Here is a 51,153-nt window from a genome sequence, read left to right on the forward strand (position 1 = left end):
GTTTCCAATCCGCGTATCACCTCCACCAGCGGCATGACCGGGACCGGATTCATGAAATGCATCCCGATAATCCGGGACGGCCTCCCCGTCACAGCGGCAATTTCCGAGATCGGCAGCGACGACGTATTCGTCGCCAATATCGTGGCGGGCGCACATATGCCGTCCAAGCGGTGGAATAGCAGTGCTTTCAACGCCATGTTCTCGGAAATAGCTTCGATGACGATATTGGCCTGCTCCGCTTGCTCCAGGGAATCCGCCTGCTGCAGCCGGCTTAGAATGGCCGCCATCGTCTCGGATGTCAGCTTGCCTTTGTCAACAGCTTTCATCAGCTGCTGATGAATATGCTGCATCCCTTTCCCAAGGGAATCCAGCGAGCTGTCGTGCAGCAGCACCTTCAGGCCGGAAGACGCCGCCACTTGCGCAATCCCGCTCCCCATTTGCCCGGCGCCAACGACCATGACCGTTTCAATACTCATTCCATCCCTCCTTCAGTCTTCAGCCGTCCACCCGAATAAGCAGCGCATCGCCCTGTGCGGCTCCGCTGCAAATCGCCGCGATGCCATAACCGCCGCCAATCCTGCGCAGCTCATGGATCAAAGCCAGCACAATTCTGGCTCCGCTGGCGCCGATCGGATGACCGAGCGCGATCGCCCCTCCGCACACATTGACAAGCTCAGGGTTCCAACCGAGCATTCTCCCGCTGGTCAGCACAACCGAAGCGAAAGCTTCATTCACTTCAAACCTGCTGATTTGCTCCAGCTTCAGCCCGGTCCGGCGCAGCAGCTTCTCAATCGCTTTGGCAGGCGTGACAGCCAAATACGGGGCTTTCTCGCCGACGGCGGCATGGCCGACAATCGAAGCTAGCGGACTTAAACCGAGAGACGCCGCCTTCTCCTTCGACATCACCACCATGGCTGCCGCACCATCGTTGACCCCCGGCGCATTGCCGGCCGTGATGGTGCCGCCCGGCAGGAGCGGCCGGAGTGCAGCCAGCTTGGCGATGCTCGTATCCGTCCGCGGACCTTCATCTTGACTCACAACGTGAGCCCCATGCTTGGACGCTGTCTCCACCGGTACGATTTCTTCGTCCAAATAGCCCTTCTGTCTTGCCGCCAGAGCGAGAGCATGGCTGCGAAGCGCCCACTCATCCTGTTCTTCACGGCTAATGCCAAGCTCGCCCGCCACATGAGTGCCATGAACGAACATCTGCACATGATCGAACGGACACGTCAGCCCGTCATGCACCATCAAATCCAAAGCGGTTTGATGCCCCATCCGCATACCGAAACGGGATCCCGTCAGCGCATACGGCGCCATGCTCATGCTCTCCATCCCGCCGGCCACAATGCTGTCTCCATCTCCGGAGCGAATGATTTGATCCGCCAACGTGATGGTGCGGATTCCCGAAGCGCACACTTTATTGACAGTTTCCGCCGTTACGCGCCAATCGAGACCGGCCAAGCGCGCTGCCTGCCGCGCCGGATTTTGCCCGGCCCCTCCCTGCAGCACCATGCCCATCATGACAGCGTCGATCTCCGCCATATCCACCCCTGAACGCCGAATCGCTTCTTTTATCGCAGCGCTACCCAGCTCGGCAGCCGCTCGATCTTTTAGCGCTCCGCCTAATTTCCCGAACGGTGTGCGAGCGCCGCCCACAATGACGCTTTCTCTCATAACTCATCCTCCGGCACTGGATGCCGGTCAATAGACGACCGTATCCGCGTCGTATTTTTCCAGATTATGCTTCACCCTCTGCAGAAAGCGTCCGCAAATCCGCCCGTCGAGGATACGATGATCAAACGAAAGGCACAGATGCATCATTGAGCGGATGGCGATTTTATCTTCAATGACGACAAGTTTGCGGGTGATCCTTTCGAAAGACAGATAAGCAGCCTGCGGGTGCGCGATGATCCCTTTCGTCAGTTGGGAGTCCCTTGCATACATGCATGTAAATGTACCGCCTTGCGACTCTTCGGGTGCAAGATCGCCTCTCTTGGCCCGCTCCGTCAGGTAATGAAAACGAATCGCCAGACCGGCAATCGATAAGCGCTCTGCATGACGTACGACGAGGGTCGTCAAGGAATCGCCCAAGCGGGCAGGAACCGACAAATGAACAGGGAGATGCCGGACAATCCGCCCGGAAGACCACGAGCTATTCAGCAGCGGGAATTGTTTCAGCGCATGTACGATGCTTTTCATCACGAACGGCTCTACCGGCAGCGGTGCACCTTCCGCCTCTTGGAAGGACTCCGCCAGCTCCGCCTGACATGCGGCCAACCCGGTGACATCGGCCTCCATCGCGAGCCAGGCATGGGGAATTTCGGCGACGCTGCTTTGCAATCGGGAAGCCGCCTCGATGCGCTGCGAGCTTAGCTGCAGAATCCGATCTTCCGGGAAGGAAGCGCCTGATTCCTCTCTATGCGCCATAAGCATCCTCCTCTACATGTCCGCTAGTTGGCGCATGGCGTCCTTCACCGTATCCACATTCGGCAGGTAAAACTTCTCCAGCGTCGGCGCCATGCCGACAGGCGGAACGTCCGGCGGACAGCAGCGCATGATGGGGGCGTCCAGTTCGTACAGCAGGTTCTCGGCCAGCAGGGCCGCAATTTCCGCGCCGATCCCCCCTGTCTTATTGTCCTCGTGAACGATGAGAATTTTGCCGGTTTTCGCCGCCGCTTCATAGATGGCTGTGTGGTCCAAAGGATGCAGCGTCCGCAAATCGAGCAGCTGTGTGGAGATCCCCTCCAGCTCCAGCTCGGAAGCAGCCTTGATCGCATATTGAACGGATAGTCCGTAGGCGATGACGGTAATATCCGTTCCTTCCCGCCGTATAATCGCCTTGCCGATCGGCACGGTATAGTCCTCTGCCGGCACTTCATCGGTGACGGACAGATAGCATTTCTTATGCTCGAAGAATAGCACCGGATCCTCGTCTCTGATCGCTGCCTTCAACAAGCCTTTGGCGTCGTAAGCGGTGGACGGAGCCACAATCTTAAGACCCGGCGTGCCGAAGAAGACCGATTCGGGGCACTGCGAATGGTAGAGTCCGCCTCCGCCCGTTGCGCCGTATGGCGCGCGAATGACGATCGGGCAGTGCCAATCGTTATTGGAGCGGTAACGGATCTTCGCCGCTTCGCTAATGATTTGGTTCGCTGCCGGGAAAATGAAGTCGGCGAACTGAATCTCCGCGATCGGCCTCATACCGACCATGGCGGCTCCGATGGCAACGCCGACGATCGCCGACTCGGACAGCGGCGTATCGAGCACGCGGAGCTCCCCGAACTTATCGCGCATCCCCTTCGTTGCATTGAGCACACCGCCCTTTCCGATATCCTCGCCCAGCACGAAGACGCGTTCATCCCGCTCCATCTCTTCCGCCATCGCAGAACGTATCGCTTCCAAGTACGTTATGACAGGCATCTCAAGCTTCCCCTCCCTCCTCGGCGAACACATGCCGCAGCGCGTCCTCCGGCGCCGGATAAGGCGCTTTCTCCGCATATTTGGTCGCCTCGTTCACTTCTTTGGCAATATTCTCATGCAGCGCCCGGTCCATTTCTTCATTCAGCACGTCGCATTCCATCAAATAACGCCGGAACCGCAAGACCCCTTCCTGCTCGCGGTGGTATTCCACCTCCTCTTTCGTTCTGTACAGCAAATCGTCGTCCGCCGTAGAGTGCGGCGGGATGCGGTACATCATCGCCTCGATCAGCGTCGGACCATAGCCGCGAACGGCCCGCTCCCGGGCTTCTTTCACCACGCGGTACACTTCCAACGCATCGTTGCCGTCAACCCGCAAGCCCGGAAAGCCGTACCCGGCGGCTCTGTCGACGACGCGTCCGGCTACCTGCCGGTGAGCGGGAATGGAGATGGCATATTGATTATTCTCGCACAGGAACACCACGGGCAGCTTGAATACGCCGGCGAAGTTGAAAGCTTCGTGCACATCCCCTTGATTGCTGGAGCCTTCGCCGAACGAGACGAAGGCGATATGCTCCTCCTTTCTCATGAGCGCTGTCAGAGCGATGCCAACTGCATGGAGAACCTGCGTTGCGACCGGAGAGGAGCCGGATACGATGCGAAGCTTCCGATAGCCGAAATGCCCCGGCATCTGTCTGCCCCCATTGACGTCCTCCGCTTTGAAGAGCGCCGCCAGCAGCAGCTCCTTTACGGACATGCCGACCGTCAGTACGAAGGCGTAATCCCGGTAATAAGGCAGGAAATAATCCTGCTGATGATCCAGCGCGAACGCCGCCGCCACCTGCGCCGCTTCCTGGCCGACGGAAGAGATGTGAAAAGCGGATTTGCCGGATCTCTGCAGAAGCGTCGCGCGTTCATCGAATTTTCTCGCTTTGATCATGTAGGCATACATCCTCAGCACCGCATCGTCGGTTAAGCCGAGCTGGTGGTGCTTGAGATTATGAGAGGTCATCGCCACTCCTCCTCCTCTGGCTGTTACATGTTTCTGCGATACTGACCGCCGACCTGATAAAGCGCACGCGTGATTTGTCCCAAACTAGCCACCTTGACCGTCTCCATGAGCTCGGCAAAAATATTGCCGCCGGAAAGCGCCGCTGCCTGAAGCTTCGCAAGCGCCGCTGGCGCCGCCTCCCGGTGGCGCTCCTGAAACGCCCGAAGCTGCGCGATCTGCTGATTCTTCTCCGCCGCCGTGGCCCTGGCAAGCGGAATCTGGACATCCTCCTGCGCAGGCTGAGGCCCCAGGAACGTGTTGACGCCGATAATCGGCAGTTCGCCTTGATGTTTTTTCATTTCATATACCATGGATTCATTCTGAATCTTGCCTCTCTGGTACTGCGTTTCCATTGCTCCCAGCACACCGCCCCGTTCGCTGATGCGGTCCAGCTCCTGCAGGACGGCCTCCTCCACAAGATCCGTCAACTCCTCAATGAGAAACGAGCCCTGCAGGACGTTTTCGTTTTTGATAAAACCGAGCTCCTTCGTGATAATCAGTTGAATGGCCATCGCCCTGCGCACCGATTCCTCCGTCGGCGTCGTTACCGCCTCATCGTAAGAGTTCGTATGAAGCGAATTGCAATTGTCCATCAGCGCCATCAAAGCCTGCAGCGTCGTCCGGATATCGTTGAAATCCATTTCCTGCGCGTGCAGCGACCGGCCTGACGTTTGAATATGGTATTTCAGCTTCTGGCTGCGCTCATTGCCGCCGTATTTATGCTTCATGGCAGTTGCCCATATGCGGCGCGCCACACGGCCGATGACCGTATATTCGGGATCGAGTCCGTTGCTGAAAAAGAACGATAAATTCGGCGCGAATTCGTCGATATGCATGCCCCGGGACAAATAATACTCCACATATGTGAATCCGTTGGCGAGCGTGAAGGCAAGCTGTGAGATCGGATTGGCGCCCGCTTCCGCAATGTGGTAGCCCGAGATGGAGACCGAATAATAATTGCGTATTTCATGATCGATGAAATACTGCTGAATGTCGCCCATCATCCTCAGGGCAAATTCCACCCCGAAGATGCAGGTGTTCTGTCCCTGATCCTCCTTCAAAATATCCGCCTGAACCGTACCTCTCACCGATTTCAGCGTATCCCTCCGAATCTCGGCCGCTTCCTGCTGCGACGGCTCCCGCCCTGCTGCTGCAGTGAACCTCGCCATTTGCGAATCGATCGCCGTATTCAGATACATCGCCAAAATAATCGGCGCAGGTCCGTTGATCGTCATCGAAACGGAAGTCAGCGGGTGACATAAATCGAAACCGGCGTACAGTTTCTTCATATCGTCGAGCGTACATACACTAACGCCGCTCTCCCCGACTTTCCCATAAATATCCTGCCGCTCATCGGGATCCTCCCCGTACAACGTGACGGAATCGAAGGCCGTGCTAAGCCTTTTGGCTTCATCGTTCTGCGATAAATAATGGAAGCGGAGGTTCGTCCGCTCCGGCGTTCCCTCTCCGGCGAACTGGCGTTTGGGGTCCTCGGCCGTTCGCTTGAAAGGGAACACGCCTGCCGTATACGGAAATTCGCCGGGCACGTTTTCCCGGTACAGCCAGCGGATGAGATCGCCGTGATCCCGGTACGGGGGTAAGCTGACTTTCGGAATTTCCAAGCCGGACAGGCTCGCCACCCTAAGCTCCGTTACGATCTCCTTCTCCCTGACCCGGGTGACGAGCGTCTTGCCGGCATAGTGCTGCCGGCGCTCGGGCCATTCTTCCAGCAGCCGAAGCGTATCGGGATGCATCTGCTTCTCGCAGCTTATTCGTAAGGATTGCAGGGCTTGAAGAGCTTCCTGAGACGTCTGTTCACCTTGCTGAAGTGCGGCGATCGCGCCTTCCAGCCGGTAGCGGGTACAAGCGAGCTCCGCTTCCCGCTCTGCAAAAGCGTGGTAAGAACGGACCGTCTGCGCGATCTCGCCCAAATACCGGGTGCGGTCGGCCGGAATAATGATTTGCGTTGCTGCTTGATTGGCTGCCAGCTGAGCGGGAATAGGCCAATTCAGCTGGCATTTGGCATTCAATGTCGCGATCAGAGCTGCGAATAAGGCGTCTACCCCGGCATCGTTAAACTGACTGGCCATCGTGCCGTAGACGGGCATCGCCTCATAGGGCTCGTCGAATCTGCCGTGATTTCGCTGCACCTGCTTCTTCACATCGCGCAGCGCATCCGCCGAGCCTCGCCGGTCGAATTTATTAATGGCAATCAAATCCGCATAATCGAGCATATCGATCTTCTCCAGCTGGGAAGGCGCGCCGTATTCACTCGTCATCACATAGAGGGAGAGATCGGCGAGATCCGCAATGAGATGATCGCCTTGGCCGATGCCGCTCGTCTCGACGAGCACAAGACCGAAGCCTGCCGACTTCACGACCGCAATGGCGGGCTTCAGCGCGGCAGACAGCTCGTTGCCCGAATGGCGGGTGGCTAGACTTCGCATGTATACGCGCTCGGAGTGGACCGCATTCATCCGGATCCTGTCCCCCAGCAGCGCCCCCCCGCTTCGCTGCTTCGTCGGATCGACCGACAGAACGGCGATCGTCATGTCCGGATCATACCGCAGCAGTCTTTGCAGCAGTTCGTCGGTCAGGGAGCTTTTGCCCGCGCCTCCCGTACCGGTGATGCCCACTACCGGACAAACGCTCGCTTTCACTGAAGGGTCAGCGTCGGGACCAAGATCAGCTTGAGGCTGTTCGCACGCAAGCTCCGCGGCCGTGATGCGCCGGGCGACCTTTTGAAAGCCGCCCCCCTTTTCCATACCGCCCGCAGCGCTCAAGGTGCTGAAATCACACGCCTGCATCATGTAAGAAATCATGCCCTGCAAGCCGAGTTCTCTCCCGTCCTCCGGCGAGAACAGGCGGGCTACGCCATAATCCTGGAGCTTCCGGATTTCCGAAGGCAGAATAACGCCGCCGCCGCCGCCGAACACCTTGATATGCGAGGCTCCGTGCTCGCGCAGCAAATCGATGATATAGGTGAAAAATTCGACATGCCCGCCTTGATAGGAAGATACGGCAATGCCCTGAACATCCTCTTGAATCGCAGCCTGCACGATGTCCCGGGCCGACCGGTTATGCCCGAGATGGATCACCTCCGCACCGCTGGCTTGTAGAATCCGCCGCATAATCGTAATCGATACGTCATGTCCGTCGAACAATGCGGAAGCCGTAACGAATCGCACCTTATGCTGAGGGCGGTAATGACCTGTATGCGATCCTGTTGGTGACACGGCTGCACCTCCTTCCCGGATGACTAGTGTGCACAAAGACCTCACCGACATCTGGATATCAGTGAGGCCTAGTCGCTATCAGGCAGGACGGTTGCGGCAATCCGGCCGTCCATCGCTTCATAATCGTAGTAGCGGATCGTCTCGTACAGTTCGTGACGGGTTTGCATGCGGTGAATAGCCGCCTGCTGCGTCCCTGTTCCCGCAATGTCCGCGAACACTTCACCGATCGCCTTGGCTGCAACCCGCAGCGACGTGACCGGGTAGATCACCATGCGGAAGCCCCACTGCTCGAACTGCTCCGCTGTATAATACGGCGTTCTTCCGAACTCCGTCATATTCGCGAGCAGCGGTATGCCGAGTTCGTGGCTGAATCGGACGAACTCCTCCTCCTTCTCTAGCGCTTCCGGGAAAATCGCATCCGCGCCGGCAGCTGCATACTGCTTCGCCCGCTCGATCGCCGCATCCATCCCTTCCACACTCTTCGCATCCGTGCGTGCAACCACATATAGCGTCGGTGCCGCAGCTTTGATGGCTTGAATCTTATGCATCATGTCCTGTGCGGCAATCAGCCGCTTTCCATTCAAATGTCCGCATTTCTTCGGCATCTCCTGATCTTCGATCTGAACGGCGGCGACTTTGGCCTCCACCATCTCTCTCGCCGTTCGCGCCGCATTCAGGACGCCGCCGAAGCCGGTATCGATATCGACCAGCAGCGGCAGCTTGGCTGCGCGTACCAGCTCTCGCGCTCGATCCGCCACTTCGTTCGAATATATGAGACCCAGATCCGGCAGCCCGCGGCTCGCTGTATACGCCGCGCCCGACAAATAAATCGCCTCGAAATTAGCCTGTTTGGCTAGAAGCGCCGTCATGCCGTCGTGCGTGCCCGGCATGCGGAGGATCGGACCTGTTTCCGCAAGCTGGCGAAAGCGGGCGGACAATTGCCCTTGCTCCGGTTCATCTTCAATGAGCCAAGACATAAAGACCTCCTGTCGTAACCAATGGTCAAATAACGAATAGGCTCATGAACTCATGACACGGCGTTTGGATAAGGCGCTCATAGTCAAGGGACAGCTTCATGATGTCATTCGTTTTCTTCCTTGGGAAGCGGGTCCGCACATGATGCTCGAATTTCTCAATCACCTTCGGCAGCCCTTCGTCCCGCCGCCTCCGATGGCCGATCGGATATTCGCAGACGACCCGCTCTGTGGACGTGCCGTCCTGGAAATGAATTTGTACGGCATTCGCGATCGACCGTTTGTCAGGGTCCAAATAATCCCGGCTGTACTGCGGCTCTTCGACAACGGTCATCTTCGCTCTAAGCTCATCGATTCGCGGATCCTTCGAAGCCTCATCTTCATAATGGTCTGCCGTCAGCGTGCCGTAGAGCAGCGGGATGGCGACCATATACTGCAAGCAGTGGTCCCGGTCGGCCGGATTATGGAGCGGCCCCTTCTTATCGATAATCCGAATGGCGGATTGATGGGTTGTTATCTTGATCGATCTAATGTCATCCCAGCGATCCCGAACCTGCGGGTACAGCTCCAGAGCGCATTCCACCGCAGTTTGGGCATGAAATTCCGCAGGAAACGAAATTTTGAACAAAATATTTTCCATAACATAAGCGTCAAGCGGCCGCCCGAGCACCAACGCCTTGCCTTGGAATAAAACATCCTGAAAGCCCCAGGTTCGGGCCGAAAGCGCCGTCGCATACCCCATTTCACCGTTCACCGCCATAAGCGCCAAGCGCACGGCGCGGCTTGTAGCGTCTCCTGCCGCCCAGGATTTCCGGGAACCCGTATTCGGCGCATGCCTGTAAGTACGCAGCGAAGCCCCGTCGATCCATGCATTGGATACCGCGCTGCACACTTCTTCCTTGCCTCCGCCTAGCATAGCTGCCGCTACGGCCGTTGAAGCGATTTTCACCAGATGAACGTGATCGAGTCCTACCCGGTTCAGACTGTTCTCCAGGGCAAGGACGCCCTGTATTTCATGCGCTTTAATGCACATCGTCAAAATATCTTTCATATAGAGCGGTTGTTGGCCCTCGGCAACCCTACTGCGGCTGATATAATCGCCCAGCGCAAGGATACATCCCAAATTATCGGACGGATGGCCCCATTCCGCAGCAAGCCACGTATCGTTATAATCAAGCCAACGAATCATACACCCAATATTGAATGCGGCTTGCACAGGCTCCAGCTCATAGCGGGTACCCGGTACCCGCGCCCCACCGGGCAGGCTGGCCCCCGGCACGACCGGGCCCAAATGCTTCGCACATTCCGGAAACCGCAGCGCAAGCAGGCCGGTCCCGATGGAATCAAGCAGCACGTGCTGCGCAATGCGGTATGCCTCTTCGCTCGTGATGTGCGCGTGCAGGGTATATTCGGCAATGTCTTCAATTAACGGATCGAATGTCATCTCCTTATGGGGAACATGATCTGAACGGCTCATGCTTGTTCTTCCTTTCCGCTGGAATGCTTGCTGCCGCCTCAGGGATGCAAATGGCGCGGTCCCGTATACCTGACGCGCGGCCGGAACAACCGGTTATGCGCATGCTGCTCGATCACATGAGCGCTGATGCCGGCGGTGCGCGCGGCAAGAAACACCGGCGTGAACATATCGATCGGAATGCCGAGCAAATAGTAGACGGGCGCAGCGTAATAATCCAAATTCGGGTGCAAATTTTTCTCCCGCTTCATCAATTCTTCACCGACGACACACATGGTGTATAGCTCCGGTTGGTTCTTCTCCAGCGCCAGTGCGGCGAGCGCATCCTTCATTAACAACGCGCGCGGATCCGGCTTCCTCATATACACCCGGTGACCGAAGCCCATAATCCGCTCCTTCCGGGCCAGTTTGCCTAACATCAGCGTTTCCAGCTTGCTCTCCGAGCCTGCTTCCAGCAGCATCTCCATGACCGCTTCGTTCGCTCCTCCATGGAGCGTCCCCTTCAAAGAAGCGACCGCTCCGGTTAGCGCTCCGTACAAATCGGATTGCGTCGAAGCGATCACCCTTGCAGCGAAGGTCGAATTCGGCATTTCATGTTCGCTGTACACGATGAGAGATTGGTCAAAAATATCTTCCTCCATCTTGGTCGGCATTTGACCTGAGATCATATATAAGAAATTGGCTGTGTAGGACAAATCCTCTCTCGGGTCGAGGAACATATGTTCCGTCTTAGCCTGGTAGCCATTGGCTAGCAGCTGCGGCACTTTCGCCAGCAATCGGATCGCTTTCCGCCGGTTCGCCTCCACTGAACGGTCATCCAGCTCGCTATCATAACTTGCTAACGCAGAAATCCCCGTTCGCAAGACGTCCATTAAATCAGCTTCAGCCGGCAGCAGCTTCAACATCGAACGCACGTTCTCGTGCAAGCCATATTCCGCTTTTATCGCATTCTCCAGCGTCTGACGCTGCTGCATGCTTGGTAGCGATCCCTCCAGCAGCAGCCCTGCGACATCCAGGTATTTAACCCTCTGCGCAAGCTCGATAAGATCGTACCCGCGAACGACGATTTCCTCCTGCTCTACATCCAGATAAGAAATGCCGGTCTCGCTGGCGATGACATTTTCCAGACCAGGGATATAGCTGCTCATGCTCTCATCGCTCTCCCTTCTTCTATGCCTGCCCACTAGGAATCGGCAAGCAGCATGCGGGAAATTACAATGCGTTGAATTTCGTTCGTCCCTTCATATATTTGCGTCACTTTGGCGTCGCGCATAAACCGTTCGACCGGATAATCCTTCGTATATCCATAGCCGCCGAAAATTTGTACGGCTTGGGTCGTGACGGCAACTGCCGTATCACTGGCAAAAAGCTTCGCAATCGCAGCCTCCTTGCCGTAGCTGAAGCCCTGGCTTTCCCGCCAAGCCGCTTGGTACGTCAGCAGCCGCGCTGCCTCAATCTGCGCTGCCATATCCGCCAGCTTGAAGGCAATCGCTTGCTGCTGTGCGATCGGCTTCCCGAATTGCCGCCGCTGCTTGGCATATCCCAGGGAGGCATCGAGTGCCGCTTGAGAGATGCCGAGCGCTTGCGCGGCGATGCCGATGCGTCCGCCATCCAGGCTTTTCATCGCGATGCGGTAGCCTTCTCCTTCCTTGCCAAGCAGCTGGTCAGCCGGAACACGGCAATTGTCGAATCGCAGCTCCACCGTCGGCGACGAGCGAATCCCCAGCTTCCGTTCCTTGCGGCCGAACTGGAAGCCCGGCGCCCCCTTCTCCACGATGAACGCACTGCAGCCGCCTTGTCTGACCTGCGCGTTCGTCATGGCGAAAACAATATAAACGTCCGCCTCCCCTCCGCTCGTTACGAACATTTTGGAACCATTCAGTACATAATCGTCCCCATCCCGGACGGCCGTTGTTCTCATGGCTCCCGCATCGGAGCCCGAACCGCTCTCCGTCAGGCTGTATGCGCCCAGCTTCTTCCCCTGTGCCAAGGGAAGGAGATATTGGATCTTCTGAGCTTCGCTGCCATACTTATGAATCGCCCAAGACACGAGCGAGGTATGGACGGAAAGCATCACGCCGGTCGACGCGCATACTTTGGAGAGCTCTTCGACAACGATCGCATACGTCAGGAAATCGGCGCCGATCCCCCCATACGCTTCGGGCCACGGGATTCCCGTCAAGCCCAGCTCACCCATTTTATCGAACAGCGCACGATCAAAACGTTCTTCTTCATCTCTTGAGGCTGCTGTCGGTTCAATCTCGTTCTTAGCAAAATCCCGCACCATCGCACGAATCATGAGCTGTTCATCCGTTAAACTCAGCTCCATACGACCGCCTCCTTCGACATGATGACTCTTTTATGCAGGTTCGGCCGAGGATAAGCAACGCTTTAGCCGCGAATGGGACAAGTTGTAAACGCTTCCAACAACATGTTTTATATATACACGCCGCGGCGAAGGCTTATACCTGACAGGCTCCTATTTTAAGCCGGCACAAAAAAACACCGCCAAATTGGCGATGTTCCGGATGATAAGCATATCGGTAAGATCAAGTTAGTTTGACAGGAAGACCTGTCTGGGCAGATTCCAATGCCGCCAGCGTAATGCGCAAAGTCACCGCCGCGTCGGCGTAATCCGTCAAAATCCGCGAACGGTCGCCCGTTTGCAGCGCATACAAGAATGCATCGGTTTCCAGCTCGTACGGATTCACCGTGTTCTTGTACTCAGTCGTCTGCGAACGTTCATGATTTCTCAGATAACGTCCTTGCACAATTTCCAACACGCCTTGATCCGTCATCAATTCCAGTCCCGAACGATGGCCGAACGGCAGCATACACGTGTTCGTCAGCGAAGCGATCGCTCCGCCGGCAAGCTTCATGGTCACGGCTCCGACATCCGCGACATCGACGCCGTCATGCACCGTATGCATATGCTGCAGCGCGTAGGCCGCATACACTTCTTCCACTTCGCCGGCCAAGTAACGGACCAGATCGACGATATGCGTCGTTTGTTCCACAAATTGTCCCCCTGAACCGCTTTGCTTGCGCCACCAATGAACGCCGGGCATGTCCCCCAGCCAGCTCCCGACCGCCATCCCCACCTTCCGGCCTGCAAGCAATTCCTTCGCTTTCTGCGTCGTATTCATATAGCGGATGTGGTAGCCGACAGAGGTGATAAGATTTCGGCTGAGCACCTGCTCCCGAATACGGTCAACAGTCGCCATATCCAACCCGATCGGTTTCTCCACGAGAAACGGGATATTCCGCTCCAGAATCGCATCTTCGATCTCGCCGTGCGCTAGCGGCGGCACACTGATATATACGGCGTCAGGCTTGCATGTGTCCAGCATTCGCTCAATATGGTCGAACGCTTGTGCACCCGCATACCTTTGAGCAAGTTTTTCCGCTTTGGGCAATGAAGAGCCCAGGAAAGCCGTCACTTTGGCATCGCCTCTTGCTGCAAGCAAGCTTGCGTGCTTATCCGCGAACCATCCCGTGCCCGCAATTGCAATTTTGAACATGTCGCGTACTCCTCTCGTCCCTCTATTTCGCATTAATTCCCACAAGACAAGTATATACGCTAACGCTTTTCTTTTCCCTCCTAATTTTACCAAATCATTTTTTTTGTAAAGTTGTTAGTAAAATCGGAGGTTTGGGTATATGATAATGAGGTCTTTATGGAAATATCTTTCAGAGCCATTTGGGCGAAAGTGTGTTTTAATGGAAATATCATGTTTTGAAAATTCCTTGAAAGGTAATTACTAACCATGAAAACTGCCGATTTTCTTTATCCGAAGGACAAAGTCGCCTTTATCCGGTCCTCCTCATCCATGAAAGAAGCGATGGAACAATTAGAGCAGCACTATTATACAGCACTTCCCATCGTTGATGACGATGGCAAATATGTAGGAACGCTTGCCGAAGGCGATCTGCTCTGGAAGCTGAAAGATACGCCTGGGTTAACATTTGATAATTTGGATCAAGTTCCGGTCAGCACGATCGAGAAGCATTACCGCAATGAATGTGTCTCTATTGATGCCTTCATGGAAGACATGCTGGCCAAAGCGGCCGACCAGAACTTCATCCCCGTTGTCGATGACCAGGACAAATTTATGGGCATTATTCGTAGGAAAGACATTATCGCCTACTATGTGAATAACATTACGGATTAATAGATGACCCCCGGGGATGCAAGCTCAGCGCCCCGGGGGTTCTTCGTTCTTGTTCTGGCTTCGGAGGACAGTGATCAAACCAAACTGGGCGGCACGCGCAAGATAAGATCAGTTAAGCGTCTTGACGGCGTAACGGGAATTCCTCCTTTTATTTCAGCGAAAATTGACGCCAACTGCCGTGATAACTGGAGGTTTTCCATTTAATCCAGCATTACCGCCACCGCCACCCGGAGCTGCTGGCTTCACGTTTCCCTCGCGCGCATATCGCGCACGAATAGCATCCTATACTGCACCGCAATAAGGAGCAGCCAGCTTCCGCACGCGTTCGATCCCTTCCCACATATCGCCGGGACCGTCATAGACGAGTGTAAGTGGACCTTCGTAACCGGCAGCCTTGACGATGTCCAGGCATCGGATGAACTCCTCGCTGTATGGCAGCCCCTCCGCATTCGATTGCGCTTTGGCATGAATGGACTCGCTGCGCGGTACCGTCCGAGCAAGCGCATCAAACTTACCGGGGCCTTTGAAGTTGCCAAAATCCGAGGTAAAGCCCAGGGCATCGCCGCACGCATCGAGCAAAGCCACACAATTGTCGGCTTCCGAAGTCAAAGCGTGGAAATTTTCAGTAACGACGCGCACCCCTTTGGCCGCAGCGTACTGGGCAAGCTCCTGCAATGCCTCGGCTGAACGAGCCAACGCTTGATGATCGGATGGGTCCGCATCGCCGGCAATCACGCGCACCCTTTCAGCGCCTGCGAGCGCCGCATCGTCGATCCACGTTTTGATCCATGCGATATCCGTCGCCCTGCGGAGTACATCCTCGCTTGAAATATCGCCATATTCCAGCAGCAGCGTATAAAAGCGCAAACCCGCCTTCTCAAAAGCAGCCTTCAAATTTTGCAAATAAGCCGGAGTTCGCTCCGGAAAGTGAAAATGACAAATTTCTGCGGATGCGAAGCCTTTGTCGGCCAGCTTAGCAGGCAGCTCCAGCAGAGTGAGCTCTTCCGGCTGCGCTTGAACATCCGTGTAAGGCGTGCGCAGCGCAACATCCCAGCGTGTCCACCGCAAGGGACCGAGCAGCCGGTGCAAGCTCCAGCTCGTCAGTGATAGAAATGGCATATGGTTATCCCCTTCCAAATCTTTATTGGTTGTATTTTACCAATCTGCACCGAAGTCCGCCATATGCCATTCCGTTGTTTCCTCTCCTATTGTGCTGCAACTCTTATTGCAACTCTTACTTCTTCTCAGCCACATGACGGGATAAATTCCAGGATGGCCAGGAACGCTCGCCTCCGCTGCCGATCACTTGATCGATCGATGACGGAATAGCCGTCAGCTCGGGATGCTTGGCTTGAAAATCTCTTAACGCCGGCACGACATCTGTAGAGAGGCGCCCTAAATAGGCAAGGTCGATTTTGCCTGTTTTCTCATACCGTTCCATATTGTTTACCGCGATCCAATGATCGATATTCATATAATTCATGACGAGATAAGCGATAATAGCCGTCGTTATGTAGGCTCTGGACATGGACAGCTTCTCCAGCCAAATACGAAACAGTGCAATGATAAACAGGATGCCCAAGAAAATCATGAATCCGTGCACAAGCACCCTGGATTGCGTGAAGCCGTAAGCTTCCTCGTACAAAGATAATCTGCTGTAAGCCGAGATCAGCATCACGATGGTACAGGTAACCAGCAGTGTCAGCAGCGTCTTGCGGAAAGCTTCGCCGCCACGGCCGCTTCGGCGGATACCGTGCAAGCCCGGAAATAATAGCGCCACATTGATCAACGCAACGACGACCAGCTCGGCAAATCCTCTGCGCGCATATTCCGCGTAAGCGACTCCCTCGGGCAGCAAGCCGTCCGCCGCACCGAACAAGTAGGAGAATTGGATGGTGACGAAGAGGACATAGACACTATTGACACATACCAGCAGCGTTCCCGCTGTAATGGGGTCAATACGAACTTTTGTGCGTTCGCCGGCAGTCGCCGGTTTCTCCTGAAGGGGACTGTCGAAAGGATGAGCAGCCTGCGCCTCCTTCTGGAAAAGCAGCCCCCACATATAGCAGAAAGTGTACAAGGCAACAACGAAAGCCAGCACTATGCGCCCTATGCTGTCTCCTGCGGATATGCCGCTGAACCACGCGGAAATCTCCGATACCCAGGATGAAAAGATGCGGTCTGCGGAAGCCAGGAGACCGATGACAATCATGAGGATCGGTGCGGCAAGCAGCAAGCCTGCTGCGATTTTCACCGCGTGCCCCCATGTGCCCGATTGGCCGCTATCCCGGCTGGGCAGCCATGTCCGGATTAATCCGAAGGGTACCGGCAGATGGGCAATCGGACGACCGATCACATGGCGCACCATATCTTCAAGGAATGTAGCATGGAACCACGCATGTTTGCTGTTTCTGGATAGTACGATGGTTTGCATCACGATGCAAAGCGGCAAAGCGATTGCGTTCAGGACGGAAAACAAGTTGTTATCGAATAACGTGTAGGTTAGCGCCAGCAGGAAAACCGGCACCAGGAGCAGCCAGCCTGCGGTGCTCTGTCCAGCCCACGGTTCGAAGCCGCCGAGCCTTCCCCGGATCGAATAAAAATAGAGACCGTAGAAACCGGCCACCGTCAGCAGGACAGAGACGCCTGCCGGGCTGCCGACGAACAAATATTGGAAGAAAATGCCGAATAAACAGGCATAAACAAGCATTAATGCATATTTTTTTTGCCAGGGAGCGGGATCTCTCATGGTAAGCTTTCTCTCCTTTGATCGTTTTGTTTGAACGTAATGACGGATTTGATCATTCCTGCTTTTTATTGTAACCTTTAAAATAAGAACAAAAAGTGTAAGTTTATTTTCAGTAATTTCATATTTTAGGAGGAGGCTCGTGCCAGGTGAAGATTCGCAAGCATTATGTAACGCTCCGGGATGCCTTCCCTCAGGTTCAGGAAGACATGCCGCTGGAGACGACGCTTGAAGAGCTGGCGGCTCATGTCGAATGCACGCACCGCAATATGGTGCTTCTCTTGAAACGGATGCAGCAGGAAGCCTGGCTTACCTGGCTGCCCAGGAAAGGCCGCGGCAATAGATCGACCCTCCTCTTTCATATTCGCAAAGACGACATGCTGCTGGAGGAAGCCAAAGCCTTCGTCGCCAAGCAAGATCTGAGCTCCGCGCTGGAGCTGCTGCAAGCACCCGAGCATCCCGCACACCTGCGCGAACAATTCCAGGCTTGGTTATCCGGGCAGTTCGGCCTTCATTCCGAGCTGCAGGGCCAGCGGCGTACGGACGTGCTGCGCTTTCCCCTGACGCAAACGATTCACGCCTTGGACCCGGCGGCCATTCATTATGCGGGAGAGTCCCATCTCGTGAGCCAACTGTTCGACGGACTCGTTCGCATGGAATCGACCGGCGAGCAGCTGCTGCCTCATCTGGCTCATGCATGGGACGTTGACGAATCTCGTACGCGTTGGACGTTCTATCTTCGCAAAGGCGTCCGGTTCCATCATGGCCGGGAGATGGTTGCCAGCGATGTCAAGTACTCGCTGGAACGGCTGCAGCGTCTGGCTGCGCGCGGACTGTACAGCTGGGCTTATGCGGCCATTTCCAGCATCGACTGCCGGGATGAGACGACGCTGCACATCCAGCTTAAAGAAAGAAATGAATTATTTTTGGGATTTCTCTCGACGAACCGGGCGTCGGTCGTTCCGGAGGATGTATGTGAAGCTGCCGGCGGATGGCTCGGTACATCACCAGTAGGCACCGGTCCTTTCCGTTTGGCCGGGCATGAGCATGGGGTATGGAGTCTGGAGGCGTTCCCTTCTTATTTCCAAGGGCGTGGATTTCTGGACCGTGTTGAGGTGTGGTCGCTGCCGGAGCACGGACAATCGGCGGGAACCGCCCAGCCGCAAGAGCCGGCACAGCATTTTCAAGTGATGCACAATGTACGGATTGCGGATATGGACGCCGGGAGCTGGCAGCAGGTGCGCGGCTCCGGCATGACGACCAAATTCATGACCGTGAATGAATGGAAAGAAGGGCCGTTGCAGCATCCGCTCATGCGGAAGGCGTTAGATCTCGCCATAGACCGCACAGACTTGATTGAGCTGCTCTCTGGCGATGTCATTGAGCCGGCGAATAGCTTCTTCCCGCCATCCGCATCCGATCGGGATCCCTATCCCGCTGACGCCGACCGCCCGGCAGCGATCCGGCAGCTGCTGGATGCTGCAGGCTACAACGGCGAAGTGCTGAAGCTGGCGACCATCCCGCAGTACCAGCAGGATGCTCAGCTCTTGCAGAAGCTGTATGCCCGCTTCGGCCTTACGCTTGAACTGATGCTCATCCCAGCGGAGCAATTCAAAGGCGAGCTGCGTATGTCCGCCGATCTTGTCCTGTTCGCGATCATGATCGACGAGCATCGCGAGCTGCGGCTTTACGATATGTATACGAGCATGAAGCAGCACGCCTCTCTTGAAGTCCAGCATCTGCTCGAAACGAGCTTACAGCTTATCCGCAGCGCTCAGGATCCTGCAAGCAGAAAAACGCTGCTCGAGCAGTTGGAATCACAGCTCAAGCAGCGTTATAGCCTTCTTTTTCTATATCGCAAACATCTCAAAACCGCCTATCACCCGCAAGTTCGCGGTATCTCCCTCGATTCGCTCTCCTGGGTGAGATTTCGTGACATTTGGTTCACTTAGGGTTGGGCCACATGTTCCCGCAGTTGTACGCCCTCCGGCAGTACAGCGGCGATATGGGCGCGCAGCGTCTCATCGCTGTACATCTCATGACTGAAGATAGCGATCATCCCGCTGTCTTCTCTCGTACGGATTAACCGGCCGATGCCCTGACGCAGCCTTAACAGCATATAGGGCACGTCGACCTCTTCAAACGGTCTGGCGGCCGCCTGCCGCTTGGCCATGAATACGGGGTCTTGCGGCGGAAAAGGCAGCGCCCAGATGATCACATTGGACAAGGATGGCCCCGGCACGTCCAGCCCTTCCCACAAGCTGACCGCAGCCAGGACGCTATGCTCATCCCCTTGGAACGAAGCGATAAGGTGGCTGATCTCCTGATCGCCTTCGAACAGAAACCGCAGCTGCGAACAATCGGTTCTGAACGCTATGTCCCGCTTGAACCGGCGCAGCTCCTCGAAGGTCGGGAACAAGATCAATGCGCGGCCTTCCGTGCGATTGAGCAGACCCGCCGCCGCTTCCAGCTTCTCGTCAAACGAACCGCCGGCTGTCCATCTCGGGGCGATGACCTCCATGCGCTCCGCATAGTCATAGGGCGAGTCGACCGAGAACGACAAATATTTGTCCAGCCCCAGACTGTCCGCCACATACGAGAATGAACCTTCGACCGATAAGGTTGCGGAGGAGAAGACAATCGGCATTTTCGCCGTGAATACGTGCTCTCGCAACACTTCCTTCACCGTTCTCGGCATCACCACGAGGCTTAAGCCCGTAATGCTCTCCGTCGCCCAGCAGATGAAAGCTTGATCGTGCCGGAACAGGCCGAGCGCCTTCTGCATCATTTCCAGATGCTCCTCCACAATCTTCAACTGATAATCGTTCAAGGTGAACATTTCGCTCTCAAACACGAGTTCCTCTTCAATCTGCGACAAAATATCGCATAGACGATGAATTTCGCGCAGCAGCTCGTCCGTCATCACGATTTGTTTCCGTTCCGAGCCTTCGATCGGCCGGCAGCAGCGCTCCAACATCTCGAACATCCGTTCACTTTGATCGATCGCTTCGTCGATACAGACGGCCAGTGTTTCGCGCACTTCCCCTTTTAACAGCCGAACGACAAGCTCTTCGAAGACAACATGCTTAAGCTTATACGTCAGCGCTTTCTGCGCTGCCGCTTCCATCAGATGGCCTTCGTCAAACACGACGGCGCAGTGTTCCGGCAGTAAAGGCAGCTGCCCCTCCCTTTTGCGCCCGTCGTACGTCCACACATGCTCCATATAGAAATCGTGCGAGCAGATGATCAAATCCGCCGATTTCCGGTACGCCTCCCGGGACAGCGTTTGGCCGCAGCGGTGCCTTTTGTCACAAACAAAACAGTCCTGATAAGCATCCCAGCTCACACGGTACCACTGCTCATCGTTCAGATGGGGATAATTTTTGCGGTCACCGTACGCATGGAACGATTGAAGTGCTTCGCGCGTGTGCACAAAATTCGGCAAGCCTGCATACAAGTCGCGGTATAAGCCGATATCCTCGTGTCCGAAACGAGCTTCGTCCAGCTTCTGCAGACAGATGTATTGATCCGGGGATTTGGCCAGACGAGCGTCGATGACAAGATCCAGATGGCGCATCAGCTTGTCGATATCGCCGCCAGGCTTCACCAATTGCTCTATTAATGATTCATCGGCGCATGCTATAATGGCCGGTTTATTCGTTAAGCGGGAATAGCAGATCGCGTACAGCAAATAGACGAGCGTCTTTCCCGTACCTACGCCGGCTTCGGCAAAGATCGCCGCTTTCTCGGCGAACGCCCGCTCCAGCTGAAAGGCCATATAAATTTGCTCGTCGCGCACTTCAAAGCCCGCTTCCGGCAGTACTTCATAGAACAGATCCGCGATCCAGTCCGAAACCTGCTGCATATATGGTTGTGAATGATCATAAGCGAAAGGATACCTTCCCACGTTCGTGCCCCCAATAATTCAGAGTTCAATCAAACTTCTATTATCTCATTATCCGGCAGTAAATGCAAAGCAAATAGCAAAAAAGCTTCGTTCATCCTGCAACCCGGCAGCATGACGAAGCCATTTTTTACATACTGAAGCGTTCCCGGTACCCGCATTTGCGGCATAACTCCTCTACGACTTCCCGCCTGGAGAAGCCTTCGAACAAGCGGTTCGCCCGCTCGCCCTCAATGATGTCGGAGAACGGTGTCTGGTTAATGTTGCCCAAATTAATAACGCCTTCCCCATCCAGGCAGCACGGGATGACCGTCCCGTCGACAAGGATGCCGGCTTGATTGCGCAGCGCATGGCAGAAGCCAGGCCCTTCAATCTCCTGCGCTTTCAGATCCGGCCATTGAAACTCATGGTCCTGGTTCAGATACACGCGGTCCGCCAGTTTAACGCCCGTGCCCCGCACGAACATTTCGTCGATCTTGTCGTCGAGCTCGAATTCTTTTTCGAGCATTTCCAACACTTCACGATTGCGCTGGCGCTGCAGATTCGTCTGGTTGTCCATTGTCAGGTTCCATAGACGGAACGAAATGATCACATTGGATTTGGCCACAATTTCCTTGGCGAAACGCAGTATGCTCATCACGTATCCTTCTTTGTCCTCAGACCCTTCATGACCGTCAAAGCTGTGGAGCGAGAAGTTCATTTGCCGCAAGGCCGGTTTATCCAGCAGCTTGTGCCGGTTTTTGTTAATCAACGTGCCGTTCGTCGTAATATTTACTTTAAAGCCCTTCTCGTGGCTGATATCCAGCAGCTCGTCGATCTTCGGGTGCAGCAAAGGCTCCCCCTTCACATGCAAATAAATATGGTCCGTATGCGGCTTAATCTGGTCTAGTATATTCGTAAACGTATCGATCTTGATAAAATTAGCTTGACGCTTCGTCTGCGGACAAAACGTACAGGCCAGATTACACACACTTGTAATTTCGATATAAAACTTCTTGAATTTCTTCATTCCAGGCTCCGTTTCTAGCTGCGCTACTATAATAATAGTTATTATAACAAGGGGAGCTCTTGAAAGAAAGGAATTGCAATAATTAGAAAATAAGCTTGACGATCCAGCCGATAAAATAAGCCGAAGGCAGCAGGAACGCTTGTGCCAGCAAGGTGCCCAGAAACCGCGATGTCATCAGCAGGGCATAAATTTTGCCAAGCTGCCTCCGCTGTGACTCGTCCTGCAGCGCCTTATCCGTAATCAGTCCCAACTGCGGATCTATGAAAATCGTCAGCAGGATCGTGGCGATCCCATTGATGAGCCCTGAGGCTTGCGATGCGGTTGTGGCGTACTCCGGAAGCAAGTAAGCGGCATAAAGCGAAGACAATACCCCTACGGAGTAAAACGCCGTTACCAAAATATTGATAACTAGAAACCGCTTGGAAACGCCGAGATAACGGAATTGGCTTAGTTTGAAGCGCGGCTTTTTCAAGTAATTTTTCGTATTCTTCAATTGGGTGACCGTCACGCTCGAAATGAGCTTCGGGATTGAACCCGCCACTTCCAACCGCGCGATGACCCGCATACTCAGATTGATAAATGAGGGAAATAAGGCAATGGCGATTAAGGTCCCGATCGATGAGGCGAATAACGAAATTCTAAGGTATCTTTCCAAATCGAAGGAAGGCTCGACCTTGGCAAAATCAACGAACTTCGCCGTCATCGGCGCCTGAATCAGATTCGCGGTGCGCGAAACAAGGACGACAATCCCGACCAACGACAGAGCGACGGCCAGCTTGTTGACCTGTACCCCGGCAAAACGGATTGAATAGGACAATGTTTCGGCCGTATGTATGATCATCGTCAAAATGAATACCAATATCAGCGTATTCGTCATGCTCATGCGGGATTATGCTCCTGCAGCCGGCGTAGGACGTCTTCCCAATGAATTTTCATATCTTCTCTTCGCTGCGCGGTGTCCAGCTTCTCCTGGTGAAAGCTTACCGTCGTCCGGCCCGGATTAGCAGCCGGCAGCAGCCGAATTTGCAAGGTGGAGGCCTCCGGCCAGCTGGCCGGCTGCCAGGTAAGCCGCAGTTGCTCCTGCGGCTTCACGACGCGAAGCTGGCCGGTTAAGCCTGCCGCAGTCCGGAATTCGCTGCCTTTAGCCCATACGATCTCGTTGCATTCTCCCAACCACAGCTCTCTGCCCTCCGGTGAGGTCAGCAGCTCCCAGGCCTGCTCCCGGCTCAAATTCAGCGTCCTTCTGACGCCGATTTGAAAGCCTGCGGTGGCCGTTTGTCCGACGATTTTATGCGACTCCATCTCGAATCCTCCCTATCCAATCAAATTCTATTGCATGATGCAGTTCCATGCCGCGATGCGGGACTCCATAAAAACCTTTGTGATCCTGTGATCCGCCGACATCACTATCTCCGTTTGCCATTGATGTATTCGCTAGAGTCCTATCCATTTCCTTCCACTGGTACGGGTCCCTGCGAATAACAAAGAGGAAGCCCGGAGGCTTCCTCGCAATCAGGATGACGACTCGGCATGCCGTTCGTCCCCGTACCAAAGCTCCCGGAAAGTCGCGCTTCGCTGCAGCAGCTCCTCCGACGTTCCTTCGGCTTCGATGCGCCCGTCCTTCATCACAATGATGTGATCGGCCCGGGCGAGCGCCGTCTTGCGGTGCGAGACGACCAAGCATGTCGCGTCCTTCCGCCGCTGGAACATCCGCTCCCAGAGCTTCTGTTCCGTCTCCACGTCCAGCGCGCTCGACAGGTCGTCGAACACATACAGCTCGGCGTCGCGCACGAGCATCCGCGCTGCCGCCGTCCGCTGCGCCTGGCCGCCGGACAGCTTCACCCCGCGCGGGCCGATGACGGTGTCCAGCCCGCCGGGCAGCTGCGCGATGTCGTATTCCAGCACCGCTGCGTGCAGCGCTTGCTGTAAGCTCTCCTCGCGCTCCGGCTGCCCGAGCATGATATTGTTGCGCAGCGTATCGCTGTACAACCGAGGCACCTGTGCGGTGTAGGCGCTCCGCGGCGGCGTAAAGAACGTGCCCGGATCTTCGATGGGCACGCCGTTCCACGCGATCGTCCCCTCCCCTTTGGGCAGCAGCCCAAGGAGGGAGCGTACCAGCGTGGTTTTGCCGGAGCCGATCGTTCCCGTCACGACGGTGAACGAGCCTCGCTGCAAGCGGAAGTGAATGTCCGCGATGCCCCTGCCCGTATCCTCGTAGGCATAAGATAACCCATTCACTTCCAACTGCTTCAGCGGCTCGCCGGCCGCTTGCCGGTCATCTTCATGCCCTTGGTCGATGTCATCCGCCTGAACCGCTTCCTGCCCAGCATTGTGAATGCCGGCGTCCCGCTCCGGTTTCAGATGCAGCGAACGAACCATCGTCAGCACCTTGGCGGAGGCTCCCTGCAGCAGGAACGTGAGTCGTTCCAACGACACGCTCATCTGCTTGAAATACGTGATGAACTTCCCTACATTCGTTATAAACTGCGTCACGAAAGTCAAGTAATAGACGAACAGCGCAAAGTCGCCGACAGTGAACGACCCCGATCGCATTTTCGTCCCGGCCAGCAGCAGGATAAGACCCGTTCCCAAATTGACCGAGTTGGAAAATATCGAATCGAGCAGCTCCGTCATCAGGCGATCCTTCATCATCGCTTTCCTGCGATTGTCGCCAAGGCTGCGGAACCGCTCAATGACGCGCTTCTCGGCACCCGCTACCTGAATCGCCTGCACGTTGCCGAACATCTCGCTGATTTCTCCCGTCACCTTGGACGTTGCCTCCCTGCTCGCGGCGCGATATTTCTGAAGCCGCACCGTCGCAAGCTGCGCAGCGGTAATGACGAGAACTATCGGAAGAAAAACGAGCAGCGTCATCTGGGCATCGATCCGAATAAGTATGTACCCCGAGACAATGGCGAAGCATGTTAGCCCGAACACATCGACGGACCAGCTCGCCGCCTCTTCGGATTGATCCACATCGTCGCGGAAATGGCTGATCGCTTCGCCAGGAGATACCGGAATCGCTTGCGCACCCGGCTGCTTCAGTACATGCTCCAGCAAATTACGGCGAAGCAGCATCCCCATCCGGAAGCGGAAGTGAACGTCCGTAATGAATCCGACGACGATCAGCATGATCCGGCCGATTGCGGCAGCCATCAGCAAGGCAATAAGGCCCCACACTCCGTAGCCCAGCTTGGATTCGCCGGATAACGTGTCGAAGAACTCTTTGGTAATTAACCCCGGTAAGATCGGAGCCAAATAAATAAGGGTCCAAGCCAGCGCATTCCCGAAATAGCGAACAGGCCGGTACATCACAAGCCGCCACAAGTATTGAAATGTATTCATACGAGTACCTCCTCCAGTCCCGTGGCAAGCAGTTGGCTGAATCGGGAGCCCGGGTCTGCGGCGAGCTGCTCTCTTCTTCCTGTCTCCAGCACATGTCCGTTATCCAGAATGAGAATATGATCCGCGCGCTGTACCGTCGCAAGCCTGTGTGCGATCATGATGCAGGATCTCTCGTTCAACAGCTTGGAAACAGCCTTCTCAATGCGCTGTTCAGTGAGCGGATCCAGCCTGGAGGACGCTTCGTCCATGATGACGAGCCCCGGCTTCGTCAGAAATACCCGGGCGAAAGCGAGCAATTGCGCTTCACCTGCCGATAAGCTGCCGCCTCCTGACGCTAACAGCGTATCCAACCCTTCCGGCATCGACGCATACCAGGAACCGAGACCAAGCTCCGTAAGCACCTGTATGATTTCGTTATCGGAGATGGAATCATCATAGAAGGTCAGGTTATCGCGAATCGTGCCTTGCATAATTTCAATATTTTGCGTGACCAAAGCGACTCGCTTGCGCAGTTCGGAGAGCTTGCAGCTGCGAATATCCGTGCCGCCAAGCCTAATCGATCCGCTCTGCGGGTCATAGAAGCGCAGCAGGAGTCTGGCCATCGTGGATTTGCCGCTCCCCGTCCGCCCTAATAAACCTAGCACTTCTCCGGGCTTTAAATGAAGCTGCACGCCTTTTAATGTCGGCTGATCACCGTCATAGCTGAACGTAACATCCCGGAACTCGACGCTGAGCGGGCCTTTCGGCAGCGGAGCGCCAGGACCGTCCGCAATGGCGGACTCCGTGGCGAAAAGCTCGCGGATCCGCGAGATACTGGCGTCCGCCTTCTGCAAATCCTCCATCTGCGTGCGAATTTTCTCAATCGGCTTCGCCAACAGTTCCGTATAGAAGAAAATCAGATAGACCGTCCCCAGCGAAATGCTGCCGGAATACCACAAATAGGCGCTAATGCCGAAAGCCATCGCATTGCCCAGTGCAAATACGAAAATCGACATGTTCCACATGGCGCAGAAGCCGAGAAACGCTTTGACCCTTAAGGGCAGCATCTTTCTAAGCATCGTATAGAAGCGGTTCATCACGAAGCCGACCGCACCATTGGCGCGAATGTCTTCCGTGCCTTCCAAATGCTCGCCGATAAAGCCGTAGAATTCAGCATTCGCCTGACGCCATCCCGTCCACACCGGTACTGCGAATTTGCGGATCCATTGAATCATATACACGGCAAAAAGGACGAATAAGGCCATCCCCGTGCCAATGAGCCAATTCTCGCGGAACAGCAGCACGATAATGCCCGCCATCAGCAGCAAATTACCGACCAGATGAATGATCATGCTGGAGAAGAAGTTCGCAAGCGCATTCACATCGCCGTCAACCCGTTCGATCAAAGAGCCGGAGGTGTGGGATTTATGGAAAGACATATCAAGCGACAAGCAATGTGCGGCCAAATCCACGCGCAGCTTATTCGTGGTCTTCCAGCCGACATTTTCACTGAAATAAGTGGCCGTTACGGAAACCAGCTGCTGGACGAGCGAGAAGCCGATAAACAAGACGGCCGCGGTAATCAGGGGCTCTAACGCACTGCCGGCCTGCGCCGTATCGATGAAGAAGCGAATGATTTGCGGCGAAACGAGCTGCAGCCCGATCGAGGCGAATAAGAGCAGCGTCAATAAGATTAGCGTGCCTTTCTGAGGGAACAAATACCGGCTGAGCAGCTCGGCGTATTGCCCCATCGAGTTTTTCTTTTTTGGTTTTACCATCATTATGCAGGGGCCTCCAGTTATAATTAATGACATTAAATATTCATATCGTTAAGCAATGTTCTCCTTTGCCGACCGTACCTTCCATCATACTAAATTGGATCCGTCCGGACAATGTAACGTTTGGTTTGAATTGTTTTTTATTGGCAAAAAAAAGAGGCTGCAACAGCAGCCTGCTCCTTCGCTCAAACTGAATTTTAATCACGATTCCATGATTCCATGTATCGACGTATCGCTTAACACGTCCTGCTGCTTCATGAGGAGCATGACATAATATTTCCTCGCGTTCGCCGTTTTCAAATGAAGCGTTGCCGTTTCCCCGCCAGGGTGTTCGAGGGCCAGCCAGGCGCCGCTCAAGTCCTCTTTCACCCCGGTGATCCGGAAGTTCCGGCCCGTATAATCATCAAGCTTCTGCTTCTCTTGCCTATATTGTTCATGGTCAGACATCGGGCTCCCCCCTTGAGCGGTCTGCTTCCTGAGGCACAACCTCCATGGCGGCTGCAGGGTAAGTTTGCCGTTTCATATATTGTCCGGCGCCCGGTCTACCGACGAATTGTTTGTCCCTGATCACATACTCGCCTCTGGACAGGACCGTGATGGGCTCTCCGGTAATTTCAAGTCCTTCGAACGGATTATAATCGACATTCATATGATGTGTCTCCGCGCTAATAACTCTTTTGGCGTGCGGGTCAAAGATGACGATGTCGGCATCGCAGCCAACCGCGATCGTTCCTTTTCTCGGAAATAAGCCGAACAACTTCGCACTTCGCGTCGATACGATATCGACGAATTGATGAATGGAGATTCTCCCTTTCAAGACGCCTTCCGAGAAAAGAATGGAGAAGCGGTCTTCAATGCACGGCCCGCCATTCGGAATTTTGCTGAAATCGCCTAAGCCCAGCTCCTTCTGGCCTTTGAAATTGAACGAGCACTGATCGGAGCCTAACGTCTGAAGCTGTCCGTTACGAAGCGCTTGCCACAGCACTTCCTGGTGATGCTTCGGCCGCAGCGGCGGGGACCAGACGTATTTGGCCCCCTCAAAGTCCGGTTTCTCCAGATACGACTGATCCAGCATCAAGTACTGCGGACACGTTTCACCCCAGATGTCGATTCCCCGGCTTCGCGCTTCGGCGATCTGCTGCACGGCCTCTTCGCAAGTCACGTGGACTACATAGAGCTGCGAGCCCGCCAATGCCGTTAGTCTCGCCGCCCTGCCGGTCGCCTCGCCCTCGATGATGGACGGACGCGTCAACGCATGATGAATCGGCTCTGTACGCCCGGCCTCCAACGCTTCCCGGATCAAATAATCGATGACGTCGCCATTCTCCGCATGAACCATGACCAGAGCGCCAAGCCGCTTGGCTTCGAGCAATGTCCGGTAAAGCGTCCCGTCATCCGCCTGGAATACATTTTTGTATGCCATGAACACTTTGAGCGACGTTATTCCCTCATCTTGAATCATGACGGGCAGCTCCGCCAGCACATCATCATTGATTTCTGCGATCATCAGGTGAAACCCATAGTCGATCACAGCCTTGCCTGCCGCTTTTTGATGCCAGGTCTGGACGGAGTGACGCAGCGGGACACCCTTATTCGTCAAGCAGAAATCAATGACCGTCGTCGTCCCTCCGAACGCGGCCGCCTTCGTCCCGGTCTCGAAGTCATCGGCCGTAACGGTACCGCCAAAGGGCATATCCAGATGCGTATGCGGGTCAACGCCACCAGGGAATACATAATGTCCCTGCGCGTCGATCACTTCCGCTCCGTCCTCGGGGAGGTGGTGTCCGATCTGGACGATGATACCGTTCTCGATACGAATATCCGCCAAATATTGGTCGGCGGCCGTCACGACCGTTCCGTTCCTAATCAGTTTGGCCATGCTAAACAGCCTCCTTCTTGTCGGAATTCCCATCCGACAGCTTGGCAATCGCCGCTTGCCGTTCATTCCAAGTCATCGGCGCATCGGTTCCGGCAACCTCAACCATCGTGATCGCTCCATCGACTGGACAAACGATCGCGCATAAATTGCAGCCTACGCAGTCTTCCTCCCGAACTTGCAAATACGATTTGCCCTGATCGTCAGTGAGCATCTCAATACATTGATGGGACGTATCCTCACATGCGATATGACACTTATTGCAGTTAATGCACGTTTCTTGGTCAATCTGGGCTACGACGGCGTAATTCAAATCAAGGTTGCCCCAATCGGAATAACGGGGAACGGATTTCCCAACCAGCTCCGTGACGCTGGCGAGCCCTTTATCCTCCAAATAATTGTTCAACCCGTCAATCATATCCTCGACAATCCGGAAGCCGTGATGCATCGCTGCCGTACATACTTGTACGCCCGTCGCTCCCATCAGCATGAACTCCACCGCATCGCGCCAATTGGAGATGCCGCCGATCCCGGAGATCGGAATGCCGACTTCCGGGTTGCGTGCGCAATCCGCTACCATGTGAAGTGCAATCGGCTTCACCGCTGGACCGCAATAACCGCCGTGAGAGCCTTTCCCGCCAACGTGCGGAATTGTATTCCACGTATCGATGTCGACGCCGGCCAGCGAATTGATCGTATTGATCAGGGAGATCGCATCGGCTCCGCCCCGCACCGCAGCCCGCGCTGTGCTCGTAATATCGGTTATATTCGGCGTCAGCTTCACGATGACCGGCGTTCGCGCCGCTTCCTTCGCCCACATCGTCTGCGCTTCCACGAGATCCGGCTGCTGGCCGGAAGCGGATCCCATGCCGCGCTCCGCCATCCCGTGCGGGCAGCCGAAGTTAAGCTCCAGCCCGTCTACGCCGACGGCTTCCACTTTTTTTACAATTTCATGCCATTTCTCCCGCTTCGGTTCCACCATTAACGATACGACAAGCGCATGGTTCGGAAATCGTTTCTTCGTCTCATATATTTCGCGCAAATTGACCTCAAGCGGCCGGTCGGTAATCAGTTCGATATTGTTAAATCCGGCAACCCGCTGCCCGTTGAAATGCACGGCAGCGAACCGTGAAGACGTATTGATGATGGGATCTCCAAGCGTCTTCCATACCGCCCCGCCCCATCCAGCCTCGAATGCCCGTTGAACCTGGTATCCTGTATTGGTCGGAGGTGCTGACGCTAACCAGAAAGGGTTAGGAGATGCGATGCCTGCCAAATTAATGCGTAAATCAGCCATGCTGAATCCCTCCAGTTTGATCGCGTATTATCGTTCTGTAGGTTAAGCCGACTCCTCCTGGTTGTTCATCAAATTCCTGTTAATGGCATGCGCAGCCAATTTCCCCTGTTGAGCGGCCGATACGACCATCGCTTCGCCTTGTCCTTCGCCGAAGATGATGTCGCCGGCCGCATACACTTTGGGGTTGGACGTTTGGCCTGTTTGCGGATCGACCGTCACCGTTCCTCGTCGATGATCCAGCTTAAATTGATCGATGAGCGCGGTGTGCTTCGTTTGCCCTATCGCTTTGATCACGGCGTCAACATAAATCAGAAATTCGGAGCCGGCGATCGGAACGGGCTTCTTACGGCCTGCATCGCCATCGATAAGCTCCATCCGCAAACATTCGATTGCAACGACACGGCCTGCTTCGTCTCCTAGTATACGCTGCGGGGCTGTCAGCCACTGGAAGGCGACGCCATCCCCTTTGGCAAACTCAAATTCAAAGTCATACGCCGTCATTTCTTCGCGCGTTCGCCTATACACGATTTGCACATGCTCCGCGCCTAACCGCACCGAACATGTCGCCGCATCGATCGCCGTATTCCCCGCTCCGATGACGGCTACGCGCTTCCCGATAAGATGAGGATCGAGTCCTGTTTTGGTCGATTCCACGAAGTCGATGGCATCGTAGACGCCTGCCAGCGTCTCGCCTTCGATGCCGAGCATGGGCACCTTCGACATTCCGGCAGCCAGGACGACGGCATCATAGTTTTGAAGCAGTTCGTCAGCAGTAACATCGACCCCGACCCTCGTATTCATCCGGAAAATCACACCTAATCCGCGAACTTGCTCAACTTCCCAAAGCGACACTTCTTGCGGCAAACGGAAGGAAACAATGCCGTATGTATCCAGACCGCCCGCTTCGCTCTTCGCCTCATAAACCGTCACCTGAAAGCCTAAGCGGGCCAGCTCGCGGGCTGCCGATAAACCGGCAGGTCCGCTTCCAATGACGGCAACCGACTTCCCGTTGCCAGCTCCGGCCTTGAACAGCTGCTGTTCGTTCTCCATGGCCCAGTCTGTGGCATAGCGCTGCAATTGCCCAATCAAGATAGGCTTGGACGACTGATGAAGCACGCAAGCCCCTTCGCACAGCTCCTCGGTCGGACATACCCTCGAGCAAGAGGCCCCGACCGGATTCGCCTCCATAATCGTCCGGGCGGATCCTTTGAGGTTGCCGGAGGCAATCTTTTTAATAAACGAAGGAATATTAATTCCCGTCGGACAAGCACGCGTACAAGGGGCATCGTAACAAAACAGACAGCGATTCGATTCCTCCATCGCCTCCTTGGGTCTCATGCCGGCTTTGACTTCGGCAAAGTTACGCTTTAAATCGGTTAGTGAAATAAAGGATGTCCCCATATGCCTCCCCCTCCGCGCTATTTTACTTCTTCATGGCGATTCGGACGGCCGCTCGGTACAGAAGCTCCGTGCCCAGCGTAATATCGTGTTCGCTTGCGAATTCCTTCGGATTATGGCTGATGCCTTCCAGACAGCGAACGAAGATCATGCCATAGTCGCATACGTAAGACATCGCCAACGAATCGTGAAACGGTCCGCTCATCAGCTCCGGCGGGTTAAGCCCCATCGCTTCCGCTTCCTCGCGCAGATGCTCCATGATCCATTCCGCGCAATAGCGGGGCTCGCTGTTCGTATCTTCACGGATGGCATACGTAAGACCATGGTCTCGCGACACGTTCTCGATGACGCTTAACAGCTCCGCTTCGAGCTCGTTACGGCGCGCCAGGTCGATATCGCGCAAATCGACCGTGAATGAGACTTTCTCCGGGATGATGTTCCGTGAATCGGGAAAAACGGTCAGCGACCCCACCGTCCCGACTGTCGGCGCACCCGGCTCCTGCTGCACGAGCTCATTCAGCGCAACGATAATTTTGGCACAGCCGAGCAACGCGTCATGGCGCATGGACATCGGTACCGAACCGGCATGGCCGGCGAAACCGTTCATCTCCACCGTGAGCCATAGCGGTCCGGAGATTCCCGTAACAATTCCGATCGGAGCATTCTGGGATTCCAACACCGGCCCCTGTTCGATATGCAGTTCCAGGAAAGCCCCGATGCGTCCGGGCTGGAACGCATAACCTTCGAAATCGGCGGGATTGCAGCCGAATTGCATCAACGCTTCCCGGCGGGTGACGCCGTTCTTGTCCGTGCGCTCCAGCTCATCTTGTTCCAGCTTGCCTGTCATCCCGCGTACGCCAAATAAGCCTTTGTTGAAACGGCAGCCTTCTTCATCGCAGAACGCCACCACCTCGATATCGCATTCGGGCGTAAGTCCGGCTTCCCTCATGCTTTGAACGACTTCAATCGCGCCCAATACGCCGATCGCCCCATCATATCTCCCGCCGTACGGCTGTGAATCGATATGCGAGCCAATCATAAGCACAGGCGCATCCGGATTACGCCCCTTCCACGTCCCGATGAGGTTGGCAAAAGGATCGATATAAGCGTCCATCCCGGCTTCTTCCATCCACGTTTTCACCAGCTCTACGCCTTCCCGGTCTTCCTTGGATAACGCCAGCCGGCAAACGCCCGTTTCCCCGATTTTCCCGACTTGCGCCAGCTTCTGAATACGCTCGTGCAGCCTCGCTGCTTGGATATGGTTCCTAGGTGCTGTCGTCAATCGCCCTCATCCCTTCTCCTGATTGGCTTGGAATACAGCAAGCAAAGTATCTACGATAAATGCAACATCCTCATCCGTTGATGATAGTGGCGGACTGAGCGTAAGTATGTTGGCATAGCCGGGAACGGTATCCCCGTTCTTCCCAATCAGCAGCCCTTTCGATTTGCAAGCGGCTATGAGACCCGCCACGCGTTCGGGGGATGCGGGTTGCTTCGACTTCACATCCTCGACAAGCTCAATGCCCATCGCCGATCCGAAAATCCGGATTTCGCCGACATGCGGATGCTCGAGCAGCGGCATGAGCCCTTCCCGCAGTGCGCATCCGATCTGCGCAGAACGGGCAACCAAATTTTCCTTCTCCAAAATTTCAATATTTTTCAAAGCGACGACACATGAGACCGGATTCCCTCCAAATGTGTTGATATGCCTTAGATGGCTTGTCGCTCCCTCATCCTTGAAGGAATCATACAGTTCCGAAGAAACGGCGGTCGCTGATAGCGGCGCATAGGCGCTGGTCATGCCTTTGGCCATCGTCACGATGTCCGGCCTTACCCCATAATTGTGATGGCCGAATTTCTCGCCGGAACGCCCGAACCCGCAAATGACTTCATCGACGATAAGCAGAACCTCATATTTATCACATATGCGCCTTACAGCCGCCAAATACTCGTCCTGCGGAATAATCATGCCGCCTCCCGTAATGACCGGTTCCATGATAACCCCGGCGACGGAATCCGGCCCTTCCCATACGATGGCGTCCTCAATTGCTTTGGCACACTGCAGACTGCAGCTGTCTTGGGTTTGCCCGAATGGACAGCGGTAGCAATAAGGCGGCGGCACGTGCTGGAATCCGGTGCCGAGCGGTTCATATTTCAGCTTGCGCTGGGCTTGCCCTGTTGCGCCTAAAGCTCCCATCGAACTCCCGTGGTACGCCCGATGCCGTGAGATGAACTTGAACTTTGACGGTTTTCCGTTCTGGTGATGGTACTGTCTGGCTATTTTGAATGCAACTTCGTTGGCGTCCGATCCGGAGTTGGAGAAGAAGATCCGGTACTCGCCGTCCAGCCACTCGTTGATTTTGGCTGCCAGCTCGATAGCCGGGATATGCGATTGCACCATGGTCGAGTAGGCCAGCTTCATCATCTGTTCAGCTGCGGCATCGGCAATTTCCTTCCTGCCGTGCCCGACGTTCACGCACCACAATCCGGACATCCCGTCCAGGTAGCGGTTCCCTTCCACGTCCGTAATCCAGCTTCCCTCGCCGGATGCAACAATCATCGGATTGTCGTTATGAGCGGACATGTGATGCCACACATACTTCCGATCCTTGTCGAGAAGCTCATCTTTCCATGTGCTATCCTTGGCTTCATTCGCTCCCATAAGCAGCCTCCTCGGCAGATGCAATGCTTTCCTTATTTATTAATATGTGTGTATGGAGAGAGACATCCCTCTACGCGATAGATTTGCTCAACCGTTCATCCAGGCGGATCGGGTGCAGTGCCTGCTTCCGTTCCATAAGAAGTGCGAATGGCCGCTGTTATGGCACGAAACGATTCTGTATCATGCAGTTGCGACGGCCGGTTCCCGCCCAGGTCGATGCGATGAACGGATTGAATGCGTCCGGGAGGAGCGGTTAGAACGATAATCCGATCGGATAGAACAACAGCTTCCTGGATGCTGCTTGTTGCGAGCACAATCGTCTTATCCAGCTTCCTCCTTAAGGTCAGCAGCTCGACATGCAGCTTCTCCTTCGTGAAAGCATCAAGCAGCGAGAACGGCTCATCCAGAAACAGGATGGGCGGATCCAAGGATAACGCACGCGCAATCGCGACCCTAATCTGCAAGCCGCCGCTAAGCTGCCACGGATAATACTCTTTATATTTCGTTAATCCCACCGTTTCGAGCAGCTGATCTACCCCCTCCCGATAAACGGAACGGCTAAGCCCCCACTCCTCAAGTGGCAGCGCGATATTCTCGAGTACGGTTCGCCATTCGTTCAATGCAGGTTGACCGGAAACAATGCCAAACTTTCTTCGCAAACGCACTTCCCGAGGATGATCTTTGCGAAGCTGGATTTGGCCGCTTGTAGGCTGCAATACGTCTGCCATAAGCCGCAGCAGCGTCGATTTGCCGCAACCTGAAGGACCTAACAAGGTGAGGAATTCGCTCCGGTTCACATCGAACGTGATATCTTGGAGCGCAGTGATTTGCTTGCCTCTTTTGCCGAACATCATGCATACGCCATTCAACGATAACTCCACGTTCCGCCTGGAAAGCTCTGAACTCATGGTGCTCCTCCTCGAATCGCCCAAGGTAGTACGTCATGTTGTTGTTATTGTAAATAACCACTTATGTTATATTATATAACACATTAGATGGATTTTACATAGTGCTTTCGAATTTTATCACGTTGGCTTGACATACCGTCTTAAGCTAAAAAATACCCTTCCCCAAATGGAGTAAGGGTATTATTATATTCATTACATAATTAATATTATGTAAACTAATTGTCGATTGATCTGCATCCTTCTTAATGTTCATCATTCGAAAACATCGTAAACTTAATTTTTTGTTAACGAAACAATTATTATGTCAACTTATTATCCTTGTACAGTAGACTCGATCACCGTCAATGTATTATGGTATGTATCCAAGTCCGCAACCGCTCCGATTGGAATTGCCGCTTTGTAGTGTCCGTGCGCCGTAGCCAAATTCGTCATCAAAGGTTTACCTAGCGGGACGAGCACCCCCTCGATCAAATCTTCGTAGGACGTTCCATAGGAAGTCGTGCAATTCGTGCATTGTCCCATCACGATCCCCCGGCAATCCCGGAACTTGCCCGCCAGGATCAACTGCTGCAAGTAGCGGTAGATCGTATTCGTCGGCTCATGCGTCTCTTCCAACAGCACGATTTTCCCCGCGGTATTGATTTCATAAGGCGTCCCCAGCGTTCCGATCAGCGAAGTCAAATTGCCGCCGACAATCGGTCCCCTCACCTTCCCTTTGACCCTGCTGCGCAATGGGATTCCCGGAGGGTTATGAATGACTCTCGCGCTCGCTAACGTGGAAGTTGCCGCAAAGAACTGGTCGAAATTATACGCCGGCGTCCTCGGCTCGAAATCAATGAGGAGCAGGCTTTGGAAGGAGATTAAGTTGGAAAACTGATATAACATATTTAAAAGAATCGTTATATCGCTGTAGCCTGATACGATCTTGGGATTTTCATGAATGAGCCTGTAATCCAAATACGGCAGTATTTCTCTGACTCCCGTACCGCCGCGGGTTGGTAAAATCAGGCGAACGGCAGGATTCCGAATCATCTCCATGAAATCTTCCGCCCGCTGTTGGGCGGTTGCCGCTACAATGCCGCCATAAGCGTAGGCATACTTCCCAATCAGAACATGGAACCCCATCTCTTCCAGCGTGCGAACCCTGGCATCAATGACGCTCGCATCTAACGGACTGCCCAAAGTGACGATTCCAATGGTGTCCCCGCCCCGCAGGACGGGAGGCCGTATTGCCATACCGATGCCTCCTACCTTAGCCGTAGTAACCCCACATTATATGCCTATGCCTGCAGGAATATACGCCGAAATACGCTGCATCGCCTCTTGTTTCTGCTTATCGCCGACATGGGTGTAAATTTGTGTCGTTTGAATACTCGCATGGCCGAGCAGTTCCTGCAATGTGCGAATGTCGGTTCCCGCCAGAACCTGCATCGTTGCGAACGTATGGCGCAGCTTATGGCTTGAGATCGATTTGCCTTGGAGCTCCGTGTAATTCTTCTTCATCTCTACAAAATGCTTCTCCGCAATCGTCTGGATCATCCGAACCGATATCCGCCGTCCGAATTGCGATACGAAGAAAGGTTGCTCCCCTGCAACGCGCGGCTCCAGCCTCTCCTCCAGCGCCTTGTTCAGTACTTGAACCAATTCGTTAGGCAGCGGAATGACCCGCCATTTCCGCCCTTTGCCGTACACCTGCAGCGTGCTTGTGGCCCGATTGAAATCCGACACGTTCAGCCGGTTCAGTTCGCTCACCCGCAATCCCGCGTAGCTCATAAGAAGGAACATCGCCACATTGCGGACCTGATATTTGCCCTCGATCGATTGCAGGAACACCGCCAGTAAATCCTCGCTTAGGAAGGTCGGAATCGGATTCTTCTCAACCTTCGACTTCTTGATATGGAGTGCCGGGTTGCTCTCCGCCGCTTGCAGCTCGATTAAGGCGGAGAAGAAGGTGCGAATCGATGACAAATAACGATTGCGTGCCGCATCTCCCGCTCCACCTTGCCGCATCCTGGTTAAGAAACGCATGATGTCGATAGCTGCAAGCTGATGAAGAGGCTTGTCCATCGCGGACAAAAATAAGCGAACATCGCCAAGATAAGCAAGCTGTGTTCGTTTGGTGAAGCCTTGGTCCTTCATCCAAGTGTCGAACAGCTCCAAATAATCGTCATCATACTCAAAATGGTGTGCCAAGCGCTCTCACTCCGTCCGTTACAATCTAAGTTGCGTTAAATATAGATTTAGTGCAATTTTTTGAGCTTAAAAAAAAGGCCGTTTACGGCCCAATATGCGATGTCGGTTTTAAATCGCGTATCAATCTCTCGGATATTCTACTTTCATAATATCCATGAAGGGTACTTTGTCCACTTCTCCGCTGCCCGTCTCGATATGTACGCGGCCAGTTCGTGAATCCATCGTCGTGATGAAGCCGCGAACGCCTTCCTCGCGTCCCCAGACGGTAAGAACAATTTCGGAGTTTTCCATCTTCGCTTCCGCTAACTGATTGCCAATCTCCTCGAGCACGAACTCGTCGCGCGTAGGTCTTTTTGCTACCTTTTGCTTCGCCAACCTCTCTCCCCCTTATATGCTGTGTTATCTAGACGGCGATCTAATTTCCTTCACACGGCCGACTTGGCCGTCGGTCAAGCGTACTTTGATGCCATGAGGATGCGTAGGCGAATTAGTCAAGAGATCCTTCACAATGCCACGCGTAAGTTTGCCGGTGCGTTGATCCTGCTTCAGGACGATATCGACCTCGGCTCCCGGTACGACATCTTTGCGATTTTGCCCATTCATGATGGCTTCGTTCCCTGCTTTCATTCCAGAATGTGCTTCATTATAACACAAAAACACCTTAAACCCTATCTAAAGCTCCTTGTAATTAATTAATGACATTAATCGTTAACTATATTAATTCTTTAATTATCCAATTTAAGCGGTAAATATCCATCTATAACTAGTGTTTTTAGTTGAAATCAACTTTTTTCCAGTTATAATTATGACGGTAGCAGCTGTCCTCGCTTCCTTTATCGCCCATCAACTTGATGCTGCATGGCTATGATTTTCTATACGAGAGGATGACGTTTCATGGTGATTACGATTCTATCTTGTTTGTTCCTATTCTTTATCGGAGCTCTGCATGTCAGTTGGGCATTCGGCGTCCGTTGGGGCAGCGCTGCTGCGGTTCCCGTAACCCAAGCCTCACACCAGCCCGTATTTCGGCCAGGTAAAACCGCAACACTTACCGTCGCGCTTGTCTTATTTGCAGATACGCTGCTGCTAGGGTGGCAGGGACGTTTGATTCCTCATCTCCCCGTCTTCTCCTGGGTAACATGGGGATGTTGGATTTCACTTTTTGTGTTCGGCCTGCGAACGATCGGCGACTTCCGGTACGTAGGGTTATTCAAATCGATTCGTTCTACGCGTTTCGCCAAATTTGATACCTACTTGTTCACTCCCCTCTGTCTATGGCTGTGCTTCTCATTTGGATATGCGCTCACATTTAGTGCTCGGTGAGGGTTTCCACGAATTAACGTCCAGAATGATCCTTGTCACTGTTCCCATGGATGAAATATTCATATACAATGAAATTAATTAACGTGATTAACTTCAGGCCGAATCAAAGACACCAAGGATTGATGACGGAGGTTGTATACGATATGACAAAATTCATGGACTATTTAATCAGCCCTTACCCGCTGCGCATTATTACTTTGCCTATCGACGCTAGTAAATTGAAGCTGCAATCCTTAACGATTCTTAATGTCGGGCATTTGCCGGGACGCATCTCGTTTCGGCATCAAGCGAAATTTTCCAAGTGGGCTTTCATCTATCTGGCTGGCGGCGGCGGCTCCTATCAAGCCGATAACGGACCTGTGCAGCGTGTCGAAAGCGGAAGCTTGCTGTTTCTTCGACCGGGTGTCATCTATAATTATGGGCCAGATCAGGGCGGTTACTGGGATGAGTATTATTTCACTTTCGAGGGCAGCCGAATCGATGAATGGCTTGGGAGCTGGCTGACGAATGTCGATTCCGCCAAGCATACCGGCCATGAGGACGCCGCGCAGCTGAACCGGATCGAACGGATCTTCATGCTGATGGAGAGCGGGCTGCCGGACAATATCGACCGCGCGGCGCTTTTGCTTGAAACGCTGCTCTTTGACTTTATGCTGAAGGCTCAAGCCCCTGCCGAGACGTCGAAAACACAGCAGGTTATCGACATTATGGACGATCTAGGCGACTCTCTCTTCCAACCCTTCGATGCGAAAGCGATCGCCAAGCGGCATCATATTTCCATTTCTACGCTTCGCAGAGTCGTCAGCGAGTATACCGGATACCCTTTAAATGCCTATATCAACCGTTTGAAGATCGCGGAAGCGAAGAACATTATTCTCAACACGGACAATTCCGTCAAAGAAATCGCCGATTCGCTCGGTTATAAGGATGTTTTTTACTTTTCCAGGTTATTCAAAAAATACGTCGGTGTATCCCCTCACAACTATAGGAATACCATGCAGCGATAAATTTATTTACATAATATTTATTTTGTTAACTTTATAAAAACTTTTTTTGAAAATGAGTGCATCGTCCTAGTACGACTTGTCAAGGTGCTACATAGTATATCTCAGTAGTAAATCTTCCCGATGGGGAGGTGAATCCTAATGACACTCGCTCTTACAGGTTGGATGCTCTACTCGATGTTAGTCGTTCTTGGTTTAATGGGCCTTAGCTTCTTATACGGTTTATACAAAGCTCTCAAAGCCGGCTCCTTCTCCAGTTCTCTCATTCTCTCTTACTTGCAAGATTTGTTGTTCTATGTTTTCCCGTTGTTCATGCTTTCCAACATGATGTCCCTTGACCCTACCGGCTTCTTGTTGATGGTCTTCTACTATCTTGGCGCCCTTGGCGTTGCACTAAAATATTTGGCCGATTTCAAAAAATGATCTGTAACCGCATTCAAAGAATGCTAGCATATGGCTCATTAGGAGCTGAAAGCCGCTATGGTCTCATAGCGGCTTTTTTTATGTAGTAGCGGCCGCGCATCAGCCCCTGCTCCCGTTATGCTTAACATTAGAGGAAAATTCTCCGGTTATTCGATTGCAACAATCGGTTAATGCAGCAATAACAGGAATGCCTCCAACTAAAATGCCGATTATAGCCCCGAATGCCGCATGTTTTATAAAAATAACAGGCGTTTTTCCAGTTGGTACGTCATGATGAGCATTCGTACGAATTAATAAGTGGAGTTATTCCAGTTACGTTTGCTTGTGCGATCCCATAACAAAGCAGCCTGCCAATCGGCAGGCTGCTCCTAATCTTATTAAAATCGCGGCAAATTCGATAAATTGTTGCTCGGATCTCCGTCCGGATAAGACCTTAAAGTCTTCTCGCCTTCCCGGTTTCGGCCGGTGTTGACATCCTCGATTAAACCCGCTTCTGCCATGTTAATGGCATTGGCAATGTCCACTACGCGGCCATCTTGGAATTGGACGGCTGCAATGGCGCCATCGCCATAATGAACCGCTTGAATGATCGCTTTATTCGGGTCAATCGTATGAGGTCCCGCCCCGTACTGTGTACCGTCCCGCATAAATGTGCCGTATTGAAACGGCTGACCATTCGGACCGTAGCCTGTATAACCGCCTTGAAACCCGACATTTCGGGCATCGGCGTTGTTGATTCCTGTATTACGCTCACCGTACGGCGCGTTGAGATTGCCTGAGGAACCTGGAACAGGCATTCCCCCTTGGTACGATGGATACTGATTCTGGTCGTTGCGAGCTTGCGGGATATACGCTTGAGGCTGTTGGTAGCCGTAATCCTGCTGCAGATAAGAAGGCTGCATGTTATTCGTTTGACTTTGCATCCCCTGTTGGTTCAGCATCATCGGTTGGCTTTGCATCGTCGTTTGATTTTGCATCATCGGTTGGCTCTGCATAAACGGTTGTTGACTGCGTCGGCGTCTTGCCATTGCGCGATCACTCCTTTGTTTGCGTTTTACGTGCTGCCACCTAACTAGCATGCTTCGATGCTGCCTATTTTATCCGTATTAACGGCGCAGCCCCATCATATTCCCCGACGAGTACCGGCGCAGTCCCTTGTAAAACAATTGGATTCCCACGACACATAAGAATACGGCCACTGCGACGGAGCCAAGTATGAACGGGAGATCGATTTGGCGCAGGAGACCTATGGGCAAGTAGCTGATGAAACCGGCCGGAAGCACCGTGAACAGCACCAGCTTACCGAACCCTTTGAATATACTAGTCGGATATGTCGTAAACGTCAGCAGCGCATTGAAAAGCTGAAAGCTCAACCCCTCCGTATTGCCTAACCAGAAGGCCAAGCAGTTCACGCTAATCGTGAAAAACAGGAAAATGAGTGTCGAAAGCACCATCGCCAACGCAAATTTCAGCAGCCCGATCAAGGATTTGTCCCCGAAGGCGATATAAATAAGAAGAGCAAACAGCACATCGCCAATTGCGCTTACAGACATCCGGCTAATGAGAACATGCAGCAGCACAGGCTTAGGCTGTGTTAAATAAACGTCAAGCTGTCCGGTCGCAATCAGATTGCCGATCCGCATCGCATTGCCGAAGAAAGTCGCCATTACGCCGAAGCCTCCTGCAGCTACCGCCCATAGCATCATGACGTCCTGCAGCTCCCATCCGTTCAACACGGGGAAACGGCCGAAATAAATGCCCCAAAAGACGATCCACACGACATTATTAATGACCATCATGCCTGCGGTTAACAGAAAACTCAAGCGGAATTCCATCGCTCCCGCCAAATTGAGTTTCCAGAACTGCCATACAAAATGCAGCAACCGCCTGAACTTGCCCGGCTGATCATATTCACTGATCGGAGTGAGCTTACCTCTATCCACCGTTAACATTCAGCTTCGTCACTCCTTTCCGATATACGAACCAAACGATGATGCCAATGACTAGCATCCAAATCAACTGCGTAGCGATAATACCCGCCACATGGACAGTTTCAAAGGCGACCGTCGTTTTCGCAGGAAGATACACGATGGCTTGGAACGGCAGGAACTGGCCGATTCGCTGCAGCGTCTCCGGAAATAATTCTAAGGGCATCAGCATACCGCCGATTGTGAACAGAAATTTGTTGTACACGAATTCTAGCCCTCGGGTTTCCTCTACCCAGAAAGAGCAGAGCGCCAATACCATATTCAACAGGAAATTGACGGTGAAGCCGAACAACGCGATGAGTGGCAGCCAGAGCAAGCCATAGCCGAATTGCGGCGGACCGATGATGAGAAGTCCCAGCACCGCACCGAGGACAGCGTTCACAAGAAACCGTATCGCCGCTTCGCTCATATATTCGGCATAGTGAAAAACAACGAAATGGACGGGGCGAACGAACTTGAATACGATATCCCCGCTCTTCACTTCTTCCTCAACGCGTGTGCACAGGCTGGGACTGGCGAGAATCATTGATTCCGTGATGACCAAATACCACATAATTTGTTTGAAACTGAACCCAGCAATCGTATCCGTCCCTTCACCGTGAAACGTCGTCTGCCAAAGCTGCAGAAATATATATAGGATAAGCAGCAGAAATAAAGACCGCACAAGAAAATCGGCGACATAAGCCAGTTGATTGCGAAGGGTGATTCTGCCGATGAATACATATTTAACCGATTTGCCCCAGGTGTTCATGGGCCAATCCTCCTTTGCCGTAATCCCCATACATCCGAGTGATAATGTCCTCCATCGGCGGATCCTCAATGGTGACGTCGACGATCCGGTGCTCCGACATGATCCTGGCAAGGATCGCTTCGATAGTCGTTATGCGGGTATCTACCGATAGCGATATTCTTGCACCGGCCTGCTCCAATACCGCCACCCCCTCGTGCTCCATCACTTGCGGTTCTTCCACGAGCACCAAACGTACCGTTTTGTGGGTCATGAAACGCTGTTTCATCAAATGAACCTGATCATCGAATACGATCCTGCCGTGATTAATCACGATGGCACGGTCGCATAGCCGTTCAATGTCGCCGGCATCATGCGAGGTAAGGAAAATGGTCGTACCTTCTTCTCTTTTTAATTCCAGAATGAGTTCACGAATGCGCTGCTTCACCACAACATCGAGTCCGATGGTCGGTTCGTCCAGGAATAACACCTGAGGCCGGTGTAGTAGAGAAGCTGCAATTTCACACCGCATCCGCTCGCCGAGAGACAGCTTCCGAACCGTCGTTTGGAGGTAAGGGCCGAGCTCGAAGCGCTCTATCAGGTCGTCACGCCGCTGAATATAATCACTCCGCCGCAGTTCATAGATCCGGCTCATCAGCTCAAAGGTATCCATTGGGGGCAAATGGTACCAAAGCTGCGATTTCTGTCCGAATACGGAGCCGATCCGGTAGCTCAGCTGATTGCGCTCCTTCCACGGACAACAGCCAAGAACTTCAGCTTCGCCGCTCGTCGGATGCAGGATCCCAGTGAGCATCTTGATCGTCGTGGATTTGCCGGCCCCATTCGGTCCGAGGAAAGCGAGCGTCTCCCCTTGCGCAGCCGAGAATGTGATGTTCTCGACGGCAGCTCTTTCCACGTATTGCGGCTTCAGCAGCGCTCTGACACTGCCCAGGAAGCCTTCTTCTTTCCGCTTAATCTGGAATGATTTTCCTAATTGCTCTACGCGAATCGACGTCACCCCGATCCACCGTCCTTTCATTCGGTACAGCAAAAAAGACCTCTCGGTCCATTTCGCCTATTCAGGCGGAACTTTCCGAAGGTCTTTTATCCCTTACGGTGTAACACGTCGATTTCCGTGTCGGCTTCGCTCGGTTCGCCATCCGCGTGGATTCGGATCCCTAGAAGCCCTTCCGTTTATTTTTCACATCTTAACACACCATGTCATGTACAAACAATAGTTTTTTTCAATTAATTTCCTGACTGCTGCAGAGAGTCCAGCTCCTGCCGAAGTTCGGCCGATTTCGATTGCGCATCCTTAATTTGACTTTGCAGCTGCTGAATTTCCTCTTCTGCCTCAGTCAATGCAGCCGCAGTAGCTTGGGAATGCAGCTCCTGAGCTACCTGCAAGGTCTGTTCGGCAGCTTGTTCTGCCTTTTGCGCAAACTGCTTAATCTGCTCGATGGATTGCGAATTGCTATCTTCCTGGCTTTGCTCGTTTTGTTGTGGCATTTAGGAACCCCCAGTTCAAATTTTCCATACGAGATTAATTTAAGTAAAACAAGCCAATCTTATTCCTGCAATCTGCAGCGAATGCTCGATGATGATTTCAACGATGCCCCTATATAACAGGCAGCCACTCCTCTATATCGTGTTCCGGCTATCCTTCTTCTACCAATTTCCTTCGCTCACTGCTATACTAACAGCATGCAGACGTTAGAGAGGTGACAGCGGATGAACATTATTAAAGTCAAAGATCGCCACGAATTAGAGAAAAGAATTCCTAATATGCCTTGGTATATCGAGAAATTCATCAATTATAAGCTGCCGGATCTTTCCCCTTCTTCATTGTTGGAATATGTCCGGGACTATGAAATTTTCCTCTCCTGGCTGTTAGCCGAAGGCTTGAGTTCGGCTAGCACCATCAATCAAGTGCCATTGGAAGACTTGGAGAAATTGCATATGGACAGCATCGATAATTTTCGCATGTTTCTGGCCACCCGCAAGGAGCAAGCCAATGTGAAAACGACAATTAACCGTAAGCTTTCCGCGCTGCGCTCGCTATTTCATTATTTGAGCCAGATCGCCGAGGATGACAATTTCTACCCGCTTCTGAAGCGGAACGTGATGGCCAAGGTGGAAATCAAGCGGTCTCACAGGCCTAAGGATAGCGCCGCCAAGCTGGAAGGCAAGCTGCTCCAGGAAGAGGAAATCGCTCAATTCATCGAATATGTCCAGCATGGCTACGAACATGATGTAGCCTCCAACAAGCAGGCGATCTACGCTTATGAGCTGAACAAGATTCGTGATATTTGCATCATTACGCTTATTCTGAATTCCGGGCTTCGCGTCTCGGAGGTATTTAATTTGAACGTCGACGATATCGACTTGAAGAAGAAGCTGACCCATGTATACCGCAAAGGTAAAAATGATGATACGTTCAAGACGCCCGTATACTTCCGGCAGGATGCCATTCAAGCTTTAACGGACTATCTGGCCATCCGGCAAACCCGCTATAAACCGGTCAAAAAAGAAAAAGCCCTCTTCCTTGCCATCGCAAACGGCAAAAAAGAAGGCGATCGGATGACCAAGAGAGCCATCCAGGAGCTGGTTATCAAATATGCCAAACGGTTCGGCAAGCCCTACCTGTCCGTTCATAAACTGCGGCACTCTTTCGCCACAGACTATTACCTGCAGAACGATTTGTACAAAACCCAAGAGCAGCTTGGACATGCGTCTCCGGAAACAACGCAAATTTATGCGCACCTGACGGATCGTACCATGTCTGAAGCGATTGACAGGCGCCAGGAATCCTGAAGATTTATTTCTTCAGGATTTTTTCGATTTGCTCCAGTTCTTCTGGAGAGAATTCGAGATTGTTCAATGCTGCGACATTCTCTTCAATTTGCGAAACGCGGCTTGCTCCGATCAATGCGGAGGTTACGCGTCCGCCGCGCAGCACCCAAGCCAGCGCCATTTGCGCCAAACTTTGGCCGCGGCTTGCGGCAAGCTCGTTCAGCTGAATGATTTGCTTCAGCTTCTCTTCGGTAATATCCTTCGTATTCAAGAACTGGCTTTTCCCGCCTGCTCGCGAATCGCTCGGAACACCGTTCACGTACTTGTTCGTTAGCAGCCCTTGTGCAAGCGGACAGAACGCAATGCTGCCTACGCCGAACTCGTCCAGAACATCTTGAAGCCCATCCTCGATCCAGCGGTTCATCATGCTGTACGAAGGTTGATGAATCAGCAGAGGAGTGCCGAGACCTTTCAGAATCGTAACCGCCTCACGCGTCTGCTCAGCCGTATAGTTGGATAAACCAATGTACAAAGCTTTCCCTTGACGGACGATTTGGTCAAGCGCAGCCATCGTTTCCTCGAATGGCGTATTCGGATCCGGTCTGTGCGAATAGAAAATGTCGACATACTCCAGACCCATACGTTTCAAGCTTTGATCCAGCGAAGAAATTAAATATTTCTTGGATCCCCACTCGCCGTAAGGTCCTTCCCACATATAATAGCCGGCTTTGGTCGAAATAATCATCTCATCGCGGTAAGCGCCAAGATCGCTCTTCAGCACCTTGCCGAACATTTCTTCGGCAGAGCCTGGAGGCGGCCCATAGTTATTCGCCAAATCAAAATGCGTAATCCCCAAATCAAATGAACGAAGCAGCATCGCTCTGCCGTTCTCATGAATATCAAGCCCGCCGAAATTATGCCACAGTCCTAAGGAAATGGCCGGGAGCTTAAGTCCCGATTTGCCGGAACGATTATATTTCATTTCTGCATAACGCGTTAAACTTGCCTGGTAGACCATATGTATCCTCCTTCAAATGTGCATAGAAAACTTATGTCATTAAGCATCTATACAAGTTTCACCAAATGCTGGTTTCTTAGTATAGTATAGGCGAACGAGCCGAACAAAAAAAGAACTGAAAAAAACGTGTCTTACTTACCTGAAGGTTAGTTATCCCCTTATATATAGCAAAGCTGCCAGGTTTCGCCTGGCAGCCTCCGAACTTATTTACATTTGCCGCAGCCGCAATTACATTTGCGCTTAGGTTTAGGCTTGTAAACCAATTTGCTTGTAAAAGCTGCTTTCGTATGTGCCGTACCACGAAGACCTGCACAGCGTAAACAGTCTGCAATACATTGATTGCGGCCCACCACAAATAAACGCGTACACACATTACGGCAATAACGGCCGCAGTTCGGTATTGCACGTACATTTCCTACATAAGCACCTTTAGCCAACCTCCAGCACCACCTTCTCGTTTGGTACTATAGCGTATTCCCGCCGGTCGGTTTACGGTTGTACGGTACACTAGACAAATTCCTTATTTTACAGCGCCGCAACTAGTTCATGGCAATGATTTTGCAGCCATTTGGTTTTCTCGTAGGCGTTCTGAATAATATCAATCAACACGCCTTGAGGATCAACCCCATCCGCATAGCGCCCCAGGAAATGGATAAACACATCCAGCCTGCGCAGCTCGATGAGCAGCGGCAGCACGGCAAGCTCCGCTTCCTTCAATTGTACGAACTTCCGGTATCCCTGATAGAAGGCTCTGCAGTTCAGCTGCAACTGCTCAATGGGAAGCGTCGGATCGATGAAATCCGATAAACAGACCGCAAGCTCCATCACGCGCAAATCCCGGGTAACAAACTCGAAGTCGAGCACCGATGCGATCTGCCCCTTTTCATCCACAAGCATATTGGAACCGTTGATATCGCCATGCACGAGCTGATGAGGCAGCTTACGCAAAGCGGGAATCGATTGATATAAAGCGGAGAATCGATCAAAAATATATAGGAGCTCCTCACGCTGCGGAGAAAATATTTCCGTCGGATGGATACAAAATTCCCGTATCGCGTCCGGCGTGCAGCGGGGATGAATGTTCTCAATCTCATAGTATGGCGGATACACAGGCTTTAGATCGACAGCTATATCGGCCAATACGGAAGACAGCTGGCCCACGGCCGCTCCGAACTGTTCCACTTGGTCGGTATCCAGCCAAGCAGGGTTCGTGCCGTCGGTGAACGTAAACAAAGCGGCTAGCTTGCCCTCGCGGTCCGCGGCTAGCTGGACCACCGTGCCGCCATCCGGCAGCTCAATCGGGGCCGGGATCCGGTACGGCAGTTGATGTTTCCGTTTATTCAGTGCCAGTAGAATTCGATGTTCGAAAATAATTTTATCGATATCCCGGTGAGTCTCATAAAGTCGCAGAACATAGGTCGTACCGTCAACGTCTACAAAACGCGTTGTATTGTTCATCCCACCGGCACCCAATCGCATAGTCCACTTGCGGCCAGGAAACCAGTGGGATGGCAGTAAAGCTAATTGCTCTTCCAGCTCCAGATCTTTGACACGCATAATCGCATTCATCAGCTCCCTTTCCTACACGAGATTGTCTCCTTCGACAGCGAATTCGAAATCTTCCACATCAAAGGCCTGAACAGGAATTTCAGCTCCTATCAGCCGCTCAATGAAATCCAACTGGTCGGTAAGCAAGGCAGCTTGCTCTTTAATTGCCGTTAGAATTAACTCCGTTTCAATCGGATCGAACTGTTCACCATACGCCTCGTTATCGATCGCATAGACGACTGTAAGCGTTACATGCTCATTAATGGGCAATGGTGCGCTTTTCCGCCACGGAACGGTGAGCGCTTTCTCAATTTTCTTCTTATTAAACGACTCTTCGAAGAAAGCGATCAGCTCGCCAATCATTTGCTTGACGAAGCCGTCATCCTCTTCTTCCAGCATGATGGGGTCGTTAGCTGTTTGAAGCTCGTAGAGCTCCTGGATGCTCGTATAGGGTATGACATACGTGACCGGTTCTCCCGGCACCATCAATTGCCCGTGCACCGCCAGCATGACCGCCTCGATAATGAACGTTTTGCTCATATTCGTCCCCTCCTTTCTCGCTTGCTAGTTTAGCATGTATTTCGCTAAAAAGCATGTGAACTCCTTTTTTCATCTCCAAACAAAAACCGTTAGTTCGTTGATCTCACCGATCATCTTGAACTAACGGTTTATTCTTAGCTTATCTAGTGCCATCGATTACCTCACGTTTCTCATACATGGGGAGATAAGGCTTCTTGGAGAATCGGTTCGCATAAGCCGACGCTACATAACAATCCGGTTTAATGACTGGTACCATGCCTACCGATTCCACACGCCGTACCATCTCTTGGACAAATTTGGCTGTCCGGTTTTTGTTTATATCCGCACCTGCATCAATATGTATAAACATATCGAAAGAGGCGCCTTGGTACAGCTGAGGAAGCACGATATTCTCCATTTCCTGCCGTTTCGCCTCATGAAAGTACATTGCGATTTCTTCGCTGAACGCGGTTTCCATGGAGAGCTTCTCTTTGATGGAATGTAAAGCTCTGGGGACGATCACTTGGCGATAGCACGCCCATGCGCCTTTCCCCAGTCTCTGGATAACGACACCTGTAATGAACTTGGTGTGTCCCGGGTGCACCTGACAATCCGTTCCGATAATGAATTTGTACGTACCTGCCGGATCAAGCCGCATGAAGTGCAAGATGCGCTCATGCACCGTATCCAGGTCAAGCCCGCTTTCGGTCGTGTTCCGAAATTCCAGTGGATGACTCGCTGCTGAAGGTTTCAATGATAAGGCTCTTCCTTTCTCCTTAGAATCAGGAAGAAGCGGATGCTGGCTTATGCATCCGCCCCTATCTATAGTATATGGCAAACATTCGCTGCTCGAACCATCAACTATTTTAAAACACTGCCGCCATATAAAAAGCGGTTCTCCCACTGCTTGCCGTCGATGGTATCGACACGAACCCCGCCGGACTCAACTGAGTAGGTATGCAGCAGGCTGTCATTCCCTAGATAGACCGCCACGTGTGTGATAGGCTCTTTAAAGATGTCGATGTTGTCATAATCGGATGACTTGCTTCCCTTATATGCGGAGAAGAACATCAAGTCTCCACGCTTTAATTGGGTCCAATCCGTCGACACGGGACCGAGCGAACGTACGTAATCCCCTTGAGCCGCAGAATCGCTCGGAACTGCGAGACGAAGCGCGTCCCAGAACATCGTTTGGATAAGATCCGAGCAATCGAACGTCGTTGGATCATTGCGGTCGGAGCCGAATTCGTACGGGGTACCCAAGTACGCATTCCCTGCTGCAATAACGGCTTCAATCGCATCCGCTAACGGCATTGCCGGCACGATAACACTGAAATCCGTTGTTATGTATTTACTGCTGGAGCTGACGTATCCGCTTGTCCCGCCCGCATCTACAATTTTATACCAATTATCGTTCACTCGTTCGGTTACCAGGACTTCCTCGCCTTTACTCAGCATACGGATCACTTTGGAACCGCTATCCGATGACGGTAATGTGCGAAAGTTAACGCCATAAATGATTGCTGCATTGGAAATGACTTTTATGTATTTGCTATTGGTTGATACATAGCCGCTGACACCCTGCGCATCTTTCACTCGAAACCAATTCGCCGTCACATAGTCCGTTACGGTGACGATTTCATTCGTTTTGAGCATCCGGATGACATTGCTGGACGTGCTCGGCTGATCTCTAAAGCTGACTCCTGAAACAATCTGTGCTTTGGTCGAAACATCTGCAATCGCTGCCATGGCCGCCGGACATACCCAGGTAAACGCAAGTACAAGCAAAAGACTAACCATTGTCCATTTTCTCATTTTGTCTCAACCTACTCCCATGTTGTAAATTTTTTCTTTCGCACCCTTATTATAGTTTGCGGGGGTGCTTGGCGAAAATAGGCGTAAGGTTGCGATTCTTGTCGTTTAATCATCCATTCGGCATGGCTGCGTACCTATTGACGGCAAGGTTTAATTTTCCAGTTTACGAACCTCCGGCTTACGGTCACTTGACCAAAAAAGTTGCAGTGCAGGATCGTTCTTCAGCTTCACGTTGCAGATCTTCATCTCCGATTCTTCGAGCTCAATCACTTGCCATTCCTCAGCGGCGATCCCCTCTGCGGGTTGCAGCAACGCTTGATATTGCTGTGCGGCTTCTTCTTCATCAAGCCAAAATTTCACCCCGTAATAAGCAAGTCCATAGTGATTAACCTGCATACACGTATAAATTTGCTGCGTGTTGCGATGGAGCAGAACATAAGGCATATAGTTTCCTCCCGATAAAAAGGCACATTCGCCTCAGATAATGTGCACCCCTTAGAATAGACATTGGAAAAACCCCCTGGTTAATCCGATGAATTCTAAGGGGTGTTTTTTATGGGGTTTAAGGGACAAACG

General features: G+C 53.0%; 47 protein-coding genes (1 of these 47 running past the window's edge). 6 read left to right on the forward strand and 41 right to left on the reverse strand.

The window, feature by feature from the left end:
- From J2X61_RS29595 to J2X61_RS29645, 11 genes are all read right to left on the reverse strand, one after another.
- Positions 1-476 carry the 5' portion of a 3-hydroxyacyl-CoA dehydrogenase family protein gene (locus J2X61_RS29595; protein ID WP_274471500.1) on the reverse strand. 379 nt of this gene lie to the left of the window's left edge, so 476 of the gene's 855 nt are visible here — the first part of the coding sequence; it begins with the start codon at positions 474-476; the stop codon falls past the left edge of the window.
- A gap of 19 nt (positions 477-495) precedes the next feature.
- Positions 496-1,674, reverse strand: a complete 1,179-nt coding sequence (locus tag J2X61_RS29600; RefSeq protein WP_274471499.1) for an acetyl-CoA C-acetyltransferase — start codon at positions 1,672-1,674, stop codon at positions 496-498.
- Between the two features lie 27 nt (positions 1,675-1,701).
- Positions 1,702-2,427, reverse strand: coding sequence for a 2-oxo acid dehydrogenase subunit E2 (locus J2X61_RS29605; RefSeq protein ID WP_274471497.1), 726 nt, complete (start codon positions 2,425-2,427; stop codon positions 1,702-1,704).
- A 12-nt stretch (positions 2,428-2,439) separates the two neighbouring features.
- On the reverse strand, positions 2,440-3,420 hold the full coding sequence (locus J2X61_RS29610) for an alpha-ketoacid dehydrogenase subunit beta (RefSeq protein ID WP_274471495.1): 981 nt from the start codon (positions 3,418-3,420) through the stop codon (positions 2,440-2,442).
- 1 nt (position 3,421) lies between these two features.
- Positions 3,422-4,429 (reverse strand): thiamine pyrophosphate-dependent dehydrogenase E1 component subunit alpha, encoded by a 1,008-nt coding sequence (locus J2X61_RS29615; protein ID WP_310193204.1) that lies wholly within the window; start codon positions 4,427-4,429, stop codon positions 3,422-3,424.
- Positions 4,430-4,452: 23 nt separating this feature from the next.
- Complete coding sequence (gene icmF / locus J2X61_RS29620; protein WP_310193208.1) at positions 4,453-7,704, reverse strand: fused isobutyryl-CoA mutase/GTPase IcmF; 3,252 nt, start codon at positions 7,702-7,704, stop codon at positions 4,453-4,455.
- Positions 7,705-7,772: 68 nt separating this feature from the next.
- A complete protein-coding gene (gene prpB, locus J2X61_RS29625) occupies positions 7,773-8,681 on the reverse strand; it encodes a methylisocitrate lyase (protein WP_310193211.1) in 909 nt (302 codons plus the stop codon).
- 25 nt (positions 8,682-8,706) lie between these two features.
- The gene (locus tag J2X61_RS29630; RefSeq protein ID WP_310193214.1) at positions 8,707-10,155 is read right to left on the reverse strand and encodes a bifunctional 2-methylcitrate dehydratase/aconitate hydratase; all 1,449 of its coding nucleotides are present in this window, start codon (positions 10,153-10,155) and stop codon (positions 8,707-8,709) included.
- Between the two features lie 38 nt (positions 10,156-10,193).
- Complete coding sequence (gene mmgD / locus J2X61_RS29635) at positions 10,194-11,300, reverse strand: citrate synthase (protein WP_310193217.1); 1,107 nt, start codon at positions 11,298-11,300, stop codon at positions 10,194-10,196.
- Positions 11,301-11,335: 35 nt separating this feature from the next.
- On the reverse strand, positions 11,336-12,481 hold the full coding sequence (locus J2X61_RS29640; RefSeq protein ID WP_310193219.1) for an acyl-CoA dehydrogenase: 1,146 nt from the start codon (positions 12,479-12,481) through the stop codon (positions 11,336-11,338).
- Between the two features lie 220 nt (positions 12,482-12,701).
- Positions 12,702-13,673 (reverse strand): Gfo/Idh/MocA family protein, encoded by a 972-nt coding sequence (locus J2X61_RS29645; protein WP_310193222.1) that lies wholly within the window; start codon positions 13,671-13,673, stop codon positions 12,702-12,704.
- Between the two features lie 246 nt (positions 13,674-13,919).
- Between J2X61_RS29645 and J2X61_RS29650 the strand changes: the two genes are divergently transcribed.
- On the forward strand, positions 13,920-14,324 hold the full coding sequence (locus J2X61_RS29650) for a CBS domain-containing protein (RefSeq protein WP_274471482.1): 405 nt from the start codon (positions 13,920-13,922) through the stop codon (positions 14,322-14,324).
- 282 nt (positions 14,325-14,606) lie between these two features.
- On the opposite strand, the gene J2X61_RS29655 is transcribed toward J2X61_RS29650, so the two are convergent.
- Complete coding sequence (locus J2X61_RS29655) at positions 14,607-15,443, reverse strand: sugar phosphate isomerase/epimerase family protein (protein ID WP_310193225.1); 837 nt, start codon at positions 15,441-15,443, stop codon at positions 14,607-14,609.
- Positions 15,444-15,558: 115 nt separating this feature from the next.
- Positions 15,559-17,073, reverse strand: coding sequence for a DUF4153 domain-containing protein (locus J2X61_RS29660; protein WP_310193228.1), 1,515 nt, complete (start codon positions 17,071-17,073; stop codon positions 15,559-15,561).
- A 146-nt stretch (positions 17,074-17,219) separates the two neighbouring features.
- On the opposite strand from J2X61_RS29660, the gene J2X61_RS29665 reads away from it, so the two are divergent.
- The gene (locus J2X61_RS29665) at positions 17,220-19,022 is read left to right on the forward strand and encodes an ABC transporter substrate-binding protein (RefSeq protein ID WP_310193230.1); all 1,803 of its coding nucleotides are present in this window, start codon (positions 17,220-17,222) and stop codon (positions 19,020-19,022) included.
- On the opposite strand, the gene J2X61_RS29670 is transcribed toward J2X61_RS29665, so the two are convergent.
- The 17 genes from J2X61_RS29670 to J2X61_RS29750 all read right to left on the reverse strand — a co-directional run bounded on the left by J2X61_RS29670 (position 19,019) and on the right by J2X61_RS29750 (position 38,022).
- Positions 19,019-20,977 carry an ATP-dependent DNA helicase gene (locus J2X61_RS29670; RefSeq protein ID WP_310193231.1) on the reverse strand — a complete coding sequence of 653 codons (1,959 nt, stop codon included), beginning with the start codon at positions 20,975-20,977 and terminating at the stop codon, positions 19,019-19,021. The two genes, J2X61_RS29665 and J2X61_RS29670, sit on opposite strands and share 4 nt — an antisense overlap.
- Positions 20,978-21,104: 127 nt before the next feature.
- Entirely contained in the window at positions 21,105-21,983 is an 879-nt protein-coding gene (locus J2X61_RS29675) for a radical SAM/SPASM domain-containing protein (RefSeq protein WP_274471474.1), read from the reverse strand.
- Positions 21,984-22,065: 82 nt separating this feature from the next.
- Entirely contained in the window at positions 22,066-22,860 is a 795-nt protein-coding gene (locus J2X61_RS29680) for a lipid II flippase Amj family protein (RefSeq protein WP_274471672.1), read from the reverse strand.
- Between the two features lie 2 nt (positions 22,861-22,862).
- The gene (locus tag J2X61_RS29685; protein WP_274471473.1) at positions 22,863-23,285 is read right to left on the reverse strand and encodes an SRPBCC family protein; all 423 of its coding nucleotides are present in this window, start codon (positions 23,283-23,285) and stop codon (positions 22,863-22,865) included.
- 210 nt (positions 23,286-23,495) lie between these two features.
- On the reverse strand, positions 23,496-25,328 hold the full coding sequence (locus tag J2X61_RS29690) for an ABC transporter ATP-binding protein (RefSeq protein ID WP_310193234.1): 1,833 nt from the start codon (positions 25,326-25,328) through the stop codon (positions 23,496-23,498).
- On the reverse strand, positions 25,325-27,085 hold the full coding sequence (locus tag J2X61_RS29695; protein ID WP_379240637.1) for an ABC transporter ATP-binding protein: 1,761 nt from the start codon (positions 27,083-27,085) through the stop codon (positions 25,325-25,327). The genes J2X61_RS29690 and J2X61_RS29695 overlap by 4 nt, the downstream gene beginning before the upstream one ends.
- 201 nt (positions 27,086-27,286) lie before the next feature.
- Positions 27,287-27,532 (reverse strand): hypothetical protein, encoded by a 246-nt coding sequence (locus J2X61_RS29700; RefSeq protein WP_274471467.1) that lies wholly within the window; start codon positions 27,530-27,532, stop codon positions 27,287-27,289.
- The gene (gene hydA / locus J2X61_RS29705; RefSeq protein ID WP_310193237.1) at positions 27,525-28,964 is read right to left on the reverse strand and encodes a dihydropyrimidinase; all 1,440 of its coding nucleotides are present in this window, start codon (positions 28,962-28,964) and stop codon (positions 27,525-27,527) included. Before hydA ends, J2X61_RS29700 begins: the two co-directional genes overlap by 8 nt.
- A 1-nt stretch (position 28,965) precedes the next feature.
- The gene (gene preA, locus J2X61_RS29710) at positions 28,966-30,258 is read right to left on the reverse strand and encodes an NAD-dependent dihydropyrimidine dehydrogenase subunit PreA (protein WP_310193239.1); all 1,293 of its coding nucleotides are present in this window, start codon (positions 30,256-30,258) and stop codon (positions 28,966-28,968) included.
- A 42-nt stretch (positions 30,259-30,300) separates the two neighbouring features.
- Positions 30,301-31,659 carry an NAD(P)-dependent oxidoreductase gene (locus J2X61_RS29715; RefSeq protein ID WP_310193242.1) on the reverse strand — a complete coding sequence of 453 codons (1,359 nt, stop codon included), beginning with the start codon at positions 31,657-31,659 and terminating at the stop codon, positions 30,301-30,303.
- Between the two features lie 22 nt (positions 31,660-31,681).
- Positions 31,682-32,938, reverse strand: a complete 1,257-nt coding sequence (locus J2X61_RS29720) for a M20 family metallo-hydrolase (protein ID WP_310193245.1) — start codon at positions 32,936-32,938, stop codon at positions 31,682-31,684.
- Between the two features lie 6 nt (positions 32,939-32,944).
- Complete coding sequence (locus J2X61_RS29725; RefSeq protein WP_310193247.1) at positions 32,945-34,318, reverse strand: aspartate aminotransferase family protein; 1,374 nt, start codon at positions 34,316-34,318, stop codon at positions 32,945-32,947.
- A gap of 95 nt (positions 34,319-34,413) precedes the next feature.
- Complete coding sequence (locus J2X61_RS29730) at positions 34,414-35,226, reverse strand: ABC transporter ATP-binding protein (RefSeq protein ID WP_310193250.1); 813 nt, start codon at positions 35,224-35,226, stop codon at positions 34,414-34,416.
- 312 nt (positions 35,227-35,538) lie between these two features.
- Positions 35,539-36,462 carry a S66 peptidase family protein gene (locus tag J2X61_RS29735; RefSeq protein ID WP_310193253.1) on the reverse strand — a complete coding sequence of 308 codons (924 nt, stop codon included), beginning with the start codon at positions 36,460-36,462 and terminating at the stop codon, positions 35,539-35,541.
- A 36-nt stretch (positions 36,463-36,498) separates the two neighbouring features.
- On the reverse strand, positions 36,499-37,419 hold the full coding sequence (locus J2X61_RS29740) for a tyrosine-type recombinase/integrase (protein ID WP_310193256.1): 921 nt from the start codon (positions 37,417-37,419) through the stop codon (positions 36,499-36,501).
- A gap of 120 nt (positions 37,420-37,539) precedes the next feature.
- On the reverse strand, positions 37,540-37,794 hold the full coding sequence (locus J2X61_RS29745) for a YolD-like family protein (RefSeq protein WP_274471457.1): 255 nt from the start codon (positions 37,792-37,794) through the stop codon (positions 37,540-37,542).
- A gap of 24 nt (positions 37,795-37,818) precedes the next feature.
- Positions 37,819-38,022, reverse strand: a complete 204-nt coding sequence (locus tag J2X61_RS29750; protein ID WP_274471671.1) for a YwbE family protein — start codon at positions 38,020-38,022, stop codon at positions 37,819-37,821.
- 291 nt (positions 38,023-38,313) lie between these two features.
- Here J2X61_RS29750 and J2X61_RS29755 point away from each other — a divergent pair, with 291 nt between their 5' ends.
- From J2X61_RS29755 to J2X61_RS29765, 3 genes are all read left to right on the forward strand, one after another.
- Positions 38,314-38,742 carry a DUF3995 domain-containing protein gene (locus J2X61_RS29755; protein WP_310193259.1) on the forward strand — a complete coding sequence of 143 codons (429 nt, stop codon included), beginning with the start codon at positions 38,314-38,316 and terminating at the stop codon, positions 38,740-38,742.
- 143 nt (positions 38,743-38,885) lie between these two features.
- Entirely contained in the window at positions 38,886-39,749 is an 864-nt protein-coding gene (locus J2X61_RS29760) for a helix-turn-helix domain-containing protein (RefSeq protein WP_274471454.1), read from the forward strand.
- A gap of 138 nt (positions 39,750-39,887) precedes the next feature.
- A complete protein-coding gene (locus tag J2X61_RS29765) occupies positions 39,888-40,169 on the forward strand; it encodes a hypothetical protein (protein ID WP_274471452.1) in 282 nt (93 codons plus the stop codon).
- A gap of 377 nt (positions 40,170-40,546) precedes the next feature.
- Here the strand turns inward: J2X61_RS29765 and J2X61_RS29770 are convergent, their stop codons facing one another.
- The 5 genes from J2X61_RS29770 to J2X61_RS29790 all read right to left on the reverse strand — a co-directional run bounded on the left by J2X61_RS29770 (position 40,547) and on the right by J2X61_RS29790 (position 44,393).
- On the reverse strand, positions 40,547-41,197 hold the full coding sequence (locus J2X61_RS29770) for a DUF3892 domain-containing protein (protein ID WP_310193262.1): 651 nt from the start codon (positions 41,195-41,197) through the stop codon (positions 40,547-40,549).
- A 78-nt stretch (positions 41,198-41,275) separates the two neighbouring features.
- Positions 41,276-42,121, reverse strand: coding sequence for an ABC transporter permease (locus J2X61_RS29775; RefSeq protein WP_274471450.1), 846 nt, complete (start codon positions 42,119-42,121; stop codon positions 41,276-41,278).
- Entirely contained in the window at positions 42,105-42,908 is an 804-nt protein-coding gene (locus J2X61_RS29780; RefSeq protein ID WP_310193265.1) for an ABC transporter permease, read from the reverse strand. Before J2X61_RS29780 ends, J2X61_RS29775 begins: the two co-directional genes overlap by 17 nt.
- The gene (locus J2X61_RS29785) at positions 42,883-43,902 is read right to left on the reverse strand and encodes an ABC transporter ATP-binding protein (RefSeq protein ID WP_310193292.1); all 1,020 of its coding nucleotides are present in this window, start codon (positions 43,900-43,902) and stop codon (positions 42,883-42,885) included. The genes J2X61_RS29780 and J2X61_RS29785 overlap by 26 nt, the downstream gene beginning before the upstream one ends.
- Before the next feature lie 230 nt (positions 43,903-44,132).
- Positions 44,133-44,393, reverse strand: a complete 261-nt coding sequence (locus J2X61_RS29790) for a hypothetical protein (protein WP_274471448.1) — start codon at positions 44,391-44,393, stop codon at positions 44,133-44,135.
- Positions 44,394-44,615: 222 nt separating this feature from the next.
- On the opposite strand from J2X61_RS29790, the gene xerS reads away from it, so the two are divergent.
- Positions 44,616-45,698, forward strand: coding sequence for a tyrosine recombinase XerS (gene xerS / locus J2X61_RS29795; RefSeq protein ID WP_274471446.1), 1,083 nt, complete (start codon positions 44,616-44,618; stop codon positions 45,696-45,698).
- Between the two features lie 4 nt (positions 45,699-45,702).
- On the opposite strand, the gene mgrA is transcribed toward xerS, so the two are convergent.
- From mgrA to J2X61_RS29825, 6 genes are all read right to left on the reverse strand, one after another.
- Complete coding sequence (gene mgrA / locus J2X61_RS29800) at positions 45,703-46,695, reverse strand: L-glyceraldehyde 3-phosphate reductase (RefSeq protein ID WP_274471445.1); 993 nt, start codon at positions 46,693-46,695, stop codon at positions 45,703-45,705.
- A gap of 525 nt (positions 46,696-47,220) precedes the next feature.
- The gene (locus tag J2X61_RS29805; protein ID WP_274471443.1) at positions 47,221-48,264 is read right to left on the reverse strand and encodes a phosphotransferase enzyme family protein; all 1,044 of its coding nucleotides are present in this window, start codon (positions 48,262-48,264) and stop codon (positions 47,221-47,223) included.
- A 12-nt stretch (positions 48,265-48,276) separates the two neighbouring features.
- Positions 48,277-48,783, reverse strand: a complete 507-nt coding sequence (locus J2X61_RS29810) for an ADP-heptose synthase (protein ID WP_274471441.1) — start codon at positions 48,781-48,783, stop codon at positions 48,277-48,279.
- A gap of 139 nt (positions 48,784-48,922) precedes the next feature.
- Complete coding sequence (locus tag J2X61_RS29815; RefSeq protein ID WP_274471439.1) at positions 48,923-49,516, reverse strand: ribonuclease H-like YkuK family protein; 594 nt, start codon at positions 49,514-49,516, stop codon at positions 48,923-48,925.
- Between the two features lie 107 nt (positions 49,517-49,623).
- Positions 49,624-50,577 carry a C40 family peptidase gene (locus J2X61_RS29820; RefSeq protein WP_274471438.1) on the reverse strand — a complete coding sequence of 318 codons (954 nt, stop codon included), beginning with the start codon at positions 50,575-50,577 and terminating at the stop codon, positions 49,624-49,626.
- A gap of 150 nt (positions 50,578-50,727) precedes the next feature.
- Entirely contained in the window at positions 50,728-51,021 is a 294-nt protein-coding gene (locus J2X61_RS29825) for a hypothetical protein (protein ID WP_310193269.1), read from the reverse strand.
- Positions 51,022-51,153 lie beyond the last annotated feature (132 nt).

It is taken from the genome of Bacillus sp. 3255 (assembly GCF_031456485.1).
In the GTDB taxonomy this organism is placed as follows: Bacteria; Bacillota; Bacilli; order Paenibacillales; family NBRC-103111; genus Paenibacillus_E.

Excerpts from the sequence above, each read along its gene's own strand:
- J2X61_RS29680 (WP_274471672.1), bottom strand. The coding sequence starts at position 22,860 with ATGACGAATACGCTGATATTGGTATTCATTTTGACGATGATCATACAT.
- mmgD (WP_310193217.1), bottom strand. The coding sequence starts at position 11,300 with ATGAGCAGCTATATCCCTGGTCTGGAAAATGTCATCGCCAGCGAGACC.
- J2X61_RS29820 (WP_274471438.1), bottom strand. The coding sequence starts at position 50,577 with ATGAGAAAATGGACAATGGTTAGTCTTTTGCTTGTACTTGCGTTTACC.
- mgrA (WP_274471445.1), bottom strand. The coding sequence starts at position 46,695 with ATGGTCTACCAGGCAAGTTTAACGCGTTATGCAGAAATGAAATATAAT.
- J2X61_RS29750 (WP_274471671.1), bottom strand. The coding sequence starts at position 38,022 with ATGAATGGGCAAAATCGCAAAGATGTCGTACCGGGAGCCGAGGTCGAT.
- J2X61_RS29810 (WP_274471441.1), bottom strand. The coding sequence starts at position 48,783 with ATGAGCAAAACGTTCATTATCGAGGCGGTCATGCTGGCGGTGCACGGG.
- J2X61_RS29690 (WP_310193234.1), bottom strand. The coding sequence starts at position 25,328 with ATGAATACATTTCAATACTTGTGGCGGCTTGTGATGTACCGGCCTGTT.
- J2X61_RS29735 (WP_310193253.1), bottom strand. The coding sequence starts at position 36,462 with ATGGCAATACGGCCTCCCGTCCTGCGGGGCGGGGACACCATTGGAATC.
- J2X61_RS29805 (WP_274471443.1), bottom strand. The coding sequence starts at position 48,264 with ATGAATGCGATTATGCGTGTCAAAGATCTGGAGCTGGAAGAGCAATTA.
- J2X61_RS29605 (WP_274471497.1), bottom strand. The coding sequence starts at position 2,427 with ATGGCGCATAGAGAGGAATCAGGCGCTTCCTTCCCGGAAGATCGGATT.
- J2X61_RS29790 (WP_274471448.1), bottom strand. The coding sequence starts at position 44,393 with ATGCCACAACAAAACGAGCAAAGCCAGGAAGATAGCAATTCGCAATCC.
- J2X61_RS29770 (WP_310193262.1), bottom strand. The coding sequence starts at position 41,197 with ATGGCAAGACGCCGACGCAGTCAACAACCGTTTATGCAGAGCCAACCG.
- J2X61_RS29640 (WP_310193219.1), bottom strand. The coding sequence starts at position 12,481 with ATGGAGCTGAGTTTAACGGATGAACAGCTCATGATTCGTGCGATGGTG.
- J2X61_RS29715 (WP_310193242.1), bottom strand. The coding sequence starts at position 31,659 with ATGGGGACATCCTTTATTTCACTAACCGATTTAAAGCGTAACTTTGCC.
- J2X61_RS29780 (WP_310193265.1), bottom strand. The coding sequence starts at position 42,908 with ATGAACACCTGGGGCAAATCGGTTAAATATGTATTCATCGGCAGAATC.
- J2X61_RS29725 (WP_310193247.1), bottom strand. The coding sequence starts at position 34,318 with ATGGGAGCGAATGAAGCCAAGGATAGCACATGGAAAGATGAGCTTCTC.
- J2X61_RS29695 (WP_379240637.1), bottom strand. The coding sequence starts at position 27,085 with ATGGTAAAACCAAAAAAGAAAAACTCGATGGGGCAATACGCCGAGCTG.
- J2X61_RS29755 (WP_310193259.1), top strand. The coding sequence starts at position 38,314 with ATGGTGATTACGATTCTATCTTGTTTGTTCCTATTCTTTATCGGAGCT.
- J2X61_RS29610 (WP_274471495.1), bottom strand. The coding sequence starts at position 3,420 with ATGCCTGTCATAACGTACTTGGAAGCGATACGTTCTGCGATGGCGGAA.
- J2X61_RS29685 (WP_274471473.1), bottom strand. The coding sequence starts at position 23,285 with ATGGAGTCGCATAAAATCGTCGGACAAACGGCCACCGCAGGCTTTCAA.
- J2X61_RS29600 (WP_274471499.1), bottom strand. The coding sequence starts at position 1,674 with ATGAGAGAAAGCGTCATTGTGGGCGGCGCTCGCACACCGTTCGGGAAA.
- J2X61_RS29660 (WP_310193228.1), bottom strand. The coding sequence starts at position 17,073 with ATGAGAGATCCCGCTCCCTGGCAAAAAAAATATGCATTAATGCTTGTT.
- J2X61_RS29760 (WP_274471454.1), top strand. The coding sequence starts at position 38,886 with ATGACAAAATTCATGGACTATTTAATCAGCCCTTACCCGCTGCGCATT.
- J2X61_RS29650 (WP_274471482.1), top strand. The coding sequence starts at position 13,920 with ATGAAAACTGCCGATTTTCTTTATCCGAAGGACAAAGTCGCCTTTATC.
- J2X61_RS29615 (WP_310193204.1), bottom strand. The coding sequence starts at position 4,429 with ATGACCTCTCATAATCTCAAGCACCACCAGCTCGGCTTAACCGACGAT.
- J2X61_RS29675 (WP_274471474.1), bottom strand. The coding sequence starts at position 21,983 with ATGAAGAAATTCAAGAAGTTTTATATCGAAATTACAAGTGTGTGTAAT.
- J2X61_RS29765 (WP_274471452.1), top strand. The coding sequence starts at position 39,888 with ATGACACTCGCTCTTACAGGTTGGATGCTCTACTCGATGTTAGTCGTT.
- J2X61_RS29700 (WP_274471467.1), bottom strand. The coding sequence starts at position 27,532 with ATGTCTGACCATGAACAATATAGGCAAGAGAAGCAGAAGCTTGATGAT.
- J2X61_RS29825 (WP_310193269.1), bottom strand. The coding sequence starts at position 51,021 with ATGCCTTATGTTCTGCTCCATCGCAACACGCAGCAAATTTATACGTGT.
- xerS (WP_274471446.1), top strand. The coding sequence starts at position 44,616 with ATGAACATTATTAAAGTCAAAGATCGCCACGAATTAGAGAAAAGAATT.
- hydA (WP_310193237.1), bottom strand. The coding sequence starts at position 28,964 with ATGGCCAAACTGATTAGGAACGGAACGGTCGTGACGGCCGCCGACCAA.
- J2X61_RS29730 (WP_310193250.1), bottom strand. The coding sequence starts at position 35,226 with ATGAGTTCAGAGCTTTCCAGGCGGAACGTGGAGTTATCGTTGAATGGC.
- J2X61_RS29655 (WP_310193225.1), bottom strand. The coding sequence starts at position 15,443 with ATGCCATTTCTATCACTGACGAGCTGGAGCTTGCACCGGCTGCTCGGT.
- J2X61_RS29630 (WP_310193214.1), bottom strand. The coding sequence starts at position 10,155 with ATGAGCCGTTCAGATCATGTTCCCCATAAGGAGATGACATTCGATCCG.
- J2X61_RS29775 (WP_274471450.1), bottom strand. The coding sequence starts at position 42,121 with ATGTTAACGGTGGATAGAGGTAAGCTCACTCCGATCAGTGAATATGAT.
- J2X61_RS29645 (WP_310193222.1), bottom strand. The coding sequence starts at position 13,673 with ATGTTCAAAATTGCAATTGCGGGCACGGGATGGTTCGCGGATAAGCAC.
- preA (WP_310193239.1), bottom strand. The coding sequence starts at position 30,258 with ATGGCTGATTTACGCATTAATTTGGCAGGCATCGCATCTCCTAACCCT.
- prpB (WP_310193211.1), bottom strand. The coding sequence starts at position 8,681 with ATGTCTTGGCTCATTGAAGATGAACCGGAGCAAGGGCAATTGTCCGCC.